The sequence below is a fragment of the Aquaspirillum soli genome, from assembly GCF_054781915.1.
This window is the reverse complement of record NZ_BAAGTM010000001.1, coordinates 228,998-286,668: the sequence shown is the minus strand read 5'-3', so window position 1 is coordinate 286,668 and position 57,671 is coordinate 228,998. Positions and strand designations below refer to the sequence as shown.

The window sequence follows — 57,671 nt, the reverse complement described above, 5'->3', positions numbered from 1 at the left end:
TTGGCATCGGCGCCAAACGGCTCAGTGCTATAGGCCAGTTTCAGATGACCTTTTAACGGTTCTACCGAGGTTAATGGGGTACCTTCGCTGTCGTTATCCCCTTCAGCCCAAGCAAGCGCGCCACTGATTTGCCAATGAGGAGCGAAGCGCCAGCCTGCCTTCACTTCCGCGCCGTGGATACTGACCTTCCCGACATTGCCATATTGATAGGTTGCCAAGGGACGGCCTTGTACACTGCGTTGACCGACTAATTGGCGTTCTAAGAAATCACGATAGCGATTGGCGAACACACTGACATCAAGCTCAACCTCTTGCCAACGGCCTTTGACCCCCAGCTCAATCCCACGGCTGGTTTCTGCTTTTAAGTTTGGATTGGGTAATACCTCATAGCCATGAGCAGCATTCATAAAAGCCATGGTGGCATCATCAAATGGCGGTGCACGGAAGCCGGTTGAGAACTGGGCAAAACCTGTGATTTGGTCGTTAAAGGCATACGCTAATGCCAATTTGGGGGATAAAGCACTGTCAGACAGATCGCTGGCTTGCGGGCCATTTTGGTTAATTTTTTGCGATAGCGCGTCTTGTTGCAGGCTCAAACGGTAGTAGTCATAACGCAGCCCAGGTGTCACGGTCCAACCGTTATCCCACCGCATTTGGTTTTCGACAAATAAACCAAAGCGATCGGTGCGATTGTCTGGAAACGCTTTCTGTGGGAAGGGCTCGCCGCCTACGGTTTTGGTCGTCGAACCATCAGCATTCCATTGTGTACGATCACGCAAACGCTCTGTTTCAGTACGCGAAGCATCAAAACCATAAATCAAGCGATGCGCAGCGCCCAAAGCAAAAAACCGGCTTTCGAGTTGGGCATCCAAACCGGTGAGGGTTTGTGCAAAGCGATAGTCCGAGGTCCGTAAACGGGCATTACTCGGCCCTAAGCGATGCTCACGCACATCTTCGGTCTGATCGAGCGTTTGGTGATAAATCTGCCACTTTGCTGCTTGAATCCAAGGGTGATCTTTATCTTGCCATTGATGCGCTAAGGTAAAACGTTCGCGGGTTTGATCATCATCGGCCATTTGACTTAACAAACTGCCAGTTGTCGGTGATCCACTGCTGCGCGCAGAAATCACATTGCTATCTTGTTGGCGTTGGAAACGCTCATAGGTAAAGAATAAGTCGTGTTGTGGATTTGGATGTAGGCCCAGCTTCAACAGGACATTATCGCTGTCCCAAGCTTGTGGATTAGGCGTCGTCCGGCGACTGGCTGCTGTGCCGTCGCTACTGTCATCGCGTCCTTGATTGTCGGTTTCATGGCCATGACGACGGGTATACATCAATAATGCCGACGCCAGATCATTGCGGCCAGCCAAGGTCAAGGTTGCTGCCGTACTCTGGTCGGCACTGTCACCGCCTAATTTCACACCAAAGTACAAAGGGTTATCTGCGCTGACAAAATCAGCAGCCGATAAAGTGCGGTAAGCCATCACCCCGCCAATCGCATCACTGCCATACAAGCTAGAAGCAGGGCCTTTAATGATTTCCACCGCCTTTAAGCTTTCTGGCTCGGTGTAATCAGCACCAGAGATCGCACCATTCCCACCGCCACCGCCGTACTGATCGGGTTGGCGCACGCCGTCAATCAGGGTCAAAATTCGATTGCCACCAATCCCACGAATCGTTACACCGGCATTACCACGCCGCCCGGGTTCACGACTGACACTGACCCCAGCTTCATCACTGACCAAATCGCGCAAATCTGCTGCAATCCGGCGGTCGAGTTGTTGTCGATCAATCACATCAACCGAGGGTGCAGTTTCATCTAGAGCTTGCTCAGTCCGCGAAGCCGCCACTGACACCGCCTGTAGGCGTTTGACCTGTTGCGGTTCGGTTGTGGCGTTATCTGCTGCTGCAGACAGGGGAAAAGCAGCAACAAGACACAGTGCAATCTGTGACAGTGTCCAATGTGAGCGGGAAAAATGGCCGCCAGTCATAGCATCTCCTTAATTCGGAATCGTGCTCTGGCTGGCTAACCGCAAAAGGCGGTGGGCTGGCGAAGCCAAGCCGGTAGCGACTTGGCGAGCTTGCTTTTCGATGGCACGCAGCCATCAAAATCGGTTATTTGGTTAAGATAATTTTGTCATTTCGCGTTAAACGAAGGCGATACAGCTCACCGTGATGCTCGATGAGAATCTCTTTTGTTTTCGCAAACAAATGCCGGCTGTCTAACGCCGGTGGCATCGGTGTCGATGGTGCCGGCGGAGTCAGGGCCGATGGCAAAGCTGGGGAAGTGGTGCGTAGTGTATCCATACGCAAATGATAAGCCTTCTCATTTATAAGTCAAGCCCCTTTCTCTATCAGCACCACAAAAGCCCTCTCTGCGGTATGTTAGACTGTTGCTATTTGTCACCCTTCTCAACTTGCCATGCCCAATGTTTTATATGGTATTAGCCAATGTGATAGCGTGAAAAAAGCGCGTCGATGGCTCGATCAACGTGAAATTCCCTATCAATTCCATGATTTTCGCCGTGACGGTCTCAGCCTCGCTTGCCTACAAAGTTGGTTAGCACAACAGCCTGATTTGTCATTGCTCAATCGCAAGAGCACAACGTGGCGTCAGCTAAGCGCAGAACAACAGGCTTTAGCAGACAACCCTGCCACCCTGCTCGATGTCTTACAACAATACCCAACGCTGATTAAACGTCCGGTGCTACAAACAGCACAACGGATTGAAGTTGGGTTTTCAGAATCTCGTTATCAGGAATGTTTCCCTCATGCACAATGATCCCACTCGCGAACTGACAGAAGCACTGATTCGTCGTCCCTCGGTTACCCCTGAAGATCAGGGTTGTCAAAAATTGATGGCAGAACGACTGGCCGCCATCGGTTTTGATATTGAAATGCTGCGCTTTGCTGACGTCGATAATCTTTGGGCACGTCGTGGCACAGAAGGCCCCTTGCTTTGCTTTGCTGGTCACACGGATGTCGTGCCGACGGGCCCGTTGTCGCAATGGCAGAGTGACCCCTTTGTGCCCACCGTCCGTGATGGAAAACTGTATGGACGTGGTGCAGCGGACATGAAAACCTCGCTGGCGGCGTTTGTCACTGCTTGTGAAGTGTTTGTGCAAAAACATCCACAACATCGGGGTTCGATTGCGTTTCTGATTACATCCGATGAAGAGGGTGTTGCGACGCATGGCACCCGCGCCGTGGTAGAAACGCTGGCAGAACGTCATATTGAATTAGATTACTGCATTGTCGGCGAACCGACCTCGGTGCATGTGTTTGGCGACACAGTGAAAAACGGCCGCCGTGGTTCGTTAAATGGGCATCTGATTGTTAAGGGTATTCAAGGCCATATTGCCTATCCACATTTAGCAAAAAATCCGATTCATCTGGTTGCCCCTGCTATCGCTGAGTTGTGTGCGATTGAATGGGATCAAGGCAATGCCTACTTCCCACCGACCACCTTTCAAATTTCTAACCTCCATTCTGGCACCGGTGCCGTCAACATCATCCCGGGCGAAGCCGAGCTGCGTTTTAATTTTCGGTTCTCAACCGAGCACACCGCCGATGAATTAAAAGCCAAGGTACATGCGGTGTTAGATCACCACCAGCTCGACTATCAGTTAGATTGGAAATTATCTGGTAACCCATTCTTAACCGAACCGGCTGCATTAACCGATGCCGTCTGTGCAGCGATTCATGATGTCACGGGTGTAGAAGCCCAGCTCTCTACCACCGGTGGCACCTCGGATGGGCGCTTTATCAAAGATATTTGTCGTGAAGTGGTCGAGTTTGGCCCGATTAACGAGAGCATCCATAAAATCAACGAACACGTTGCCATCGAAGATATTCCACGTTTATCGGCGGTCTATCTGCGAGTGATGGAACACTTGTTAGCTTAAGGAAAGAACGCCCATGTTATGTCGTTATTTACCACTGCTCTTACCGTTGGCCTGCGGTATGGTGAGCCACACAGCATGGGCTGTCAGTTGTGACAACAGCGGGCTGAAAAATCGGCTGTTGTTACAACTCGAACCCACCGTGATTGAAGTCAATCACAGCCTAGACTATGCCGGTATTCAGCAAGAATCTGGTATCAAACCACTACAAGGGATGCCGAATGCCTTTGTCGGCGGCTTTACCAAAACGTCGGTCTCGACCAGCTTTGATATGAATTTTCACGCCAAGCCCACTGCGGATGGCCGGCTGTGTGTCGCAGGCACGGTGAAATTAACCTTCAGCCAACCCAAGGCGGTGGTGTATATGCCGAAAGATGCGCCAGCCAATAGTTGTTTGTATCAGGTGACTTACACCCATGAAATGCAGCATGTCGCGATTTTTCAACGTGGCCTGCGGCGGGTATTACAAACCGAAGGGCAAGCACTGCGCCATGAAATCGAACACCTGCCAGTTGGGGTATATGCAAATGAAGACGCCGCCAAGAAAGTCCTGACGGCGCGTTTAGAAATCTGGCAAAAACGGATGCAAACAGCGATTGCCAGTATTGAACGTGACCAAGGGCAAATTGACACGGTGGAAAACTATCGCCGTGAAGGCGAGAAAGTCGGGCGCTGCCAACAACGGCGACAGGCCCCCAATACCACGACTAACGGGCAATAAAGCCTTGTAGTTTGCTTTCGATAATCCGTGGGTTCTCACCGTTACAAATCGAGATCAACCCTTCGACCATCATGTCTTTTGCCACCACCTGTGCCGCAATCAGGGTTTTCAGTTTGTTAGCAACGGGTAAGAAAAATAAGTTGGCAGAACCCACACCATAGACCGTTGCCACAAACGCCACCGCAATACCACTCCCTAATTTTGATGGATCACTTAAGTTTTCCATCACATGAATCAACCCCAACACCGCACCAATAATACCAATCGTCGGGGCATATCCACCGGCGGCTTCCCAAATTTTAGCTGCTTGCTTTTTTTGATTTTCATAAGCGGTGATTTCAAGATCGAGAGCCGCGCGCAAGATATCGGGTTCTGCCCCATCAACTAACATCTGGAGGCCTTTTTTAGTAAAAGGGTCTTTCACCCCGCCTACATTGTCTTCTAGTGCTAATAAGCCGTTCTTTCGCGCAATTTGGCTCCAGTGAATCACATCACGAATCACCCGTTTTTCGTCTAGCTCCGGCGGGCTGAACACCCATCCCAACAACTTCAAACCAGCAGTAAATTGCGATACTGTCGATTGCAACATCACTGCGCCGACCGTACCCCCAATCACAATCAAAAACGCAGTAATCTGTAGCAGGGATGAGATATGCCCACCTTCTAACACCTGCCCCAGCAAGATCGCGCTAATCCCGATGATAATGCCGAAAATACTGATTAAATCCATCCCTGCTGACTCCTTTGATACAGCGATCAAGAACGATACATCGCCTGTATTACCTTCATCTGTGTTTATAACCACACTTTGAGTTTGCTACGCAAACGAGACACCGCTTGGGTATGAAGTTGACACACCCGAGATTCGGTTACCCCCAATACTTCGCCAATTTCTCGCAAATTGAGCTCTTGTTCGTAATACAAACTCATCACCATCTGATCACGTTCTGGCAGGGTTTTAATCGCTTCCACCAAGGCAGAGCGAAATTGATCTTCCCCTAAAATATCAATGGGATTGACTTGGCCTTCATCGCGCAACATCTCTGCAGGATGTGAGGATTCTTCTCTGTCGGTCGCAAAGTCCTCGAAATACACAATTTGATGGCCTTTACATTCAAACAAAGCTTGTTGGTAGCTTTCTAGATCCATCTCAAGGAAAGCCGCAATTTCTGATTCCTGTGCACTGCGTCCCAACTGATTTTCCAGCCGAAAAATGGCCTCTTCAATTTGCTTTGCCTGCTTGCGTGCTTGGCGAGGTAGCCAATCGAGGCGGCGCAATTCGTCTAACATCGCCCCACGAATCCGCTGGGTGGCAAAGGTTTCGAATAATACCCCCTGCTGAGGGTCAAATTGTCGGGCCGCTTCCATCAAACCAATGAGGCCAACTTGAATCAAATCATCAATTTCAACGCTGGCGGGTAAACGGCTCATCATTTGGTAAGCAATACGTTTCACCAATCCGGTATGCCGCGAGACATCGTCAGCGACAGGCTCTTGATCTGTTTGATAAGCAAGATGTTTTGGGATACGGGACATAGAGAGAAAAAGTAAGAGGATTTAAGGGTGGGGGTTGTCTGCGGTCACCGCTTCTTGCAGATGACGTACAGTTTCTAACCAACGCGCAAACAGGGTATCACCTTCTGTCGGTGTACGACCGGCCCACAACGGCAATGCACGCGCAAGTTGAGTGCAGGCAATCGCCCCTTCACTTTTCGGAAACGCCAAAGTGGCGGCAGTCTTCATCACTAAAGCGCGCCGCAAGTGATAGTCTTCGGGAATAAAACCGACCCAACGCAGCGAGACATTTAAATATTCACTGGCAGCGTAGGTGAGACGGCGAAAGATATGCTGTGCATCTTCCAGCGATTCAGCATGGTTAATCAACACATTAAAGGCTCGGCGACCAAACTCACCCGATAGTTGTTTGATGATGCCATAGGCTTCAGTCAACGATTTTGCCTCTGGCGTTAACACTAAAATCAGATGATCTGCAATGGCACTCAAGGCAGGTTCTTGTCGCGGCGGCAAAGCATCAATCAAAATCCATTCCGAGTCGCGCAAGCGTGAAGAAAACTCTTGTGACAAACGGTGGGCCAAACCAGTATGCAGATTGGCGAGGGTAAAAGGCCGGACGTACAAGTTCAACAACTCAGCACCGGAACTTAAACTGACAATCGCATCTTCTAATGCCCCTTGATAGCCGATGACTTCATCAAGATGGCGGGCATGATTGACTTTGAGACGGCGCGCTTGCCCCATATCTGCATGGGCATCCAATATCATGACCCGATGTCCATCCGATGCCAACACAGCCGCAAACTCGGCAACCACAGTGCTTACACCACTGCATTGATCGCCAATAAAGGCAAAACTACACGGTTTGCGCCCTGCTGATAACAGGCGCCGTAAACTCGCTGCTTGATCGTCCATCCCCATACTCATGACCAACTCGCTTGTGCCGCTTGAACCAGTTGATATTCGTCCCGTTTCAAGCTGTAGGGCCCGGGTTCTCGCGTGGCTTTAAAAGCACGATCCACCAAAAATTGGGCATTCGGTAGATGCAAATCTTCAGGCACACGTTGGCCATTTGTCACGTAGTACACCGGCAAGCGGTGTCGAATTAAGGTATCTAAGCTAGGGCCAGCCGATACAGCTTCATCCAGTTTAGAAATGATACAACCGGCCAAACCATTGCCACGATAGCGACGAACGACGTCTTCTAACGTATGGCCATCAGAGTTAGCCGCCAGCACTAAAATACGCGAAATGGTTTTACCACCGTGGCCAACTGAGTTAGCAAACATCTCGATTTGGCCATTCACACGACTATCACGCTGCCCCATGCCAACAGAATCAATCAGCACCACATGATGCTTGCTACCCAAATCGGCCAAGGTCAGATTGAGATCTGCTTCATTTTGCACCGAATAGACAGAGACCCCTAAAATTTTGCCATATAAACGCAGCTGATCCTGAGCGCCAATACGATAGCTGTCGGTCGTGATTAAGGCGACCCGATCTGCACCGTGTCGAATCGTACAACGCGCAGCCAGCTTCGCTACAGTCGTGGTTTTGCCAACGCCAGTGGGGCCCACTAAGGCATACAAGCCGCCTTTCGCAACCACATCCTCTTGTTCGGGAATGGTCAACACATTGTGTGCTAAGGCAGACTTCGCCCACTTTAGGGCTGCTTCATCACTAAATTGGGTGGGTAACTTGGCGACAAGCTGCCGACACAGCGCTGGGCTCATCCCTGCCGCCAAGAGCTGCCGAAATAATTCAGCTTGTACTGGCTCATGGTTCTCGAAATTCGCCCATGCCAAACTCGCTAACTGCCCCTGTAAAATGCTACGCAGGGTTTTGATTTCTTCATTCAGAAGATCCAGTTTCTCTAATGCAGGATCAGGTTCTTCCTTGCGTTCAAGCAATTCACTGTCCGTTTCCGGTGCCCGCAAATGATTAGGTATCACCGATTGGCTGTCTTTTTGTTGCGCCAACGCCGTCGTCGCTGGATCGGCAAAATGTCCAGATGGGGCAATTTCCGCTGCGGCTCGTTCTTCATAACGACCAATCACCGACTCACGGAATGGCACAGCCTTAGGCGGTGCTTCTTCCTCTGGCTCAGCTGTTTCAGAGGGGCTTTCGTCAGTCTCTACCTCGGCAATCCCAGCTTTCGCAACAGCCGATGTGAGTTCAGCGTTTGGGGAAGGATTGTCTGGTTGAAATGCAGCAGGCGTGACCAAAGGCCGCGCTGCAGGGGGAATATGTTCTGGTTCATCAAGCGGTTCAACAGGGACAGCATAGGTTCGCGCCAAAGCATGCCCCATCACCGCACTGTTTAATGGTTTGGCTTGTGCTGTGGCGGGGGTGGCTAAACCGCTACCCGTAAAGGCAGCTAAGCTCTCGGCCGCTTCTGGTGCATGTCGATTGACTGCCGCTGTTGCCAAAGACTGTGCCAAAGCGCTGACATCGCCATCGGCTACCGCCATAATTTCTATTCCACCCGAGGCAAGGGGGCGATTCGATAGAATCAGGGCATCTGCGCCGAGTTCTTCCCGCACTTGACGCAGGGCATCGCGGGTCGTGCGTCCAAAGTATTTTTTTACCAACATGATGAATTATCCCCTGCCGCCAACAACTGCAATGATCCGGATGGTTTTGTTATCAGGGATTTCATTGTGTGCCAAAACTGCCAACTGCGGCAGGGCACGGCGTAAGAATTTTGACAATAAAGGCCGTAGGGCTGTCGGTGTTAACAACACAGGATTGTGCCCTTGTTGTTCCACACGCTCAGCCTCTTGTGATGCCGACTGTAATAAACTTTCTGCCAAGCCCGGTTCTAATCCACCACCGGCTTTGCTCTGTACTGCGGACAGCAAAATACTTTCCAGTTGAGGGTCGAGTGTCATCACGGGCAGCTCTTGGATACCCGGGAACAGCTGATGCACGATAGCACGCGACAACGAGACCCGCACCACAGCAGTGAGATCATCAATATCTTGTGTCATCGATACATGGTCAGACAGGGTTTCGATAATGCTGCGAATGTCACGAATGTGCATCCCTTCCGAGAGCAAATTCTGTAGCACTTTTTGCAAGGTACTGATCGACACCACTTTTGGTACCAAATCTTCCACCAGTTTCGGGGCCTCTTTGGACAGATGGTCGAGCAAGGCCTGTACCTCTTCGCGTCCCAGCAATTCAGAGGAGTGTGTTTGTAAAATATTGGAAATATGTGTTGCTACCACCGTACTGGCATCCACGACGGTGTAACCAAGGGATTGTGCTAAATCGCGATTGGATGACTCGATCCATACCGCCGGTAAACCGAAAGCTGGATCGGTGGTCGGTGTACCCGGCACTTGGCCCAACACGCGCCCCGGGTTAATGGCTAAAAACTGACCGATATAAGCCTCACCCGCGCCAATCTCCACCCCTCTGAGCAAAATACGATAGGCATTCGGCCGAATTTCTAGGTTGTCACGAATATGCACCGCCGGCACCAAGAAGCCGACTTCTTGCGCGATTTTTTTACGAATCCCACGTACCCGCCGCAACAGCTCGCCATCTTGTGAGCGATCCACCAACGGAATCAAACGGTAGCCCACTTCCAAACCGACCGGATCGACGGGTTGAACATCGTTCCAACTGACCTCGGCCAAAGGCGCTTCCATCACCTCTTCCAAAGCAGTGTCGGTTTCGACTTGTTGTTCCTTCTGTTTCTTGCGTTGTTCTAACCAATAGGCCAAGCCACCCAAACTCGCCGCGATCAGTAGGAAGGCCACGTGCGGCATATTAGGAATAATCCCCACCAGACCAATCACCCCAGCCGTCATATACAACACACTCGGCTGCATAAACAGTTGGCCAACCATCTGCTCAGAGATGTCTTTTTCCGTACCAACACGGCTGACCACAATACCCGCAGCAGTCGAAATAATCAGGGCTGGAATTTGCGCCACCAAACCATCACCAATGGTCAACAGGGTGTAAACGTGAGCCGCTTCGCCAACAGGTAAATCATGTTGAGCCACCCCCACAATCAAGCCGCCGACAATGTTGATCAACATAATCAAGATACCGGCAACCGCATCACCACGCACAAATTTGGACGCACCATCCATCGAACCAAAGAAGTTAGCTTCTTCAGAGATAGTGGAACGGCGGATGCGTGCTTCATCTTCACCAATCAAACCAGCGTTTAAGTCGGCATCAATCGCCATCTGCTTACCGGGCATCGCATCCAAAGTAAAGCGGGCAGACACTTCAGCAATCCGCCCCGCCCCTTTGGTAATCACCACAAAGTTAATGATGGTCAGAATAATGAACACCACAATACCAATCGCAGTATTGCCCCCGATCAGAAAGTGGGCAAAGGCTTCAATCACCTGACCAGCGGCATCGGGGCCGGTATGCCCCTCCAACAAAATCACACGGCTAGAAGCAACGTTCAGCGACAATCGCAACAGCGTTGTCACCAATAACACGCTGGGAAAGGCAGAGAAATCAAGCGGTTTACGAACATTCAAACTCACCATCAATACAATCACCGAGATGGCAATATTGAAAGTGAAAAACATATCGAGCAGAAAAGCCGGCAAAGGCAACACCATCATGCCCAAGATCAATAAGATCAGAATGGGGCCTGAGAGGGTAACAAAATTGAACTGCCTAAGAGAGGCAAGCAGGTTTTCCATTGATATACGCTATGACGACAAAGGGTCTTTAGAAGCCGGATCGAGTTCGGGCGGTACCGGCAGGTTTTCAGGGTAAATCGGCGCAAACCCACCTTGGGCTTGGTATTGCTTCAGTTGGAACACATAAGCCAAAACTTGCGCTGCCGCAGTATAAAGGGCTTGAGGAATTTCTTCTCCTAATTCGGCATGATGATACAGTGCACGCGCAAAAGGTGGGGTCCGCATCAGGGTTATTTTATGTTCTTTTGCCGATTCGATGATTTTCTCGGCCAAACGTAGCGATCCTTTGGCAATGACCTTAGGCGCTCGCATACCTTCTTCGTATTTTAGTGCAACCGCATAGTGAGTTGGGTTCGTCACCACCACGCTGGCGGTTGGAATATCCTGCATCATCCGTTTTCGTGCCGCCTCGCGTTGTAGCTGCCGGATACGGCCTTTAATTTCTGGGCTACCCTCACTCTGTTTATACTCTTGTTTAATTTCTTCTTTGCTCATCCGCAGATTTTTTTGGTAGTTCCATAGCTGAAAAGGCACATCCACTACCACAATCAATAACATCGCACCGACGACAACTAAAAAGGTGTATTCCATCAGGCCAACCAGTGTCGCCATACTGCGTTCAATTGGCAATGTAATCAGATTGAGAATTTCACCTCGTTCTTTCCAAATCACCCATGTTGCCACACCACCGATCACCAAACTTTTCAGAACAGCCTTGCCGCCCTCCAGTGCGGCCGACACCGAAAACATGCGCTTGATACCAGACAAGGGGTTGAGTTTAGAAAATTTGGGTTCAATCGCCTTACCAGAAAAATTCCACCCACCGATTAAGATGGGCACGGCTGCCGCGATCACAAACAGCGCACCAAGAATGGGAGCTAACGCCAATAAAATATCAAAAGTGGACTGTTTAAGCTCAGCCAGCATACTTTCGCCGTGCAATAAAGTTTTACCGTTAAAAGTAAAGCTCCGTTCTAATATTTGGCCAAGTGTTCGATAAATCTGCGCACCAGTCATCATCAACATCGCCACCCCTGTCATGGTGACAGCAAATGTTGCTAATTCACGCGAGCGGGGAACCTGCCCTTCTTCACGAGCTTGTTCTAACTTACGCGGGGTAGCGGCTTCGGTTTTTTCCTGATCGCTGTCGTCAGCCATGTGTGTATCTCAGTCAATCGCGCAAAAATGGGGAAAAAACAATCTTTGGTAGCCAATTCTACTAAACTCTTTTGTTTTCTGTTGGTTTGTCTCACCGACAACAAAAATCTCACTGCTCGAAAGCAGGGAAAGACAAAAAGAATTTACAATAATGCGTTTTTTGTGAAAGCGAGTCATGCAAACTTATCTGAATCTGATGCAGCATGTTTTACAACATGGCATTGACAAGTCAGATCGTACAGGGACGGGCACACGTTCGGTGTTCGGCTATCAGATGCGCTTTGATTTACAAGCGGGCTTTCCACTTGTTACAACAAAAAAGCTGCACCTACGCTCGATTATTCATGAACTGTTGTGGTTCTTACGCGGTGACACCAACATCCAATACCTGAAAGATAACGGTGTCTCGATTTGGGATGAATGGGCAGACGAAAACGGCGAACTAGGCCCTGTGTACGGTTACCAGTGGCGATCATGGCCAGCGCCTAACGGTCAATCCATTGACCAGATTGGCCAGCTGATCGAACAGATTAAAAGCAATCCGGATTCACGCCGTTTGATCGTATCGGCTTGGAACCCTGCGCTAGTGGATGAAATGGCTTTGCCGCCTTGTCACTGTCTGTTTCAATTCTATGTCGCCAATGGGAAACTATCCTGCCAGCTCTATCAACGCTCTGCTGACATCTTCCTTGGTGTGCCGTTTAACATTGCCAGCTATGCGCTATTGACGCACATGGTGGCGCAAGTGTGTGGCTTGCAAGTGGGCGATTTTGTGCATACGCTAGGTGATGCTCACCTGTACCATAACCATATCGAGCAAGCTAAACTCCAACTCAGCCGCGAACCTCGCCCCTTGCCACATCTGCGTTTAAATCCTGAGGTAAAAGATCTCTTTGGCTTCTGTTACGATGATTTCACTATCGAGGGTTATGATCCCCATCCTCACATCAAAGCCGAGGTGGCTGTATGAACACAACACCATCCATTCGATTAGTCGTCGCATGCGCACGCGGTGGTGTGATTGGCCTGAATAACACCTTGCCGTGGCATTTGCCTGCTGACTTGAAGCATTTCAAAGCCATTACAACAGGAAAACCGGTAGTGATGGGTCGTAAAACCTATGAATCGATTGGCCGGCCATTGCCCAACCGTGACAATATTGTGCTAACACGACAAACCGATTGGCACGCCGAGGGTGTTCGTGTCGTCGCCAGTTTAGCTGAAGCCCTAACGGTCGCAGCGTCTGCGCCCGAAATTTGCATCATCGGTGGAGGAGAGCTATATCAACAGGCTATTACCGTTGCCACCTGTTTATCTCTGACGGAAATTGATGCTGATTTTGTCGGCGATGCGCACTTTCCTGAAGTGTCTCCCACACACTGGCAAGAAATAAGCCGCGAACGCCATTTCAATGAGGCAGGCCCTTGGCACTACGACTTTGTTGAATATCAACGGCGCTAACCGAAAAAAAATCCCATCAAAAGCGATGGGATTTTCTATATCTAGGCATTAAGGATGCGGCGGTGCACCGGCCGAGAGTGTTAAGACTTCATGTCCTGTTTCGGTCACCAAAATCATGTGTTCCCATTGTGCGGACAAACTGCGATCTTTGGTTTCGACCGTCCAACCATCCGATTTAATTTTAATAAAGCGCTTACCTGCGTTAATCATCGGTTCGATGGTAAAAATCATCCCCGGTTTTAACTCGACACCAATGCCCGGACGGCCATAATGCAAAACTTGTGGTTCTTCATGGAAATTTTTACCAATCCCATGCCCACAAAACTCTTGTACTACCGAGTAGCCAGCATTTTCTGCATAGCGTTGGATGGCATAGCCAATATCACCAAGGTGAGCCCCCGGTTTAACGCAATCAATCCCAACCCACATTGCTTCAAATGTTGTTTTCACCAAACGGCGCGCTTGGGGCGTAACATCGCCAACAAGGAACATCCGACTGGTATCACCGTGATAACCGTCTTTGATCACCGTGATATCCAGATTCACAATATCACCGTTTTTCAAGGGCTTTTCATTTGGAATACCGTGGCAAATCACCTGATTAACCGATGTACAAATCGATTTTGGATAGGGCGTATGGCCTTCGGGCGCATAGTTTAATGGTGCAGGGATACAACCCTGTTCGTTCACCATATATTCGTGACACAAACGATCGAGTTCGGCGGTGGTGACGCCTACTTTTACAAATGGCGTAATGTAATCTAATACTTCACCCGCTAAACGACCAGCAATACGCATCTTTTCAATGTCTTCAGCGGTTTTCAAATGAATAGTCATGGATTTTTGATAGTCAGGATAGGGAAAGCGCACGATGGTAACAAAAAATACAAAAACGGGCACCCGTCAGGGAGCCCGTTTTAGATTTCTAACCTTGGCAACGCCATGCGTTGCAAGAAATTAGAAGGAGTGTTTCAGCGCAACACCAACAGCTTGTGGGTTGGAGCCAGCTTTAACAGTCACAGGGTTCACGCCGAAGTTAACAGCGGCCTTGTCTTTGTTGTCGATACGGGTTGCGTAAGCCAACACTTGAGTGCGCTTGGACAGGTCGTAAGTTGCGCCCAAAACCCACTGGTTTGCTTTGTATTTGTCTGCATCAGCCAAGCCTTTAGCTTTGCCCAATTGGGTGTAGGAAGCTTTCAGGCCAAATGCACCGAATTGTTGAGCAGCAGCGATGGTCCAGCTGGCTTGATCGTAGTCTTGACCGCCTTTGACATCGTAGTCCAGACGTTCGTAACCAGCGCCCACCATGGTGTCACCGAATTTGTACGACAGTGCCAACGCCCATGCGTCGATGTCGTTGTTAGCCAATGTCTTGGTGTCGTTGTGACGGGTATAAGCCAAACCTGCTTTCAGACCTTCCAATTGGTAGGTCGCAGCCAAAGCGTAGATGGAAGCGTCGGTGCGCTCGTTGCCATCATAAGCACGGGTTTCGTCAGCAGAGTAGCTGGCTTGTACGCCAAAGCCACTGAATTTTGGCGAGAAGTAGATCGCGGTGTTGTTGCGACGGGAACCAGCACGGCCCCAAGTGGTGTTGCCCCAACCGTTATCAGCGGTGGTGTTGGTCATCACGTTCAGACCCACGCCATCGATAGCCAGTTTGTAAGCATCGTCATGACGGCCTAAACGCACATCACCGAAGCCACCAGCCAAACCGATGAAGCTGTTGCGAGTTGCCCAGTTGCTGGAGGAGTTGCTGTCATCAACGTTGATGGCTTGTTCAACTTGCCAGTGAGCTTTCAGACCGTTACCCAGGTCTTCGCTGCCTTTGAAACCGATACGGGAGTTTTCGTTAGCAATACGCATACGACCTTCGTATTGATCTTTGTCAGCAACGTTACCAGCAGCGCCAGTGGCTTTAGCGTGTTCAACGCCAGCACTGATGAAACCGTAGATTTGGACGTCAGCCATAGCGACTGGGGCAACGAAAGCACCGGCTAAAGCAGCAGCGATCAGCTTTTTGTTCATAGAAATGAGCTCCACAGAGTGTGTTGTAGAAACGTGTTGTTGTTTGGCTTCATGCGACGAAAGCGCACCGACTATAACAGAGGGTTTCTATAAAAACGATGAAGTCGGTGTTGCATTTTCGTCCTGCAACGCAGCAATTGTTGTTTTTTTGATACGGTTTAACCCAAAAACTGGTTCGGATAGACCTCATCAATCAGGGTACGACAGTCAATCACCCGCAAATCGTTGTCTTTGGCAAACGACATTAAAAAGGCAAAAACACGCGGGTCGATCTTTTCAAGTTTTTTATCCACCGCCACACAACGCACATTATCCAGCATCAATGGACGCACATAGGGGTGGTAAGACATTTTCTGATCATTACCGAAACTGGCCAAAATACCGGACAAACGCTCGGCCCAATCACTGGGGCGGAAAGTACGGCCATCAGAGGTAATACCTTGGATGATAACTTCGTAAGGATTGCAGATCATGGCGAATGGTGTGTCTCTTAGGATGCCAAAAAGGCTTTGTTATTCAGCATGGAAGCACCGCAAGGTAAGGGGCTTCTGAGGTCGTATTCTACCGCAAAATGATGGTGCTTAGATTCGTCTAAATGGGGGGAGTGCAGCCAATAACTGACGGCCATACGCTTGTTTTAATAACCGATTATCCAAAATAGATACTCGTCCATAATCTCGTTCGGTACGAATCAAACGTCCTACCGCTTGCACCAGTTTGATCGACGCTTCTGGCACACTGATTTCTAAAAACGGATTCCCCCCACGGGCCGTGATCCATTGCGCTAAGGTTTGTCCAACAGGATCATCCGGCATCGCGAATGGCAATTTGGCAATAATCACATGCACGCACTGCTCGCCGGGTAGATCAAGCCCTTCGGCAAACGAATCTAAACCAAAAATCACACTGGCTTGTCCAGTGGCAATACGCTGTTGATGTTGTGCCAACAACACCGCCTTGGGTAACTCGCCTTGCACCAAGAGCAAGTCACGCCAAGGAGTAGGTAAACCCGCAGCAACGTCTAACATCTGTCGCCGTGAAGAAAACAGCACCAAACTCCCCACGGCTTCTGCGGTATCAATTAAAGTTGGTAATACGCTGATGATTTCTGCCGTATGTGCGGCACTATCGCGTGGATTCGCCTGCATTGGCGGTAGATACAGCTCGCCCTGCTGTGCAAAATCAAAAGGCGAAGGCAGCGCCACACAACGCACATCGTCTAACCACCCCAAGCCAGTTTGCTGTAGCAATAAATCAAACTTACCCAATGAACGCAGAGTTGCCGAGGTCAACACCGCCGCCGAGACTTTTTGCCACAGGGTTTGACTTAAGGCACTCGCAGCAGAAATGGGCGAAGCAGAAATCATAAAATCCACCTTTTTTGCCTCGCGTTTTTGTGTTATCCATTTTGCAATCGGCGGTGTCGGCGGCTCGACGTGTTGTGCCATGTGCTGCCACACAGCAGCCATACGCTCATGTTGCCCCATTACCATACCCAGTTCACTGCTGTAGTGATCAATCGTCACCTCATCATCAGGGTGTTGTTTGCGTACTTCCAACAAAGCCTCGCCACAGGTCGTGAGCTGCTTCATCAGACTGGCGCTCATCAACGCCATATTGCCAGCCACCAAAGCCAAACCATCTGGCAAAACACCTTGTTCAAATAACCACGGCGCTGGATTGTCTGTCTCAGTAAATCGAGGTTCGTTTTGCAAGATGGCATGTAATTGACTTAATTCATCATGCAAGGCTTGCATGGTGTCTTGCGTTAACAGTACCGGCTCCGCTGATGGTAAAAAACCCACATAACGATTCAACAGCTCTGTGGTTTTCTTAAGCCAAGATTGTGCTTGTAACAGGCTATGTTCAGCAGCAAATTGACCAACCGCCTTCTTGGCCAAATGATGGGCTTCATCAATGCAGTACAAACTTTGATTGGGTGCAGGCAACACCACCCCACCGCCCATGCTGGCATCAGCCAATAGCAAATCATGGTTGGTCACCACCACATCCACTTTTTCTAGCACATCCCGTGCCAGATAAAAGGGACATTGTGGCCGTTGTGGACAGCGGCTTTTCAAACAACCATGACGGTCGTTGGTGATTTTTTGCCATAACCGATCATCAATCACCTCAGGCCAATCATCGCGATCACCTGACCATTGCTGGGCTTGAAATTGCTCTGCAAGCAGGCGCAGTAAGGACAATTCACCTTGTAAAGGCTTGTGATCCCACATGGCAAACTGTCTGTCAAAAGGTGAATCGGCCGCTGCAGTGTCTTGCCCCGTCATTTGATGTAAACGGTAAGGGCAAAGATAGCGTCCTCGCCCCTTGGCTAAGGCATAAGATACGTCTAACTCGCTGTGTTCAATCAGCGTGGGTAAATCACGATTGACCAACTGTTCTTGTAGAGCGATGGTAGCCGAGCTCACAATCAGTTTTTTGCCGCGTGATAACGCCATCACCATACCAGCCAACAAATAAGCCAAACTTTTACCGACGCCAGTTGGGCCTTCGATCACCGCAATATGGCGACCCGAATTGAGTTTATCGGTCACTGCCGTGCTATCGGTTGACGGTTCACGGGCAATGGCAAAAGTGTGGGCAATTTCAGCAAGCATTTGCCGTTGGGCGGCACGCGGGCGAAAGTGGGGGAGTCGTTGCGCCAGCAAACGATAGAGATCTTGCAGCGCTTGTTTTTCAGTATCAGAGAGCATGGCTAAATTGTACTCCAGAGCAACTTACTGTGCGTTGCGGCGTGACCCTCGGCACAGTTCTCGCTAGCATCTTATGTCCTTTTACCCACTTTATTTATACGAACGATGACACCCATCCTCAGCCGTATCCTATTGGTCAGCAGTGATCCTGCTTGGCGCCAACAAACCTTGGCCGGTTTTTCTCAAGTGTTGATGCGTTATGACAATCCTTTTGGCCTCACTTTTTCCAGCGAGGCAAGTGCACAACAAGCACAACACGCCATTGAACAAGATGGTGATATTCAAGCTGTTTTAGTGGATGACAGTTTGCAATCCAGTCACGGTGAGAATGCGGCCACCTTGCTGCGACACCTCACAAGCTATCGTCCTGAGCTATCACTGTATGTCTTGCTAGAACAAGAAGATAGCCCACGCATCGCACATTTCGCTGAACTGGGAATCAGTGGTTATTTTTATCGTGCCGAGCAAGATTATGCCGGATGGTTTCGTATTTTACAGGCAGAAATCGCAGATAAAGCCGCAACCCCCTTTTTTGATCAACTGAAACGCTATGTGGCTTTAGCCAAAGATGCTTGGCACACCCCCGGTCATTCTGGCGGTGATAGCTTACGTTCTAGTCCGTGGGTTGGTGATTTTTTTGATTTTGCTGGCGAGCAGGTGTTACGGGCAGATTTATCTGTGTCAGTCCCGATGCTCGATTCTTTATTGCATCCAGAAGGGGTGATCGCCGAAGCACAGGCCCGCGCTGCTCGGGCTTTTGGGGCAAAACAAACGTATTTTGCAACCAATGGCACATCAACCTCGAATAAAGTCATCTTCCAAAGTCTGTTATCCCCGGGCGATATTTTGTTGTTAGACCGTAACTGCCATAAATCGGTGCATCATGGCGTGATTCTGTCGGGAGCGATGCCCGTTTATTTAGATTCTTCCGTCAACCGCCGCTATGGTGTTTTTGGCCCTGTCCCGAAACACCGGATTTTAGAAGCGATGACAGATTACCCTCAGGCTAAAGTGCTGATTTTAACTTCGTGCACCTACGATGGTTTGCGCTACGACCTCAAGCCCATTATTGCTGCCGCCCATGAGAAAGGGATTAAGGTTTTGGTGGATGAAGCATGGTATGGCCATGCCCGCTTTCATCCTGCCCTACGCCCCACGGCTTTGGAATGTGGGGCTGACTATGCCACTCAATCCACTCATAAAGTGCTGTCAGCGTTTTCCCAAGCCAGCATGATTCATGTCAACGACCCCGACTTCGATCCGCATGTTTTCCGTGAAAACTTCAACATGCACGCTTCAACTAGCCCGCAATACAGTTTGATTGCCAGCTTAGATGTGGCAAGAAAACAAGCTGTCATGGAAGGCTATAAGTTATTACATCGTACCCTGCATTTGGCCGCTGAACTGCGCGAGCAAATCAATGCCACGGGGGTTTTTCGGGTATTGTCTTTAGAAGAATTGTTACCAGAGGAGGTACGGGAAGATGGCATCTTGCTCGACCCTTGCAAGCTGACGCTAGACATTTCCGATTCTGGTTTCTCGGCGGATGAATTACAGGAAGTGTTGTTTGAACGCTTTAATATTCAAATTGAAAAATCCACTTTCAATACAGTCACCCTGTTACTCACACTTGGCACCACTCGCAGCAAAGTCTCACGGCTGCACGATGCCATTGTCCGACTAGCAAAAGAAAAACGACTACCACGGCCACCACTGCGTCTACCGGAAATCCCTCACTTTAGCCGCCTTTTGTGTTTACCACGGGATGCGTTTTATCAGCGTGGTGAGCGAGTGCCGTTATGTGACGAAAATGGCGCGCCAAATCCAGCGTTGGTCGGACAAATTGCCTGCGATCAAATTGTGCCTTACCCACCGGGGATTCCTGTGCTTGTCCCCGGACAAGAGATTACAGCAGACATCATTGCCTATTTAGTTCGGTTAAAAAAAGCCCAAAAACATATCGAAGTACACGGTCTAGACCAAACAACAGGCGAAGAATGTTTGCGAATTTTGCGACAGAAAGCACCCAATCAAGCGGCTATTTAGCATCAGCCTTGCCTAAGCACGCAAATTAGCAGAAGATTCATTCAAGCTGATCTAGCCTGTGTTGGCGAGAGAAGTCAGTTTTTTCTCGCCAACAACGACAGCCCACCCGTTACCACGGATCTTTTTCTAAACCCTAGACCTAACAAAAAGGGGGAGCAAGCAAAGGTAAAATAGGGTGTCATATCCCTGTTCATGCTTACCTTGAGGCTTCTGATCGAGGCCAATGCTCCCGCGTAAAACTGATGAAAACGCCAAAGCATTACCTCCAATTTACTGACTTCAGCCAAGACGAGTATTTGCATCTGTTCGAACGGGCGCGAATTCTGAAACGCCGTCACTATGATGGTGAACTGTATCGTCCGCTTGTCGGCAAAGTCATGTCGATGATCTTCGAAAAAAACTCGACCCGCACCCGGGTTTCTTTCGAAGCGGGCATGGCCCAACTTGGCGGCCATGCCTTGTTTTTAGATGGCCATACTTCGCAAATTGGACGTGGTGAACCGATTGCTGATACGGCGCGTGTTTTATCGCGCATGTCCGATATCATCATGATCCGCACTTTTGAACAGGCGAATGTCGAACAACTCGCCGCCCATTCTCGGGTTCCTGTTATCAACGGTCTGACCAACGAATACCACCCCTGCCAAGTGTTGGCAGATATTTTCACTTGGGTGGAACAACGTGGCCCAATTGCAGGGAAAACCGTTGCATGGATCGGTGATGGCAATAATATGGCACGCACTTGGGCACAAGCTGCGCGCCTGTTAGGGTTCAAACTGCGTGTCGCGACACCTGAAGGGTATGAGATTAAACCCTTGCCGCATGATATCTACGACAGCAGTTTCTATTACGCTTGTCACGATCCACGCGAAGCAGCGCAGGGTGCAGATATTGTGACCACAGATGTCTTTACCAGCATGGGATTCGAGGCAGAAAGTGCTGCCCGTGCTGCGGCCTTCGAACAATTCACCGTAACAGCCGAATTGATGGCCTTGGCTCACCCACAAGCGATGTTTATGCATTGCCTGCCCGCCCACCGAGGCGAAGAAGTCAGCGCAGAAGTCATTGATGGCGCACAATCGGTGGTATGGGATGAAGCCGAAAACCGGATGCACGTGCAAAAAGCCGTCATCGAATATCTGTTATTAGGCCGCGTCTCGCGTTAATCCCGCTTACTACGGGGGTGATTCCCCTGTAACAACCCGTACCCGTGTCGCACGGGTGCGGTGTTGCTGTTCTTATGTGCGATATTTAAGGAAATCTCCTGATGAGTGAATCTCAAGTGAACAAGGTGGTCTTGGCTTACTCCGGTGGGTTAGATACCTCGGTCATCCTCAAATGGTTACAAGACACCTATCAATGTGAAGTGGTGACTTTCACCGCCGATCTCGGCCAAGGTGAAGAACTGGAACCCGCTCGTAAAAAAGCGTTGCAATTCGGTATCAAGCCAGAAAATATCTTTATCGATGATTTGCGTGAAGAATTTGTCCGCGATTTCGTGTTCCCCATGTTCCGTGCTAACACCATTTATGAAGGTGAATACTTGCTCGGCACATCGATTGCACGGCCATTGATCGCCAAACGGCAAATTGAAATTGCACGCGCCACAGGTGCCGATGCGGTCTCGCATGGTGCAACCGGCAAAGGTAACGACCAAGTTCGCTTTGAATTGGGTTACTACGCTTTGATGCCGGGTGTCAAAGTGATTGCACCATGGCGCGAGTGGGATTTGCTGTCGCGTGAGAAATTACTCGCCTATGCAGAAAAAGCCGGCATTCCAATCGACATGAAACACAAGCAGGGCGGTTCGCCTTACTCGATGGATGCCAACTTATTGCATATTTCCTTCGAAGGCCGCCATCTGGAAAATCCAGCCGCAGAAGCCGAAGAAGATATGTGGCGTTGGACTGTTAGCCCAGAAGCAGCTCCCGATGCCGCTGAATACATCGACCTTGAATTTGCTAAAGGTGATTTGGTTGCTATCAACGGGGTAGCGATGGCCGCACATGAATTGCTGGCGAAGCTGAACGAGCTGGGCGGCAAACATGGTATCGGGCGTCTGGACTTGGTGGAAAACCGCTATGTCGGTATGAAATCGCGTGGTTGTTATGAAACCCCGGGCGGTACCATCTTGTTGCGTGCTCACCGTGCGATTGAATCGATCACCCTCGACCGCGAAGTGGCACACTTGAAAGATGATCTGATGCCACGCTATGCCAGCCTGATTTATAACGGCTACTGGTGGAGCCCAGAGCGTCAGGCACTCCAAGCGCTGATCGATCATACACAACAAACCGTCAACGGTTGGGTTCGCCTGAAATTGTATAAGGGCAATGTGATTGTGGTTGGCCGCGATTCGAAAACCGATTCGCTGTTTGATCCGACTATCGCAACTTTTGAAGATGACCAAGGCGCCTATAACCAAAAAGACGCTCATGGCTTCATCCGCTTAAATGCGTTGCGGATGCGCATTGCTGCGAATGCCGCTAATAAGCGTAGCTAAGCGGTTTTAGCGAAAAAACCGTTTTTTCAGGCCGCAGACAAAGCTCTCAAGCATTTGAGAGCTTTGTTTTTTTATCAAGTTAAAAACTTGTCGTGCAAAATTCAAATAGCCACAGCAATTCACTTGTCCCCGACTTTTTTGCGTAGGAGAATTTCAACACCGCGTCATGAGACACGGCGACCTCCACACACAACAAGGATCTGGGTATGGGTACTTATAACATTGTTGATACAGGTCAGACCCAGTTTTATGGGTTGACCAACACCGTGTCGACGCGTACAGAAGGACAGGCCTTTTACGGCCAAGATGCCAACTATGTGGGTTTGCAGCCTGCGTACCAAGACAATGGCGATGGCACAGTATCTGATCTGAATACGGGTTTAATGTGGCAAAAAACTGTAGCCAGTCAAGAAATGACATGGCAACAAGCATTGAGCTATGCTGACAGCACCATCATCGCAGGGAAAAGCGACTGGCGCCTACCGACGATCAAAGAACTTTATTCTCTCATTCAATTCACCGGTAACACCGCGCAAACTGCTGTGGCATCAACACCTTATATCAACACCTCTTATTTTAATTTCAGTTACGGTGACACCTCGAGCGGCGAACGTTTCATTGATGCACAAGAATGGTCATCAACGGCGTATGTCAGCACGACTATGAATGGCGACCCAACGGCTTTTGGCGTAAATTTCGCTGATGGGCGGATCAAGGGCTACCCTATTTCAATCGGTAACACCACCAATACCTTGGATGTTCGTTTGGTGCGAGGCAATCCAGACTATGGCAAAAATCAGTTTGTTGACAATGGTGATGGTACCATCACAGACAAAGCCACTGGTTTGATGTGGTTAAAGAATGACAGTGCCACACCCATGACGTGGGAAAAAGCCCTTGCTTATGCTGAGTCAATGAACACTGCGGGACATAGCGATTGGCGTTTACCGAATGCGAAAGAGTTACAAAGTTTGGTTGATTATTCGCGTTCTCCTGATACAACAGCCAGTGCTGCGATCGATCCTATTTTTCAAACCACCAATATAGGCACAACACAAAAGCCAGAATATGGTTTCTATTGGACAGGCACCTCTCATGTTGAGGGAGGCACCGGCGATTACGCTGTTTATATTGCCTTTGGCAGAGCGTTGGGATGGATGCAGAAAAATGGTCAATACACTTTAATGGATGTGCATGGTGCAGGCTCACAACGCAGTGATCCCAAAAGTGGCTCCGCCAGTGATTACCCCTATGGCTACGGTCCACAGGGCGATGTGATTCGTATTGATAATATGGTTCGCTTGGTTCGCGATGTAGGCACGGATAACAACACATTCGTTGGCACTTCTGGCAATGATCAAGGCTATCTCTCGTTTTCCAATGGAATGACGGTTGATGCTGGAGCGGGCGTGGATCAGCTGAAAATATCGGCAGCCTTTTTCGATGTGTCATTGGCAAAACAAGCAGGATCGTTATTGATTACCCGTTTAGCTGATGGTGCGAAGGTGACGGTGCGAAATGGTGAAATTTTAGATTTTGACCAAGGCAAAGATGTTTTTTTCGCACATAACGCAGTTGAAGGTATTGTGGCACGATTATTCCATACGTTTTTGAATCGAGATGTTTCTATTAGCGAATGGCCTTTGGTACAGGAGGCGGTGAATGCTTGGTTTGCAGGGCGTTTATCTTCCGAAGCGATTTTGTCATGGTTTCACGCAGGCAATACAGCTTTAATGGCCTTAGGAAATGAACAATATATTCAGGCTGTGTACGCTCACACATTAAATCGCGCAGCCAGCAGTGCCGAACTTTCCGTTGGATTAGCGGCTTTACAAGGAGGCGGCAGTGCTGCTCGAGATGCATTGGCAGTTCAATTGGCCAGCAGTGATGAGGCCATCACCACAATTGGTACGGTGATGGTGTTCGATGGTTGGGTATGATAGCGATAGAAAAAAAGCAAAAACGGCCTGTTTAGGGCCGTTTTTTTGTTATCTAAAAAATTAAGCTTGGCTTTGCAGATAATTTTGCAAACCAATCTGTTTAATCAGATTCAGCTGTTGTTCCAACCAATGCGCGTGGTCTTCTTCAGTATCGCGCAACAGATCTAACAACATATCGCGGGTGATGTAGTCTTGTTGTTTTTCACAACAGGCCATCGCTTCACGCAACGTGGTAACCACTTCATATTCCACTTCTAAGTCACGCGCTAACATCGATGGCACGTCATGGCCGACTTTGACCTCCAGCGGTTTCATCGCCGGTACACCACCAAGGAACAAAATTCGGGCAATCAGCCGATCTGCATGTTCGGTTTCTTCTTGCGTTTCGTGCCAGATACGCTCATACAGCTTGCTAAAACCCCAATTTTCATACATGCGGGCATGCAGAAAATACTGATCCCGCGCCATCAATTCCCCGGCCAACAAATCGTTTAAGTGTTGGATGACTTCTGGATGACCTTGCATCACACTGCTCCTAAAAAATAATTACTCGGCGGAACGCGGTTTGCGGTTACTGCCCGCTACCATCTTATATTCGAATAAACGACATTCTAGAGCACCGTTGAACAAGGGAGTGCGCTTGGATGCAGATAAACGTACTCCTTTCGCCAATTGCGGATCGGCGCTCAGGAAATAAGCACGCCAACCGGCTAAGGCACGTTTCATCCACGCCCCTAATTCAGGATAAAATGCCGCTAAATGTTCTTGTTCATCCAAGCGTACACCATACGGTGGATTACACACTAAAATCCCCTCTGCCGTTGGTGCCGACATCTCTAAAATATCACCAAGCTGCAGCGCAACCGCACCGTTTAGACCACAGGCGGTTAAATTTTCTTGGGCTGCAGCAAGCGCATAGCGATCTCCATCGCTGCCATAAATTGGCAATGTTTTTACCGGCAGCTCAGCCGCTTGCGCCTGTTGTTTTTCACGCTGCCACGCTTGGGCATCAAAACCCGGGAATTGTTCAAAAGCAAAGGTACGACCACGACCAGGCGCACGGTTGAGGGCAATATGTGCCGCTTCAACTAAGAAAGTCCCACTTCCACACATCGGGTCATATAATGTCTGTTCTGGTGTCCACCCTGTTAACGCCAAAATGCCAGCGGCTAAATTTTCTCGCAAAGGTGCTTCGCGGGTGCTTTGTCGCCAACCGCGTTTGAACAACGCCTCGCCGGAGGTGTCGAGATATAACGTGGCGTATTTGGCATCGAGGAAAACATGAATCCGGCGATGTGGTTGCGCGGTATCAACCGAAGGACGTTGTCCACCGGTACGTTCGCGAAAGACATCACAGATGGCGTCTTTCACTTTAAGACTGACAAAATCCAAACTTGGCAGTGGGCTTTTGATGGCATCAGTTTTGACTTTGAACGTGTCGGCGATGGAGAAGAACAGTGTCCAATCCACCCCCCGCGCCAGCCGATAGACATCATTTTCATTGCGGTAGGGCGCATGGGCCAACCGCAACAACACGCGACTGGCAACACGCGAATGTAGATTGACACGCCGCATCAAGGAAAATGCCCCGCTAAAGGCGACACCGCCATCTCGTGCAACAATCTGGTTTGCACCCAAAGTATGCAATTCTTGAGTCAAAACCGGCTCTAAACCACGAGGACAAGGCGCGAAAAACTGTTCAGTCAACATAAACTTTGCTTAAAAAAAAGAAACTTTCTCTATTGTACCTGTCTTGTCGTTCCCTCTATAAGAATATGCCTATCTCTTCCAAACAATTTGCCAAACAGCTGATAACATGGCAGAAAATTCATGGTCGTCATCATTTACCGTGGCAAGTTTCAGATGCCTACGCGGTATGGGTGTCGGAAATTATGTTGCAGCAAACCCAAGTCAGCACCGTCTTGAACTACTATCCGCGTTTTATGGCGCGGTTTCCTACTGTCACGGCTTTAGCCAGTGCTGATATTGATGATGTGCTCAGCTTGTGGAGTGGCTTGGGTTATTACAGCCGCGCACGCAATCTTCACCGTGCAGCACAATACATCGCGACACACTATGGCGGCCAATTTCCACAACACGCAGCGCTGTTAGCCGAACTCCCGGGCATCGGTCGCTCCACCGCCGCCGCCATTGCTGCTTTTGCCTTTGGCCAACGCGAGGCTATTCTCGATGGCAATGTGCGCCGAGTATTCACCCGTGTCTTCGCGATTGAAGGTTGGCCGGGGAATAAAGCGATTGAGCAACAACTATGGCAGTTGGCCGAGTCGCTGTTACCGGATGCGACCGAGATTCAACCCTATACGCAAGGGTTAATGGACCTTGGCAGTTTAGTCTGCCGCCGTGGTCAGCCGGATTGTGGCAGTTGTCCTTTTGCTCAAGATTGTTTAGCCAATCAACAGGGCAGACAGCGCCAGCTACCCACCCCACGACCAAAACGAGAGATACCACAACGCGAGGTAAGGTGGTTATTGCTCTACGACACCGAGGGCCGTGTTTTTTTAGAAAAGCGCCCACCAACTGGGATTTGGGGCGGACTGTGGAGTTTGCCGGAATGGACAGCAGAACACACATCGCTAGCGCAACGGTTGCAGGAATTAGCCGTGATCGCGGAAAACGCCGCCGAAGCACCAGCGCCTTTACATGCTGTCACGCATCAGTTTACCCATTTTCATTTAACTGCTTACCCATATCCGCTTGCCGTTCGTACCCGAGCTGAGTGTCGCGAATCTGCATCCTGTTGGGTTAACGCAGCAGAATTAGCACATATCGGCCTTGCCGCCCCAGTACGACGTTTATTAGAGATATGGATGTCGTCTCTATTTTGATGAAAAAGAATTTAGGAAAAAATCGCCATGGTTTCTGTTACCCGCCCATTGGTGGATTCTCTTGCTCATGCAGCTGACCCAGACCGTTGGTTAGCAGGTTTAATCAGTGGGTTGCCACCGGAAGGGGCCAGCCTTGTCGAACGGGCTTTCCACACTGCACGAGAACACTACGGTGATGACACATTGCCGCCGGTTGGCGAACGTCTGTTCACCCATGCGGTTGCCGCCGCCGCCATCGTCGCGGATATGGAATTACTCGCCGATGCCATTGCGGCCACCTTGCTGTTTGCCATGCCTGATTACCGTGGTGATTATGTTGATTGGCTGAAGAAACACTTTACCCCCACTGTGGCAGAGCTGGTGCAAGGGGTGAGTCGGATGCGACGGATTACGCTGTTGGCTTCGCAAGACCGTGAAGAAACGCCAGAAGCGCGGGCACAACAAGCAGAAACCATGCGTAAGATGTTGCTGGCGATGGTGGCGGATATTCGGATTGTGCTGATCAAATTGGCATGGCGTACCCAAACCATGCATTTCTTATCCCGTGTGCCCCAAGAATCTGAACGGCGGCGCATTGCACAAGAAACGATGGATTTGTTTGCACCACTCGCCAATCGGTTAGGGGTATGGCAGGTGAAGTGGGAGTTAGAAGATCTTGCTTTCCGCTATCTGCAACCGGACAGTTATAAAAAAATCGCCCGTTTGCTGGATGAACGGCGGGTAGAACGGATTGATTACATCGAGCGAGTCTTAAACGACCTGCGGCGAGAACTGGCTCACGCCCATATCGAAGCCGATGTGACAGGTCGGCCCAAGCATATTTATTCCATCTGGAAAAAAATGCGCAAAAAGAACCTCGACTTTTCCGAGTTGTACGATATTCGGGCAGTACGGGTGTTGGTGCACAGTCTGAAGGATTGCTACACGGTATTGGGCTTAGTTCACAGCATGTGGCATCCGATTCCGGGCGAATTTGATGACTATGTTTCCAACCCCAAACCGAATGACTACAAAAGCCTGCATACAGCGGTGGTCGGGCCAGAGGATAAAGTGCTCGAGGTACAAATCCGCACGTTTGAAATGCACGAACATGCCGAATATGGTGTGGCGGCGCATTGGCGTTATAAAGAAGGTGGACAAGGCGACAGTCAATACGAAGCCAAAATTGCTTGGTTACGCCAATTATTAGAATGGCGTGAAGAAGTCAGCGACCGCACCGCGCTGAGCAGCGAGTTTCAGACGGCACTGTTCTCCGACACCATTTATGTCCTGACGCCGGCTGGTAAGGTTATTTCCTTGCCGCAGGGCGCCACCCCGCTGGATTTTGCCTATTCACTCCACACTGATTTAGGCCATCGTTGCCGAGGGGCGAAAATTGATGGGCAAATTGTGCCGCTGTCCACCCCGTTGGAGAACGGCCAACGGGTTGAAATTTTGGCAGCAAAAGAAGGGGGCCCTTCATTAGATTGGCTGCATGATGGTTGGGTGAAAACCCACCGCGCCATCAGCAAAATCCGGCAGTGGATTCGGCAACAAAATGTTGATGTCGCCATTGAGGCTGGACGACAGGTATTTGAGAAAGAAATCCAGCGTTTAAGCGTACAACCGAATTTGGAGCAGTTGAGTGAAAAATTAGATTTTCACAAGATTGAAGACGTCTATGCAGCACTGGGGCATGGTGAACTCACGCTTAAGGCCTTGGCACAGGCGATTCACAGCATTCATCCGCCACCACCCGCGCCAGATCTGGATCCAAATTCATTGATTCGCGCCAGCCGTGGCAGCTTTGACAGCCAAGGGGTGTTAATTGAGGGGGTCAATAATTTGATGACTGTATTGGCAAAATGCTGCAAGCCAGCACCGCCCGATGCAGTGGTCGGTTTTGTGACCCGAGGACGTGGGATTTCGATTCATCGCACCAACTGTCTGACCCTGAAACGACTCTCTGCAAATGCACCAGAGCGTTTAATTCATGCTGCGTGGGGGAAACAGGAACGCAGTGTGTTCCCTATCGATATCGAAGTATTAGCGCGGGATCGCAATGGTTTGCTGCGGGATATTTCCGATATCTTTAGCCGTGAAAAACTCAACGTGACTGCAGTCAACACCCAAAGCCGCGATCTCAAAGCATCGATGCGCTTTACCGTTGAGGTGCGTAATGTCAGTGAGCTTTATCGCGTATTGGCACGGATTACCGATGTCTCAGGCGTCCAAGAAGCACGCCGGCTTTAATCGGTTGCAGACGCTACCTATTGGGGTAGCGTCTGGCTCAACCACCACCCAGCGATTCAAACCACTCTCTGATTAAAACAGTGCCGCCACCACCCGCCGATCTTCATCGGCCAAAATATTAAATGTGCGGCAAGCCGCCTGTGTGGTCATCACTTCAACCCCCACCCCAGCCGCCAACAACGCCGCCGTCAATCGGGGATGAGGAAATTTTTGCCCTGTTCCAGTCCCCAGCAAGACCACCTCAGGCTCCCACGCTAATAGCGCCTCAAAATCACTGGCCTGCAAAGCAGCAAAATCCGCCACTTGCCATGTTTCTAATCGTTCTGCACTGACCAACAACGGTGGGGTGTGTTCCTGTTTGTTGATACTGACGCTGGTTTCTGAATAGGCCGTAAAGCGGTTTTGATTGAGGTTTTGGTTAAGGTGCAATTTCATAAGCAGAGACATCCCAAAAAATTCAAGACAAGTACCAGTGTGCTGCCAACAACAGCGATGTAGCAGAAATGGGGGGATGGGGTGCATTTAGCAAGGAAACGATTTGTCTCACAAAACTGACACGAAAAATAGTGATTTATAGATTTTTATCAAAAAATTCAGACAAATCATATATTATTTTAAAAATTTTTTTATTATCAAAACTCTCTTTTGACATTGATTTCGCTGAAAAGCCTTTGCCACATGCCTACGTCAACCTATTCACATGCTGCTGCCTTACTGAGCCTACTCGATGCACAACCGCTACCCTCGTTTGTTGCCGATCGAGAGGGACACTATCGCTATGTGAACCGTGCATGGCAAAAATTATTTCGCTTGGAAGATTCGTATGCCCTCGGCCACGCTTGGCTCGATCGAGTGGTACCAGAAGAGTTAGCCACCGTCTTAACCGCTTGGTTAGATGCGCTCAAACATGGCATCCATTTTGAATGTCGTTGCCGTATCAATATCAGCGAAAGCAAAAGCCGTTCGATTCTGATTCGAGCATGGTATGTGCCAGAAAGTGATCTGTATAGCGGGATTGTCGAAGCAGGCGAGGTCAGTTTTTTAACCGAACCGGTATCGTATTTGGCCTTAGCGAAAACCACGCCAGACACAGCCATCATTATCGGCAATAAGGTGCACCAGCAGCACGAACGCAGTCTGAATCACCTCACCGAACGCAGTGCGCGCAATTTAAAAGCAGTGATCGAGGCCTTACCTGTCGCCACCGGCATTTACACGCCAGAAGGCGATGTGCTGTACCTTAACCCCGCTTTTTCCGAGCTTTTTGGTTATACACAAGACGATATCCCAACCTTAGAAAAATGGTGGGAACAAGCCTATCCCGATCCGGTTTATCGCGAGTGGGTCATTGAATCGCGCCAAGTGCGGCAAGATGACCACATTGTCTATCCGATTTTAGAGCGCCGTATTCGTTGCAAAAATGGTGATGTCAAAATCGCTATCGTCAAACGGGCGCCATTAGCGTTAGAGCGTGGCAATGCTTTTTTGGTCACGATGTTGGATGTGACGCATCAATTTATCCAACAACAAGCCTTGGTTGAGCGTGAACAGAGCTATCGGCAATTATTCGACCATGCCGAGCTGTCGATTTGGAATCAGGACATGCGCCCGCTGTTTTTGCATTTGCAACAGCTAAAAATGCAAGGCATTACGGATCTTGAGCAATATCTCGATCAAAACCCGGGCATGATGTTCTCGCTAATGAGCCTGATTAAAGTCATTGACGTCAATCCCGCCACAGTCCGTTTATTTGGCGGCAGCCAACGCGAAGATTTTCTGCTACATGGTTTTAACCATTTGTTTGGCCGTGGCTGTATCACCAAAATCCGCGAAGAATTGCTGGCGTTTTGGCGTGGCGATAAAATTTTCCGGGCTGAAGTTGAGTTAAAAACGCTACAAGGCAAACGTATCTACGCCATTATTTCTTTTCCGATTCCTCAAGATGTCGAAACGGCAAAAGTGGTGCCTGTCAGCTTGCAAGACATCAGTGACCTTGCGCTCCTAGAAGCTGACCTGAAAGCCGTCTCACAAATTCAAAGCACTTTTATCAGTTCTTCCACACAAGATACGTTTCAAACCATCTTGCAACAGGTGTTACAACTGACCGAGAGTGAGTACGGCTTCGTTGGTGAGGTGTTATACGACACACAACAAAAACCCTATGTCCGCATCCATGCCCTGAGTGATATTTCATGGGATGAAGCCTCACGAGCGATTTACCAAACCAGCCGCAATGGCGGCATGGAGTTTCATCAGCTAGATGCTTTGTTTAGCGTGTCGTTGTTAAGCAAAAGTGTCACGATTTCCAACGATCCCGCCAACGACCCGCGTAGCAAAGGCCTGCCCCCGGGACATCGGCCATTACATAGCTTTATGTCGGTTCCGGTCATCCGAGGCGAAGAAATGATCGGCCTGATCGGGGTAGCAAACCGAGAGGGGGGTTATGATCTTTCCCTGGCCAATACCCTACAGCCGGTGTTAGTCACCTATGGCCAAGTAATCAATGCGATTCGCACCCGTGAAGCCTATCAAAATACCCGTGAGGCGCTACAGCAGGCAGAAGAACGCTGGAAATTTGCGATTGAAGGCGCTGGACACGGGGTATGGGATTGGGATTTGCTCAGCAATGTAGTGACCTATTCCGAGACATGGTGTCGTTTACTCGGCTATCAAAAAAGCGAACTTTACGAAAGCGCAAACGAAAGTATTGTGCGCGTTCACCCTGATGATCGGCAACGCGCTTATGTCGAGGTGCAACGCCATTTGCGTGGTGAAACAGATATTTGTGTCGTGGAATATCGCTTGCGTTGTCAGGATGGCAGTTATAAGTGGATTGCCGGCCGAGGCATGATTATTTCACGCGATGCCCAAGGCCGCCCCTTGCGTATGATCGGCACCCATACCGATATCAGCCGCAGCAAAGCCACTGAACAAGCCCTGCTTGCCAATCAGATGCGGCTGTCGAGTATGATCGAAACAGCGATGGACGCGATTATTACCGTCGATAGTGCATTTAATATCATCGTTTTCAACCCTGCGGCTGAAGATATGTTCGGGTATCGTGCCGAAGATATGCTGGGTTATCCGCTTGATCGGTTAATTCCCATCACCAAAGCCCCCAACCATCAGTTTTTAATGCAGCAATTTGCTGCCGAGGGGGGCTCACCACGCCGGATGCGCGGCCGCCCAGGACGGCAAGTGATGGGTTTCCGCTCAGATGGTTCGACCTTCCCGATTGAAGTCTCGGTTTCCTATTCAGATAACTACGGGCAACCGATTTACACCGCGATGGTGCGTGACATTACTGAACGGCGGGCAGCCGAAGAAGAAATGAAGCGTTTTGCTATCCAACTCGAACAACGGGTGATTGAACGCACACGGCAATTAGAAGAAGCACGCGAACAGGCAGAAAGCGCTAATCGAGCCAAGAGCGCGTTTTTAGCCAATATGAGCCATGAAATCCGCACGCCACTCAACAGTGTGTTGGGCATGGCACATCTTGCCTTACAAACCCCATTAGAACCCAAACAACGCGACTATCTCCAAAAAATCACCCTATCTGGTACCCACCTTTTAGGGTTGATTAACGACATCCTGGATTTCTCTAAAATCGAGGCGGGCAAACTAGAAATTGAACAGCAACCGTTTGATCTGTATGTGTTGTTGGAAAATTTATCCAGTTTTGTCAGCCAAAAAGCAGCGGAAAAACAACTGCTCCTGAAAATCGAACAGCAAGCCTGTTTACCGCGTTATTTGCGGGGAGATGCCCTGCGGCTGCGGCAGGTGTTGCTCAATTTAATGAGCAATGCCATTAAATTTACTGAACAAGGCAGTGTCTGTTTGGCAGTTTCGATGGCAGAAGATTTTGAACAACAAGTGCGTTTGTTATTCGAGGTCAAAGACACTGGGATTGGTATGCCAGAAAGCACTTTGTTGAGTTTATTTCAGTCTTTCCATCAAGCCGATAGTTCGATTTCACGCCGTTATGGTGGGACAGGTTTAGGGCTGGCAATCAGTCATCAGTTGGTGCAGTTGATGGGGGGAGAGTTACAAGTTCACAGCGAATTTGGTCACGGCAGCACATTCTCGTTTTCTTTAGTCTTTACCACAGTCAGCGATGTCCTGTATTGCACTGAAAGCAATCGCCATTTGGAACAGCATGAGGCATACACCCCCGTTTTACATGGCAAAAAAGTTTTACTAGCCGATGATCATCCCTTTAACCAACAAGTCGCCGCGGAAATTCTCGAACAAGTTGGGATTGAAGTGGTGATTGCCGATCACGGTAAACACGCTGTGATGTTAACTTCACAACATACTTTTGACTTGATTTTGATGGATATGCAGATGCCAGAGATGGATGGTATTTCTGCGACCGAACATTTGCGGCAAAACCGTGCTTTAGACCATGTCCCGATTTTGGCAATGACCGCGAATGTCTCGGTCGAAGATCGACAGCAATGCTATAAAGCGGGCATGAACGATTTTATTGGCAAGCCTATCCAACCTGATTTGCTGTATCGGACTTTGGTTTATTGGTTTACCCATCCCATCACCACCCCGCCACAACCCGCTATGGTCGCCAAAACAGCCACACAGTCAAGCTGTCCGAGTCCAGAAAAGCAGTGGATAGACCATGAGATTTTGCATACTATGTTGGGTGATAACAGTGAACGACATAAAAAATACATTGCTAAATTTACCCTCGCCATGAATGACGGCCTTGTTGAGTTAACCGCGGCATGTGCTGCACAAGACTTAATGCAGATGGCTAAAATCTGTCACCGACTCAAATCGATTGCGAACACAGTTGGTGCGGTGGTGCTTGGGCAGACCTTACAAGAGATGGAAACCGCCGCCCTCGCCAATCGTCACGAGGCTTACAGCCAATTAGCCCTCATCGAGGCCCATTTCCAACACAGCCAACACGCGCTTAACAACAGGGTATAAATTAGCCCCAATTGGAGAATAACAGCATGCTATCTTTTGACTCCTGTGGCGATCGCCCACTAGTCATGATTGTGGATGATGATGAATTTATGCTGGAATTCATCAGCGATACCCTCAGTGAAGAATACCAAGTCATTAGCTTAGACAATGGTTTACAGCTGTTAGCGCAAGCACAAATCCACCGACCCCAGCTGATTTTGGCCGATGTGCAAATGCCGGATATCGATGGCTACACCTTGTGTCAACGCATTAAGCAAGATCCGGCGCTGGCAGAGATTCCGGTTTTATTTCTGTCGGCGCTAGACAGTCTTGAAGATCGCCTGCGTGGGTTTGAAGTCGGGGCGGAAGACTTCGTCAATAAGCCGATCAATCCCAAAATGTTGCTGAGTAAAGTGGCTAAGGTATTGGAGCTGGCAGAAGAACGCCAACAACTCAAGAGCCAAGCTCAATGGGCCACCAACACCGCCATGTTGGCAATGACCAGCATGAGCGAAACCGGTATGTTGTTGGAGATTCTCAAGCAGTTGAACGAATGCACAAGTATTCAAACGCTGGCAACAAATACCCTTGATTCAATCCGCTTGTTTGAATTAGAAGGCGTGGTACAACTGTTATATGGTGATAATCAACGACTGACACTTAACCATCGCGGCCCAGCCACCGCCCTCGAAATTTCGGTGTTACAGCACATCATCAGCATGGACCGCATTATCCAATTCAAAAATCGGTTGTCCATCAACTATCCTCATGTGCAATTGATTGTGAACAATCTACCGATTGAGGATGAAGAACGCTGTGGGCGGCTACGCGATCACCTTGCCACGTTAGTACAAGCCGTTGAAGGGCGGTTACAAGCCCTATATGACCAACAGCTGGCACAACAACGGGGCAATCTCATCCACCAAACCTTGGGCTCACTTGGCCAAATGCTGCACGACATTGATCGTCAACAACGCGATCACCAAGTCAACACGATGGCATTATTAGACACCTTACTTCACCGCGTTGAAGGGGCTTTAGTCGGTTTACAACTCACCGAGCGTCAAGAAACGGCGTTAGTGAATCTGGTACGCGACAGTTTTGAAGAACTCTCCGAAGCGTACCAAGCCAATTACGCACTGCAAAACCGTCTCGGCGAAGTCATTCATCAACTTGAAATGGTGAAATCTAATTAGCATCGTCTATTTTGGTGTGCGGGTCCCTAACACAGCGCCACCGACAATCAACACAATCGCCGCCAACGCATAGCCATCTAAAACACCACTCCCGGTCACAATCAACAATAAAGTCGATAACAACGGGGTGGTGAAGGCTAATGCGCCAATTTTCCGTGGATCGCCTTGTTTTAACGCTTTATCCCACAAAAAAAACGCCCCACCCATCGGCCCAATCCCCAATAGACCTAGCCATATCCATTCCTGCATCTTCGGTGTGTAGGCAGGCTCCAATGCAAAATGACTCAATAGCGATAGCCCCCCAGACAATAAACAAAATAGGCCAATTGCTGCCGTTGGATAGGGCGGAAGCCGCTTGCTCAACAACGAATAGGCAGCCCATAAAAATGCAGCTAATACAGCGCAGGCATAACCGGTGATAAATCGGGCCTCTAATGACAGTGAGCCTTTCGTCACAATCAATGCTGCCCCAATAAATCCCAACCCAGCGGCAACAATATGTTGCCGCCGCAACGCCATATTTGGCAGCAACACTGGCGACAGCAGCACAATCAATAACGGCCACAGATAATTTAATAAATTGGCTTCTACCGCTGGCGCTAGGCGAAAGGCTAAGAACAAAAAGAAGTGGTAACCAAAAATACCGGCGATGCCAACCAAAAGCGTCGGTAGCGGTACTTTCCATTGACGATAAGTCGGTAAACTTAATACTCCCGCCACCAATAAGGTAATTCCCACGGTTAAGAACGGCGGCACGGCTGCCACTCGGGTACCTAATGTTGCCAAACTTGCCCAAATCACAATCGCAGCAGCAGCAAAAAATAAGGGATGTTGTTGTTTTGTTGGCATGATGTGCTGGATTTCTCGCAAGATAAAGAAGATCTACATAGAATAATCGATCTTGCCTTGGATGGCACCTTCGCTGATATGCGCACACACACGCCCAAGCGCTCCTGCCTAGACAAAGTCTGATAAATCAAGACCCAATCAGAAAAAATTTCTTACTTGATAAAGTTTTTCCCCTACCCAAGTTAGGGTTTAACTTAATTGCAGTAGGAAAGCATCATGCGTTTTGACAAACTCACCACGAAATTTCAACAAGCCATCAACGATGCACAAAGTCTGGCCTTGGCCAATGACAATCCCTATATCGAACCACAGCATGTCTTATTGGCCATGCTCAATGATCGCGAAGGCGGCGTTGGGGGGCTGTTAGCCCGCGCTGGTGTGAATGCTGGCGGGTTAGGTCAGGCCCTGAAAACCGCTATCGAGCGCTTGCCGAAGGTCAGTGGCACCGGCGGTGAAATCAGTGTGTCGAAAGAGCTGGCCAATTTATTCAACCTCACAGAAAAAGCCGCACTGAAACGAGGCGACCAATTTATTGCCAGTGAGATGTTCTTATTGGCGTTAACGGAAGATAAAAGCGAAACAGGCCGCTTGTTCAAAGAACATGGTGGGCAAACCGCTGCTTTGGAGGCTGCGATCAACGCCGTACGTGGCAGCGATACCATCAACACCGCCGACGCAGAGAGTCAACGCGAGGCGTTAAGTAAATACACGCTGGACCTCACCGAACGCGCACGACAGGGCAAGCTCGATCCAGTGATTGGGCGAGATGATGAAATCCGCCGTGCCATTCAAGTCTTACAACGGCGCACCAAAAATAACCCTGTGTTAATTGGCGAGCCGGGGGTGGGTAAAACAGCAATTGTTGAAGGCCTCGCCCAACGAATTGTGAATGGTGAAGTGCCTGAATCGCTGAAACACAAACGACTGTTAGTGTTGGATTTAGCTGCCTTATTGGCCGGCGCAAAATACCGTGGTGAGTTTGAAGAACGACTCAAGGCGGTGTTAAATGATTTAGCCAAAGATGAAGGTAACACCTTAATTTTCATCGATGAAATTCATACTTTGGTGGGTGCAGGTAAAGCCGAGGGTGCAATGGATGCAGGCAATATGCTGAAACCTGCGCTAGCTCGTGGTGAACTGCATTGCCTTGGCGCAACGACACTGGATGAGTACCGTAAATACATTGAAAAAGATGCCGCACTAGAACGCCGCTTCCAAAAGGTGCAGGTCAGTGAACCCTCGGTTGAGGATACCATCGCTATTCTGCGCGGCTTACAGGAAAAATATGAGATTCATCACGGTGTCGATATTACCGATCCCGCGATTGTTGCCGCTGCCGAGCTGTCACATCGTTATATCACTGACCGTTTCCTGCCTGATAAAGCCATTGATTTAATTGATGAAGCAGCAAGCCGAATCAAAATGGAAATTGACTCAAAACCAGAGTCAATGGACAAGCTCGATCGCCGTTTAATTCAGTTGAAAATTGAACGGGAAGCAGTGAAACGCGAATCGGATGAAGCGAGTCAAAAACGCTTAGCGCTGATTAACGAAGAAATTGAAAAATTAAGCCGCGAGTATGCCGACCTAGAAGAAATCTGGAAGGCTGAAAAAGCAGCACAGCAGGGTAGCCAATCGATCAAAGAAGAGATCGACAAGCTGAAAGTGCAGATTGAGGAACTCAAACGACAAGGACAATGGGAAAAACTGGCAGAGCTGCAATATGGCAAATTACCCCAATTAGAAGCCCGCCTGAAAGAAGCCGAAGCAGCCAGCCAAGGTGGACAGAAAAAACCCAATCAACTGTTACGAACCCAAGTGGGTGCTGAAGAAATCGCAGAAGTGGTGAGCCGTGCGACAGGGATTCCTGTTTCAAAAATGCTGACAGGGGAACGCGAAAAACTGTTGCGAATGGAAGACGTGTTACATCAGCGTGTTATTGGACAAAATGAAGCCGTCCGTGCCGTGGCAGATGCGATTCGCCGTAGCCGTTCTGGTCTGTCTGATCCAAATAAACCGTATGGCTCTTTCCTATTCCTTGGGCCGACTGGCGTGGGTAAAACCGAACTGTGCAAAACGCTGGCCGGCTTTATGTTTGATAGTGAAGAACACATGATTCGGATTGATATGTCCGAATATATGGAGAAACACTCGGTGGCACGCCTCATCGGTGCGCCCCCAGGTTATGTTGGCTATGAAGAGGGTGGTTATCTGACTGAACAAGTTCGGCGTAAACCTTATTCGGTGATTCTGTTGGACGAAGTTGAAAAGGCCCACCCCGATGTGTTTAATATTTTGCTGCAGGTGTTGGATGATGGGCGTTTAACAGATGGCCAAGGCAGAACTGTCGATTTTCGCAACACGGTCATTGCCATGACCTCGAACATTGGTAGCCAAATTATTCAAACCATGGCAACCGATGATTATGAACTGACTAAAATTGCCGTGTTAGGTGAAGTCAAAGCTCACTTCCGCCCAGAGTTTGTTAATCGGATTGATGAAGTGGTGGTTTTCCATGCCTTGGATGATAAGCACATAAAATCGATTGCACGAATTCAACTGCGCCATTTAGAAAGCCGCTTGGCCAAGTTAGAACTGGCGCTACAAGTCACAGACGATGCGTTAACCCTGTTGACTGAAGCCGGGTTTGATCCGATTTATGGTGCTCGTCCATTGAAACGAGCCATTCAAAATGAAATCGAAAACCCACTGGCAAAAGCAATATTAGCCGGACACTATCCACCAAAATCGGTGATTGTGATTGATGCACGCAACGGAAAATTGAGCTTTAGCTAAGCAACAACGACGCGCATCTTGACAGAAAAGTTAGCTCTGTTAAGATGCGCGTCTGTTTCGAAGTTCGGAGAGATGCCGGAGAGGCTAAACGGCCCTGACTCGAAATCAGTGGGGGGTTCGCGCCCCACGGGGGTTCGAATCCCCCTCTCTCCGCCAGAATAAAAAACCCCCGCTTAATCGCGGGGGTTTTGTTTTGCTATCATCAATTAGCTGATGTAGTTAAACAGTGACAACGAGCTTACTTTTGAGAAAGACAGCTGCGACGCTTCTAGTGCCGTTTTCGCCATGACTAAGCTGGTGCTAGCTTCTGCAATATTCAGATCTTCCAAGTCACTAATCGATTTTTTGTAGACCAAGTTCAGGTCTTCACCGAGATCACGACTTTGCTCCACCTCTAAACGACGAGACCCCACTGCAGCCAAGGTGGATAACGAACGTTCATGTGCCTTGTCTACCCCTTTCATGACCTGTGCGGCTTCTAAGGTATAAGATTTCAAGGTAACACTGTCTGCTACAAGTGGGCCCGTTGGCAAGTTTTCAAATTTGAGCGTTAAACCAGTATCTTCACCACCAGTGGTTCGGATACGATATTCACCGACTTTTCCATCGTAAGCCACTTGGAAATTAGCACTATAAGGCGCTGGCAAAGTAGGCAAGGTCGCATTATCCATGCCAGCAGGTAGAGTCATACTCACCCCACCCTGCCCAAACGCATCCTTTAGATCTTCAAATGCGGCAGCAGCAGTGGTGTTAGTAATATTTGGAACAGAATCAGCCACTTTTAATGTGACCGAAGTACCACTATTAAGAGGCAGATTCGCTTTTGGATTTAAACCATCACGGCCCTGTTTTAGCATTTCTCCAAAGCGCAACATAGTATCAAAAATGTTGCCGGAGTCGCGGCCAACGGTACTGCCAGTGCCAAAGGTTGCAGAACCTGGATCTGTAATAGCGATTTGTCGTGCAGTGCCTGTTTGAACCGATTTTTGGCCATCGTTACCGTTGTAACGAATCACGGTATCAGCGCCATAGGGGCGGGAGCCTTCAATGGTATAAGGCGGTGTACTGGTTTTTGTACCGGAAAATAAATAATTCCCTTGACCATCAGTCGTGTTTAACACCCCGACTAATTCTTCCATTTTGCCATCAAATTCGCCACTGATGATTTTAAGGTCGGTGTCCTTAAAGGCAGGGTTACCAGCCCGCACCACCATTTCTTTCATCTGCGTCATGATGTCAGATACAGTTTGCAGCGCGTTATCGCTAAACTGCAAGGCAGAGTCTACCGCTTTGGTGTTTTCAATAAACTGAGCATTGCGGCTATCAGATTGTTTAGTATCTAACACCCGCGCCGCAGCCACTGGATCGTCAGAAGGACTGTTAATCCGCTTAAGCGAGTTAAGTTGTTTTTGCAGCTCAAACAAGGTGTTTTGTTGACGGTTAATCCCTGAAGCACCGGTTTGATAGGTAAAAGAAGAGCTGATTCGCATATAATGTCCTTTATGTTCTCAGTGAGCAGGATTAACGCAGAGCTTGCAATACCGAGTCGAACAAACCTTGGCCAATTTGAATGACTTTACTCGAGGCTTGATAGGCTTGTTGGAATTTAATGAGGTTTGCCGCTTCTTCATCCAAATTCACACCAGAGACACGTTCACGCGCCATCGTCACTTGCTCTAATGTCACCTTTTGAGCGGCCCCAATGGCTTTCACTTCATTGGTTTTACTACCCACCGCCGTAACCATCTGGCCAAACGTGGCTTGGAAATTTGATGCGGCAGGCGCAGGAAAGGTAAAGGTTTGTCCCGCATTCGCAGCACCTAGCGCGGCAGGGGCAGTAAAAGTCATCAAAGTGCGGCTAGAAGCATCTTGCAGAGAGTAGGTTGATCCAGCAGGAACAACGGTATAGCCACTTGGCAAGTTGGTAAAATTAGTACCATCAAACCCCATGGTGATTGGCAGTTTAGAAACAAAGTCCAACTGGGCTTTTTTGTCAGCCGCCACATCCGGATCTTGCACATTGATTGTGAAATTAAGAACCGGCGGAGTACCAGGGCCAATACCATTTACTTTACCGCTTGCAGGCAGATCAGATACTGTTGCTAGTGCTTGTAATTTGGCCATTTCCAGTAAGTTGCTGTTTTCACCTTTTTCCAATAAAGCACCAGGCGTCCGGTTGGCAATCACAAAGGTATCATTTGCCGCTGGGGTCCCTGACACAGTAAATTGTATCCCCATTGGGGCACCGCTCTGGTCTACCACTTTAAAACCACCGGATACGCCGGGGATACGAGTGAGAGACAAAGGCGGTACATGCGCAGCACCAGTATTGTCGGTAATACTGTAGTTGGTACCATCAAACCGAATCTGAATTGGCATTGCCGGAACAGCTGTAGCAGGCGTAAATGGTGCTGTTGTTGAGATTTGGCTAATCGCAGCACTGCCAGCTAGTTTTGTAGGTAATGCACCATTAAAAGAAGCATTACGATCAAATACGATTGCCGATGCTGCGGCAATTTTGTTTGGATCCGTTTGCAGCAATGACAAGGCACGCACAGCATAGCGCTGTTGAATTTCTAATTTTTCTGCGTCAGTTTTTGCCGAGTAGTCGGGTGTTGGAGGATTCACTGGCGGAAAGTTAAACCGTAGCTCAAATAAATCTGTGCCAGCATCACCATTCAGATCAACACCTTGGGCATTTTGACGGTTAAAACGATCAACAATCTCCATTGCCATTTGACCGATACGTTTTTGCGTATCGTCCAAGGTCTCGCGCATTTCAAGCGCCCCCCCCATCGAACCGCCAGTTAATAAGCGAGTAGGGATTTCAAAAGCGGAACCTGATTGATAGTAAACAACCAGCTCTTGCTCCATCCCGGGCTGGGTTGAATAGTCTGCTTTTAATAACGCGGGATCGTTACCCAACACCAGACTTTGCCCTTTACCGATATAAACATTCACCGTCCCATCACCAAGCGGCACCATGGTTGCATTGATGTATTTGTTTAGTTCGGTAACAGCTTGATCTCGTTGATCAATAATATCGTTGGGTAGTTGCACGCCATCGTTCCGCCACAGCATAGTAATTTGCTTATTTAAATCAGCAATTTGTTGGGCAATCCCATTGATCGCGGTGACAGAGGATTTGATTTCCGTGTTAATCCCCAAACGCAGTTCTTCCATGCGGTCGTCAGCCGACTTCATGGTGTTCACTAACGATGACATTTGGTCAATCATCGCTTGGCGAGAAGGAATCGAGGAAGGGTCGGAGGTCAGTGTTTGCACTGAGCTGAAGAATTGTTGTAGCCGTGGCGAAATGCCGTTGGTTGAGTTTGCAATCACATCGTCTAGCTGCTTCATATAGCTAAACTGTGTTTCATAGTAACTGTTACCGGCAGTCGCGGTTTGAACTTGTTTATCTAAAAAACGGTCGTAGATGCGTTGAACATCATTGAGCTCGACCCCTTGACCGGGAAAGCCATAGCCTAGATTTTGTGGATACATTGCCGACTGCACCAACGCTTTGCGATGGTAACCAGCGGTATTGACATTACTAATGTTTTGCGAGGTGACATTTAACGCGGCGCGGGCAGCATTCAGCCCCGACACACCAATATTTAAGATACCGGCCATGATAGATTCCTGCCCAAAAAGTCATTAACTTACATCGTCTGCACAATGACAAACTTAAGTGTTTCTACTAAGAACGTGCAGCAACTTGCATTTTTTCGCTGCCTGCCACTTGGCTCAATTTAGCAGCGTAGTTTGGATCGGTGGCATAGCCGCCTTTAGCCAAAGCACGCGCAAATCCCACCGCATCTGCGCCTTTGTTTAGTGCATCTTGATAGCGTGAGTTAGTGCTCAGTAATCGTGCGTAGTCGGCAAAGGCATGAGAATAAGAGGGATAGGAACGGAAACGCTCAACTCGTTTTTGTGCTACACCATCTACATATTCGGTAGTCAGCACATCGGTAGTGGCGCCTTTCCAGTTACCCGTTGCTTTAATACCAAACAGGTTATGACTGTTCGATCCATCAGCATTCTTGATATTTCGTTTGCCCCATCCCGATTCCAACGCGGCATGCGCCACAATCAATTGAGGTTCAACACCAATCGCACGGGCAGCAGGGGCAGCATGATTTAGCATGGACTGAATAAAATCACCGCTATTGGTATTTTGCGTGTTATTCGTTCTGCCTGCGGCAGGTTTCGCTGTTGTGCTTTGAACACCGTCTTGTTCCAGCTGTTGCAAGGCTTTAGCAATCGCTGGTTTTTGCAGTGCTAACAGCTGCATAGAACTTGCTGCCGCTGTTTTCTTAACTGGCTCGTCCCATTCAATGCCAGATTGTTTGGCAATTTGCCGAGCAATCATATCACCCAGCCCCACTCCACCGGCATGGCTCATTTGCTGCACAGTTTGTTGGTCTTGCATTCCACGAAAGGTATTTAATGCACTGCTCTCTTCTTCACCGGAGAAAGAAGTTTCTCTCATACTCTGCATCAGAATATTGAGAAACATTGCCTCAAATTCACTAGCAACCTTTTTGATAGCCCCTTTCGGATCTTTGACAGCTTGAGCTTTCAAATCATCTAAAGCTCGACTGTCCATAGCTAAACGTTGTTTAGTGTCTTCCGGGCTAAGTGTGGAGGGCGTGATCAACATAGAAATTCCATCTTTCCTAATTTTCAACCAATCAAACAGCAATAACCATGCCTTGCTTTGATTAAGTTAAATAATTTGCAGTTCTGCCTTAAGCGCACCAGCAGCTTTCATGGCTTGCAGAATGGACAAAAGATCTTGCGGTGTCGCACCAACGGCATTTAAAGCACGAACGATTTCATTTAGATTTGTCCCTCGTGGCACATTGATGACCTTGCCACCATCGGCACGAACATTGATGTCGGTTTGTTGCCCAACAACAGTTTGGCCTTGACTTAATGGATTAGGCTGGCTGGCAACAGGCGTGCTATTCACAGTGACAGACAGGTTACCGTGTGCCACAGCACAGGGCTCAACCTTCACGGCTTGATTCATCACCACTGAACCAGTACGAGCGTTCAGAATAACTAGAGGAGTAGATTCTGCCGCTGTGACGGCAAGATTTTCCATTCTGGCTAGAAATTGTACCCGCTGGTTACTGTCAAAAGGGGCCCGAACTTCAATCACACGGCCATCTAAGGCACGGGCTGTTTCCTGGCCAAAATTACGGTTAATCGCTTCAACCATTCTGTTAGCGGTAGTGAAATCGGCGTCAAACAATTCTAATCGGATAGTGTCGCCATTATTCAAACCACTCATAACCTCTCGCTCAACAGTAGCACCAGCAGGAATTCTGCCCGCGTTCAACTGGTTGACCGTCACACTTGCGCCACCTGCTGCAGCACCCGCCCCACCGATTAAAATATTGCCTTGAGCCATGGCATAGATTTGGCCATCAGCACCTTTGAGAGGGGTCATGAGTAAAGTACCACCCCGCAGGCTTTTTGCATCACTGATCGCAGACACAGTGACATCCAGGGGTTGGCCAGATTTCGCAAAGGGAGGGAGACTCGCAGTAACAACGACAGCAGCAGAGTTCTTAGATTCGATCTTTTGTCCTGGCTGAATCTGTATCCCCAGTTGATTCAGCATGTTAATCATACTTTGACCAGCCGGCCCACCGCTTTTATCCCCTGTCCCGTCTAAACCAACGACCAAACCATAACCGACTAATTGGTTACTACGTACGCCACCAACTGAGGCTAATTCTTTAATTCTTTGCGCTGACCAAGCAGGCATAGCCAACGCAGAGGCAAGTGTTGCTGCCAATAAAAAACGGATCATAATCATTTAATCAATCCAAATTTGTAAGAAATTAGAATGGCAATACGGTCATAAAGAAACGAGTTAACCAGCCTGGTTGCGCAAACAGATTATTGTTACCTCGATTCACCTGCTCAATTCGAGCATCGGCCATTTTTAGGGAAGAGACTACGTTCCCACCTAAACGAGCATCAACTTTGACATCTCGAGGATTAATGACTCCAGAAAGTCTAATAAATTGCATATCGCCGTTCATTTTGACCTGTTTTTCACCACTGACCTGCAAGTTTCCATTTGGCAATACGTCGATCACTGTCACAGTAATATTGGTACTAAATGAACTCGATGCACTACTGGAGCCAGAGCCCTCATTTTCGACCTCCCCGTTAATATCAAGGCTAAGGCCTCGGGTTTTTCTTTCTAGATAATTTGAAAAGAAAGGGATTGACACATTCGGCGCACGAGCAGCTGCCGAAGCAGAGCGGCTACCAGAGCTGTTTTCTGAGCTGGAAATATTAGCGCGCTCTTCAATCACAACGGTCAGAATATCACCTACTTGACTGGGTACCCGATCAGCAAACAAGCCTTGACCAGCCCGTGCTTGAAAAATAGAACCATTGCCTTGTTGTGCATTTAGTTGTTGAATAGGACGAGCGGATAACGGTTGTTGCACAATAGTAGGGGGTGGTGTCATACAACCACTTAAGACTGCGATTGCACCGACAAGGACAATGTAGCGGGAAGAAGAAAAGACGGACATGATCACTCTCGGCCAGCACAAAATAAATGACATGGTAACGGATAGTCTCAGAATCACAAAACGGATTGCACCAAGCAAAACAAACGCCCGTGATGCGCTTTGGCATACGGGCGTTGCGATATCGCGCAATGCAACACAGCTTAGAGTTGAGGTATTACAGCTGGCTTAACCGTTGCAGCATCTCATCACTGGTTTTGATGCCTCGGGAATTGATCTCGAAAGCACGCTGGGCTTGGATCATATCAACTAATTCTTGCGTGATATTAACGTTAGAGTTTTCCAGAAACCCTTGTTTTAAAGCACCTCGGCCTCCAGCAGGGTCATTCGGCGCACCCACATCAGCAGCTCCAGAAGCAGGGGTTTCACGGTATAAGTTACCACCAATACTTTCAAGACCGGCTGGATTGACAAAGTTAGCAGTGGTAATACTACCCACAACAGACGTGGTACCTGCAGCATTTGTGAGGGAAACGTCACCATTGGCAGATATCACCATACTTTTGGTGTCTACTGGAATGGTAATCCCAGGAACAACACGGTAACCACTAGAGGTAACAAGCTCACCAGTATTTGACCGTTTGAAACTACCATCTCTTGTATAAGCAGTAGACCCATCCGGCATTTCAACTTGGAAAAAACCATTACCATCGATAGCAACATCAAAGGAGTTTTCGGTGTTCTGCAGATTACCTTGTGTGTGCATACGTTCTGTTGCAACAGCTGCGGAACCCGTACCCACCATTAAACCCACAGGTAGCTGAGTTGTCGCTGAACTTTGAGCACCGGGTTGACGAATCACTTGGTACATTAAATCTTCAAATACACCACGGCTGCGTTTGAACCCCGTCGTATTAACGTTAGCTAAGTTATTGGTAATCACATCTAGTCGAAATTGACTAGCATCCATACCCGTTTTTGAGATATGCAGAGAGCGTAACATAATTTACTTATCCTAGTTTCAGGGTTTAATTGCTTAAACTCATAATAGAGTTTGCCTGACGTGCATTTTGATCTGCAGTTTGCATCATTTTGATGTTTAAGTCGAATTGCCGTGCGTGGTTCACCATCTGTACCAAAGCTTCAACAGGGTTGACATTACTTCCCTCAACCGCACGAGGTTGCACCTGACGCGTTTCATCTACAGGAGGAGTTGACCCGTCATGACGACGAAATAAACCATCCGTCCCTTTGAAGAAGTCCTTACCAGTTGGATCCCCAACCAATTTGATACGACCAACTATCTGCGCTTGTTGCCTTGGGTTGTCTCCAAGGCCAATTGCTGTTACAGAGCCATCTTTTGCAATTTCAACATCAGAACCAGGGGGAATCGTAATTGGCCCCCCGCCATCACTTAGTATGGCCAAACCATCACGAGTTCTCATGATCCCGTTTGGATCCACCACGTAGCCACCTTTACGGGTATAAGCTTCTTTACCATCTTTATCTTGAACAGCAAAAAAACCATGACCATGTAAGGCAAAGTCTTGAGGATTATTGGTGTAAGACAAAGGGCCTTCTGTTGGATCGTGACCAACGGTTGAGTCAACAGTGTAGGCGCGAGTGGGGGTTCCGTCACCAACAACTGGCAATGCGCGGAATGCAACTAACTCGGCCTTAAAGCCATCTGTATTGGCATTTGCAAGATTGTTGCTGGTTGTGGCTTGTTGTAAAGCAACGTGCTTCGCACCATTCATTGCAATAAATAGCATCTTATCCATCGCGCCTCCTATACCCCTTCTTGATCAGCCTAATTAAGCCAATCAGCGCAAGTTAATGACACTTTGTAATACAGCATCTTGGACTTTAATCGTCTGAGCATTCGCTTGATAAAAGCGTTGTGCCGTAATCATGTTTACCAACTCAGCGGTCAAATCAATATTTGCATCTTCTAATGCTTGAGCTTGAATCAAACCTGTGTTGGTACTACCCGGATTATTGTAAGCAGGTGTGCCAGATTGATAAGTTTGAATCCAACGATTATTACCGATTGGTTGTAATCCTTGCTGATTTGGGAAATTTGCAAGAATAACTTGCCCAATTGCCTTATTTTGTCCATTCGAGTATCTGGCACTGATAATACCTTCTTTACTCACCTCAAGGTTAGTCACAACAGAAGGGGCATAACCTTCTTGAATAATCTTATTAACAGCAAAGGATGCCCCTTGCTGAGTTGTACCAACAAGATCAACAGAAATTTGAATCGGGTCAGCAGCTACAGCAGGAGGTACTGCACTAGGGGTAAAAGTACCAAATGTTAATTCTGAAGCCCCAGTGATCATCCCCTTGGAGTCAAAAGTCACTGTTTGTGGATTTGTTAAGCCTGTAGTAATTGGCAAACCAGTTGTCGGGTCAAGAACGTTAACGTTGACCTCCCAAGGAGAGGTTACAGAAGGAGAAATACCAGTCATATCCTTCTTAACCAAATAGATATTCATCGTGTAAGGGTTACCTAATGAATCATAAATTTTTGTCGAGGTAGTATGCGTATAAGTATTTGGATTACTAGGGTCGAAAGGTAATACAGTAGCCGCAGGATCAGGAGCACTTGTGCCTGCTGTTGATCCTAATGGCAGCGTAGCTGATGGTGTGTAACGATGGGATACACCTGCACCATTATCATACGAAAAAGAGGCAGTGTAGAATGCACCAGCAGTTGGAGCAAAAGCTCCTGCAGCACTAATTGTCCCAAGTTGTCCATTAGAAACATCCACATAAGTGCCAGTGGAAATCTCGACATAACGTACCGGTGGCGCAGCAGTATCTAAACGACTGGACCTTACACCTACGGGAGTAGCTCGAGAATCTACATTTAATTCAAATTTAACTGGACTGGCATTTGTACCACCAGGAAAGTCAGTGGGTCTACCAGCCAATAAAGTATTGTCTACTTTTAAATCTGTCCGACTACCTTCAAGAATCTTACCTGTTACAGGGTCTACAGCCCATCCTTGTAAGTTAGATCCACCATTATTAACAATAAAACCTTGTCGATCAATTTTGAACTGACCATTACGGGAATAAGAGATACCGTTAGGATCATTCATAACGAAAAAACCATTGCCAGAAATAGCCATATCCATCTGATTACCAGTAGTATTAATATTTCCCTGGCTAAATTGCTGAGCAATTGTCTCCGTACGTGTCCCTAAACCAGTTTGAGTAGCAGCAACTCCATAAAAGTTAGCGGCGTACATATCAGCAAACTCAGCACGAGACCCTTTAAAACCAATGGTCCCTGCGTTAGCGACGTTATTACCAATCACATCTAATTGTTTTGCTGCTGCGTTAATCCCACCTACACCGTGTTGAAAGCCCATTTTTGTCTCCTTAAAACCAAATAAAAACTAATAATTAAAATAATCAAACACCTAATTGATAAATATCGGTCAGACCAACGCGAGTACCGTCTGGCAGATGCAGTTGTGCCGCGCCTTGCGCCCAACTTACAGCATTCACACGTTGATAGGCCAAGGGCTGTGCAACAGCAACGTTGCCGCCTGTTTTTGCCGAAACGCTAAAGCTATAAGCGCCAGCAGGCAAGGCTTCGCCTGCACTATTTTTACCGTCCCACTCAAACTCCATCACGCCTTCTTTTTGCTTGCCCAATTCAATGGTATCCACCTTATCACCTTTGGCGTTATACACACTGATTGCGACGGTATCAGCTCCTTTTGGCAGATTTAACGCAGCACGAGCAGTACCCCCCTCAGCCAAAGTCAAACCAGAACCACCCACCAAGGCCGAACGCCCAACCATATTCGCGGCAGAGAGCGATTGTGCAGTGGCATACATCGTAGCCATGTCTTCCATGGTTTTATTCAGCTTTTCAATCCCTTGCACCGTACTGATTTGTGCCATCTGACTGGTCACGGCTTCATTATCCAAAGGATTTAATGGATCTTGCGTTTGCAGTTGGGTGACCAACAGTTTCAAAAAGCGATCCTGTGCTTCTTCAATCTCAGATTTTTTACCTGTTGCAGCAGTGCCATTGATATTGGCATACGGGTCAGCAGCAGAAGTAGAATTCACGGTGGACATAATCAGAAATCCTTTAAAAATTACTGCTGACCAATGCTCAAAGCGGACTTGAGCAAAGTTTTGGTGGTGTTCATCAGTTCAACGTTGGTTTGATACGCTCGCGAGGCTGCAATCATATCTGCCATTTCTTCAACTGGATTGATATTCGGCATCGTCACATAACCCTGCTGGTTTGCGAGGGGATGTTTAGGGTCGTAAACCATTTTGGGAGGCGATTGGTCTTCGACAACAGCGGTGACTTTCACGCTATTGACTTGTGGAATCCCATCACGCACAGGAATGGGGGTGAACACCACTCGCCGCGCTTTGTAAGGGTCGCCATTAGAAGCCACAGCGCTATCAACGTTGGCAATATTACTGGCCACCACGTTCAAACGCATGGATTGGGCTGTCATTCCTGAGCTGGCAATACCAAAAACTTTATGCAAAGACATGATTATTGTCCTTTAATCGCGTCGGACAGACCGGAAATTCGACGGTTTAAGAAAGTCAGGGTGGTTTGATAGCGCATGGAGTTATCAGTAAATTGTGTACGTTCTAAGTCCATATCGACCGTGTTGCCATCAATACTTGGCTGTACCTCGCGCCGATACTGTAACTCAGTCAAACTCACCGCTCTGACCTTGCCTTGTAAATGACTTTGATGGGTTTTTTCCATCGACATCGATTCTTTCTTTTGCAGCAATTCTGCTTGCGACAACGCTTTATTGAAATCAAAGTCAACAGACTTGTAATAAGGCGTTTCAGAGTTGGCAATGTTGCTGGCCAACACTTCATTGCGGTAGCTACGCAACCCTAGCGCCTGCTGCTGAAAATTAAAGTGTTTGGCTATTTTGTCGATCATAATGATTCGCCCTGTTGTACATACTGCCACGCCGTCAGGTTAAGCAGAAAACGTGCCAAAAATGCACGTCACCCAACACCATGAATCTAAAACAAAAAATCGAATTCTGTCGTCTCAATGCTGCAGGTAAGACATTTCACCACGACAAGCCGGCAAGTTTTGCCGCCTTATTGCCGCATCACAAAAGTGTGTTTGCAATTTATGAGTTTTTGCCAGTTATGCGCTAACCATACCAGAGGGAAGGCGAGTTTATCCACTAAAAAAGCGAGACAACTCGATCGGCCAACGCCTCTGGACAGCCGGTTTCTTGAACTGCACCGAGTTTAATCGCTTCACCGGGCATACCAAATACCACACAACTGGCTTCATCTTGCGCTAGAGTCGTCGCCCCCGCTTGTCTTAAGCGTAATAAACCAGCTGCGCCATCTTTACCCATGCCTGTCATCAATACCGCCACCACCCGCTTAGCCGCAATATAAGTTGTGACCGAGTCAAACAGCACGTCCACCGCTGGTTTGTGGCGGTTCACCCTATCGCCATCATCAAGATGACAAACATAACCACGGGCATTTTTACTGATTTGCAAATGGCGATCACCAGGTGCCAAATAAGCATGACCTGACAAAATCGGCTCACCCTCTTTTGCTTCGCTAACGTGTAATTCTGACAAGCTATCTAAACGGGCGGCAAATGAGGTAGTGAAACCAGGGGGCATGTGTTGCACAATCAACACAGGTGGCGAATCGGCAGGTAGCCGTTGTAAGAAAAGTTTTAATGCTTCTGTGCCGCCAGTGGATGCCCCCACCACAATCAACTGCACATGCTGGCTACGCGCTCTCACTGTTGGTAGAGGTCTGGGAGCAGTTTTTTGCACTAGGGCCGCTCGACGTGCCGCAAAACCACGACCAGCTAACGCAACAGCACGAATTTTATGGCAAATTTCATCAGCGTAATCAGCTAATAACAGACTGTGATTATCTGGTTTACAGACAAAATCAATTGCACCTAATTCTAACGCCCGTAATGTCGCTTCAGCACCTTCTTCAGTGAGAGACGACACCATTAAAACCGGCGTTGGACGTAAACGCATCAGACGTTCAAGAAAAGTCAATCCATCCATCTGTGGCATCTCAATATCGAGGGTAATCACATCAGGATCGAGCTCTCTAATTCTCTCACGCGCAACTAAAGGATCTGGAGCGACGGCAACAACTTCCATATCGTCGGTGGAATCAATAATTTGTCGTAGTAATGAGCGCATTAAAGCAGAATCATCCACCACGATTACACGAATTTTTCGCATCAGCCTTACTCTAATTTCGCGCGCTAACAGGCGGCTAGGCCTTAAAACAACTCTGCATCGCCACTAATTGGACGCACCACAATCCGTTTTTGATAACGCATTTCCCGATCAACCACCGCTGGCTTGGTTTGTTCACGAATGGTTTTTACCATGACCCGCCCTGTGTGAGAAAAGAAATACACTTTTCGCGCTTCTTGGCCTAATAAATCTTCTGCCACCACAGGAATACGCTCCATTGCCAAATAATCTTTGACAAACTGCGCATTACGCGGCCCCACATTACCCACGGTCATGCCAGAAAGGACATTGCCCCCACCAAAAATCTTGGCTTCAAGGTTTTGTCGCGCTGCGCCTAATTTCAACAAATGGTTAATCAGAATTTCCATTGCATAACTACCATAACGCGCTGCACTGCCCACCACAGAAGATTCGCTTTCACCAGCATCAGGCAACATAAAATGATTCATGCCACCAAATCCTGCTTTACGATCACGAATACAGGCAGCAACACAGGAACCCAAAACCGTTACGATTAAACGTCCATCTGTTGAAACATGATATTCACCCGGAAAGACTTTCACCGCAGGCGAATCAAAAGTCTTGTCATGGTAAAAATGTGAGGCAAAAACCTCTTGGTAATCGGCGGCTAACATCAGTGTTTCTCAACAGGAGGATTGGCAAGGGTATAAACTGTGCGACCACAAGGGGCAAATAAGCGGGTGACTGGCGTTAAGTTTTCTGAATGGCCGACAAATAAATGACCATCGGGCTTTAAATGAGGGGCAAAACGTTCAACAACTGTTTTTTGTGTCGGCTTATCAAAATAAATCAGCACATTACGACAAAATATCGCATCAAATTGGCCAGAAATCGCCCAGTCTTTTGCTAATAAATTCAACGACTGAAATTGAATCAACCTTTTGATATAGGGTTTGACCTGAACTTTACCGTCGTTTTTTCCGGTCCCTTTGAGAAAAAATTGTCGCAACTGGGTCAAAGACAAATCACGCACACGGTCCCGTGCATACACCCCTGCCCGTGCGGTTTGTAAAACTTGGGTATCAATATCGGTGGCAATAATTGACACCGGTGGATCGTGTCGTTGTAACGTTTCCACCGCAGTCATTGCCAAAGAATACGGCTCCTCGCCTGTACTTGCCGCACAACACCAGATACGAAAGGTTTGTCCAACGGGATGTTGTTTTAGCAAACCCGCCAACACTTCGAAATGATGATTTTCTCGGAAAAAAGCTGTCAGATTCGTGGTAAGCGCATTGAGGAAGTTTTGCCACTCTGGACTATCTGGATGGAGATCATCCAGATAGTCCGCAAAGCGACTGACTTGTAAGGCTCGCAAACGACGAACTAGGCGGCTATACACCAAGGAATCTTTACTGTCGTTTAACACAATCCCAGCATGGCGATAGAGTAAGTCTTTCACCCTCACAAAATCACGCGGCGTATATTCAAACTCTCGCTCATGGTTGGCCATTAAAACTCTTCCCAGTCATCATCAGCCGCACTGGGAGGAGGCGTTAACGGCGCTTTCAATTTATGTGTAGGCGGCGCGGGTAACGACATCGGTGCAGGTGCAGCTTGCTTTAATGGCAAAGCAGACGGTGCAGTTGCAGTTTTACGCGCTGTGACCGGTGCGGGTGCCGCTGCCCATGCAGCAGAGGCAGACAAACGGAAAGTGGCCACCGCTTCAGACAGCAAATTCGCTTGTTCTTCTAAACTTTCCGCTGCGGCAGCGGCCTCTTCCACCAATGCCGCATTTTGCTGGGTGTTTTCATCCATCTGTGTCACAGCTTGGTTAATCTGTTCAATACCAGAGGATTGTTCCACCGAGGCGGCACTGATTTCACGCATCAACTCGGCCACCTGACGTACCGAATCAACCACTTCACTCATGGTTTGCCCAGCTTCGTCTACCAACTGTGCCCCCGATTCGACTTTATCGACCGAATCGCCAATCAGGGTTTTAATTTCTTTTGCAGCAGTGGCACTGCGTTGAGCCAAGCTACGCACCTCGCTGGCCACCACGGCAAACCCACGGCCTTGTTCACCGGCACGCGCCGCTTCCACTGCGGCATTCAACGCCAAGATATTGGTTTGGAAGGCAATCCCATCGATGACGCTAATGATGTCAACAATCTTACGAGCCGATTCATGGATGGCGCTCATGGTGGTGACGACTTCACCCATCAAATTGCCACCCTTACTTGCCACCACCGATGCACCACTCGCCAACCGGCTGGCTTGCTGTGCGTTATCAGCATTTTGCCGCACCGTACCGGTAATTTCTTCCATACTGGATGCAGTTTCTTGCAAATTCGCAGCTTGTTGTTCTGTGCGTGCCGAGAGGTTTTGATTCCCTTGGGCAATTTCGCGCGATGCTACGTTAATGGTGTCGGTGGCTTCACGAATCTGGCGCACCAAGGCCGATAAACTGTCTACCGTTTGGTTGGCATTACGGGTTAGGCGAGCAAAGACACCTTCGTATTTCTTATCATCCACACGGTAGCTTAAATCACCACGCGAGAGATGCTCTAACACGGTTGCAACATCTTCCAAACCTTCAGCCGAGGTGCTGACCAAACGGTTGATATTGTCAGCCAACACACGGAAGAAACCTTCTTTATTTTCTGCTGCCAATCGTTTCGAGAAGTCACCGGCAGCCGCAGCTGTAATAATCGCTTCCACTTCTTTTTCTGCGGCCACTTCTTCAGTCCGGTCTAGCCATTGCACCACTGTGCCATGCCGTACCCCTTGCTCATCAAAGACAGGGTTGGCAATCAATTGGAAAGTACGGCCGCCCAAGGCAATTTGTGCGCGGTAAGTCGTCCGTAAATCAGCTAATAGATCACGTTGATGGGCAGGATTTTTATGGAAAATATCCATGTTATTGCCCAACAACCGGTCAGGATCAAAACTCGGGAACACACGGCGGATGTCGTTTTGCGCTTGCTTCAACATCCCTTTCACCGAGTTGTTCATGTAGACAATGTTACGTTCATTGTCGGCAATCATCACGTTGGTGGTGACATTGTCCAGTGCGGCTTTCACCCGCGCCATATTAGCGTTGTAGATCACAGCCTCTTGCTGAGCACGCAAGGTTTCCGTCATGTCCTGCCATTCAACCACCGTACCCAGACGATTGTTCTGGGCATCAACAACGGGGGTAACCAATAAACGGAAATGGTAACCACCCAACTGCAAGTTGGCTTCGTGCGTATGACTCAGATGATTTAATAAGCCTCGTTGGTGGGCAGGCGTTTTATGGAAAATATCAATATTGGAGCCCAATACTTTATCTACCATAAAATTAGGTAGTTCACGGCGAATGGATTCTTGCCGTTGTTGTAACATTTCAATCAAAGAACGATTAACATAGACAATGTTATATTCATTATCTGCAATCATCACGTTGGTTTTCGCGACATCTAATGCAATACGTACGCGTAGGTTTTCTTTCAATGCAGCAGATTCATTATTATGAACCTGAGCAAGCTTCACTCGCATATCATCTAAGGCATGAGATAACTGCGCTAATTCAGCCTTCCCTTCAATGACAGGGAATTTTGCAGAAAAATTACCTTGGGCGATTTGCGCGGCAGTTTCCATTACACCACGCATTGGACGCAAAATTGAACGAGAAATTAAATAGAGCAACACAATCAGCAGCAGAACAAACAGCCCTAATACTGATAAGCTAACGATTAAATTATATTGTTCTTGGTCGGCGCGATGCTGCAGGCTGAGATCTAATTGTTGCAAAACACGCTGATTTAATGCCGCAATATCAGCATTAACGGTATTCATTCGCTGTAACAGATCAGCGCGGCTAATTTCGCTGCCCTGCAAACGGCCCAGTGCAATGGCATCATTCACATTGCGCGTCAACTGTGCACGGTCTTTTGCTAGATCAGCCGATAAAACCGCGTTAGCAGAAATGACTTTTAATAAAGCTTGGTCACTGTCACGCAACTGAATCAGGGCATTATTACTGATTTCATCACGCTGACTAAAACCATTATTGGCAGCAACCTCACTCCCAAGAGCAGCCAAGTCACGCAACCGTGCTAAAGATTCGTTTACGGCAGGTAAAGACAAGAAACCGGCTTGAAATAAGAAATAAGCGTCTGGGCTAGGATCAAGCATCAAACCATAATGAGCACCGACATCACGAGTCAGGCTATGTACCTCACCAATCAACACGCTATAACCATTGAAATGGGTACTGAGTCCTGTTTGGGTTTGTTTTTCTTTCAAGGATAAGAAACGGCTGCGTAATTCTTGCACACGTTGTGATAATGGCGCCGGCAATGCGGCAAGATTATTAAAGCTAGTTTCAATCTCACGCTCTATATTTAATAAGCGATTGTTTTCTGTCGCTGCAGCTTGGGTTAACAGTGCATAACGATAGCGTTGCAAACGATCTGTTAATTCCAATAACTGTAGGCTAGGAGAAATTGCCTGTCGCTCAGTCGCAATATCTTCTAAAGAATGTAAACCGGTATTTAACACACGTAAGTTAGGCGCCAACGAAAAGGCTAACGCCAACAACGCAATTAAAGTAAGTTTGACAGGCAAAGACAGACGATAAAGGACCGACATCATACGCTCACAGTTCTGGAATCCAGATTCACATCAGAGAAAAAGGTTTAGCGACAAAGGTTAAGTCTCTAAACTCAGTTGTTCAAATAGCGCCAACTCATGGCTGGTCATCAGTTTTTCGATATCGGTGAGAATCACCATCCGATTTTCAATGACACCCAGCCCTAATACATAATCGGTATTCACCACACCACCTAATTCCGGCGCAGGTCGGCATTGTTCAGGATCAAGGTGAATCACATCCGATACACTATCCACCACAATACCAACTATTTTCTGTCCAACATTCAAAATAATCACGACAGTAAAAGGGGTGTAAGTGACGTTTTGTAGGCCAAATTTAATGCGCAAATCAACAATCGGAACAATTGCGCCGCGTAGATTAATCACACCTTTTAAGTAAGGCGGACTATTGGCAATCCGCGTCACAGTGTCATAGCCACGAATTTCCTGCACTTTTAGGATATTGATGCCGTATTCCTCATCACCGAGGGTAAACACCAAATTTTCTCGTGCCGGACTGTTATCATTGGTTAAATAACGCTCGTTCATGCTCGGCTCCGATTTTTTGCCATTCTGACAACGGCAGGGACATCAAGAATCAGTGCCACACGGCCATCGCCCATAATTGTGGCACCCGAGACGCCTGAGACACGGCGATAGTTGGTTTCCAGATTTTTAATAACCACCTGTTGTTGTCCCAATAGCTCATCGACTTGTAACGCTACCATTTCTTTTTCTGCCTCCACAATCATGCACAGCCCTTGTTGCAAAGAAGCAGAACCGGT

The 57,671-nt window shown here is 48.4% G+C and carries 45 protein-coding genes, 1 tRNA gene and 3 pseudogenes (2 of these 49 running past the window's edge); 15 read left to right on the top strand and 34 right to left on the bottom strand.

The window, feature by feature from the left end:
* Together ACYVJG_RS01445 and hemP are read right to left on the bottom strand one after the other, a co-directional pair.
* A protein-coding gene (locus ACYVJG_RS01445; protein WP_460429435.1) for a TonB-dependent hemoglobin/transferrin/lactoferrin family receptor crosses the window boundary here: on the bottom strand, positions 1–1,991 show its 5' portion. Its footprint begins 283 nt before the window's first position; 1,991 of the gene's 2,274 nt are visible here — the first part of the coding sequence; its start codon is at positions 1,989–1,991; its stop codon lies off the left edge, out of view.
* A gap of 124 nt (positions 1,992–2,115) precedes the next feature.
* Complete coding sequence (gene hemP, locus ACYVJG_RS01440; protein WP_460429434.1) at positions 2,116–2,307, bottom strand: hemin uptake protein HemP; 192 nt, start codon at positions 2,305–2,307, stop codon at positions 2,116–2,118.
* Positions 2,308–2,422: 115 nt separating this feature from the next.
* On the opposite strand from hemP, the gene ACYVJG_RS01435 reads away from it, so the two are divergent.
* From ACYVJG_RS01435 to ACYVJG_RS01425, 3 genes are read left to right on the top strand one after another with little or no spacing between them, the layout of a single operon-like run.
* The gene (locus ACYVJG_RS01435) at positions 2,423–2,782 is read left to right on the top strand and encodes a Spx/MgsR family RNA polymerase-binding regulatory protein (protein ID WP_460429433.1); all 360 of its coding nucleotides are present in this window, start codon (positions 2,423–2,425) and stop codon (positions 2,780–2,782) included.
* Positions 2,772–3,905: a succinyl-diaminopimelate desuccinylase gene (gene dapE, locus ACYVJG_RS01430; RefSeq protein ID WP_460429432.1), complete on the top strand. Its 1,134-nt coding sequence runs from the start codon at positions 2,772–2,774 to the stop codon at positions 3,903–3,905. Before ACYVJG_RS01435 ends, dapE begins: the two co-directional genes overlap by 11 nt.
* A gap of 13 nt (positions 3,906–3,918) precedes the next feature.
* The gene (locus ACYVJG_RS01425) at positions 3,919–4,623 is read left to right on the top strand and encodes a hypothetical protein (RefSeq protein ID WP_460429431.1); all 705 of its coding nucleotides are present in this window, start codon (positions 3,919–3,921) and stop codon (positions 4,621–4,623) included.
* Here ACYVJG_RS01425 and ACYVJG_RS01420 read toward each other — a convergent pair.
* The 6 genes from ACYVJG_RS01420 to flhB all read right to left on the bottom strand — a co-directional run bounded on the left by ACYVJG_RS01420 (position 4,610) and on the right by flhB (position 11,978).
* A complete protein-coding gene (locus ACYVJG_RS01420; protein WP_460429430.1) occupies positions 4,610–5,353 on the bottom strand; it encodes a flagellar motor protein in 744 nt (247 codons plus the stop codon). The two genes, ACYVJG_RS01425 and ACYVJG_RS01420, sit on opposite strands and share 14 nt — an antisense overlap.
* 65 nt (positions 5,354–5,418) lie before the next feature.
* Positions 5,419–6,159, bottom strand: a complete 741-nt coding sequence (locus tag ACYVJG_RS01415; RefSeq protein WP_460429429.1) for an RNA polymerase sigma factor FliA — start codon at positions 6,157–6,159, stop codon at positions 5,419–5,421.
* 21 nt (positions 6,160–6,180) lie between these two features.
* Complete coding sequence (locus ACYVJG_RS01410) at positions 6,181–7,065, bottom strand: MinD/ParA family ATP-binding protein (RefSeq protein WP_460429428.1); 885 nt, start codon at positions 7,063–7,065, stop codon at positions 6,181–6,183.
* Positions 7,062–8,735: a flagellar biosynthesis protein FlhF gene (gene flhF, locus ACYVJG_RS01405; RefSeq protein ID WP_460429427.1), complete on the bottom strand. Its 1,674-nt coding sequence runs from the start codon at positions 8,733–8,735 to the stop codon at positions 7,062–7,064. The genes ACYVJG_RS01410 and flhF overlap by 4 nt, the downstream gene beginning before the upstream one ends.
* A 6-nt stretch (positions 8,736–8,741) precedes the next feature.
* Entirely contained in the window at positions 8,742–10,739 is a 1,998-nt protein-coding gene (flhA, locus tag ACYVJG_RS01400; RefSeq protein ID WP_460429426.1) for a flagellar biosynthesis protein FlhA, read from the bottom strand.
* A gap of 90 nt (positions 10,740–10,829) precedes the next feature.
* Positions 10,830–11,978 carry a flagellar biosynthesis protein FlhB gene (flhB, locus tag ACYVJG_RS01395; RefSeq protein ID WP_460429425.1) on the bottom strand — a complete coding sequence of 383 codons (1,149 nt, stop codon included), beginning with the start codon at positions 11,976–11,978 and terminating at the stop codon, positions 10,830–10,832.
* A 175-nt stretch (positions 11,979–12,153) separates the two neighbouring features.
* On the opposite strand from flhB, the gene ACYVJG_RS01390 reads away from it, so the two are divergent.
* Both ACYVJG_RS01390 and ACYVJG_RS01385 read left to right on the top strand, forming a co-directional pair.
* Complete coding sequence (locus tag ACYVJG_RS01390) at positions 12,154–12,948, top strand: thymidylate synthase (protein WP_460429424.1); 795 nt, start codon at positions 12,154–12,156, stop codon at positions 12,946–12,948.
* Entirely contained in the window at positions 12,945–13,439 is a 495-nt protein-coding gene (locus ACYVJG_RS01385) for a dihydrofolate reductase (protein WP_460429423.1), read from the top strand. Before ACYVJG_RS01390 ends, ACYVJG_RS01385 begins: the two co-directional genes overlap by 4 nt.
* A 48-nt stretch (positions 13,440–13,487) precedes the next feature.
* On the opposite strand, the gene map is transcribed toward ACYVJG_RS01385, so the two are convergent.
* The 4 genes and pseudogenes from map to dinG form a co-directional block, all read right to left on the bottom strand.
* Entirely contained in the window at positions 13,488–14,276 is a 789-nt protein-coding gene (map, locus tag ACYVJG_RS01380; protein ID WP_460429422.1) for a type I methionyl aminopeptidase, read from the bottom strand.
* A 120-nt stretch (positions 14,277–14,396) separates the two neighbouring features.
* Positions 14,397–15,464, bottom strand: coding sequence for a porin (locus ACYVJG_RS01375; protein WP_460429421.1), 1,068 nt, complete (start codon positions 15,462–15,464; stop codon positions 14,397–14,399).
* Between the two features lie 185 nt (positions 15,465–15,649).
* Positions 15,650–15,937: pseudogene (locus ACYVJG_RS01370) on the bottom strand (DUF3579 domain-containing protein); the annotation flags it as partial.
* Between the two features lie 108 nt (positions 15,938–16,045).
* The gene (dinG, locus tag ACYVJG_RS01365) at positions 16,046–18,181 is read right to left on the bottom strand and encodes an ATP-dependent DNA helicase DinG (RefSeq protein ID WP_460429420.1); all 2,136 of its coding nucleotides are present in this window, start codon (positions 18,179–18,181) and stop codon (positions 16,046–16,048) included.
* 105 nt (positions 18,182–18,286) lie between these two features.
* Between dinG and ACYVJG_RS01360 the strand changes: the two genes are divergently transcribed.
* The 4 genes from ACYVJG_RS01360 (at position 18,287) to ACYVJG_RS01345 (ending at position 24,670) form a co-directional block, all read left to right on the top strand.
* Entirely contained in the window at positions 18,287–20,227 is a 1,941-nt protein-coding gene (locus tag ACYVJG_RS01360) for an aminotransferase class I/II-fold pyridoxal phosphate-dependent enzyme (protein ID WP_460429419.1), read from the top strand.
* A gap of 242 nt (positions 20,228–20,469) precedes the next feature.
* Positions 20,470–21,393: an ornithine carbamoyltransferase gene (gene argF, locus ACYVJG_RS01355; protein WP_460429418.1), complete on the top strand. Its 924-nt coding sequence runs from the start codon at positions 20,470–20,472 to the stop codon at positions 21,391–21,393.
* 101 nt (positions 21,394–21,494) lie between these two features.
* On the top strand, positions 21,495–22,730 hold the full coding sequence (locus ACYVJG_RS01350; RefSeq protein ID WP_460429417.1) for an argininosuccinate synthase: 1,236 nt from the start codon (positions 21,495–21,497) through the stop codon (positions 22,728–22,730).
* A 206-nt stretch (positions 22,731–22,936) separates the two neighbouring features.
* A complete protein-coding gene (locus ACYVJG_RS01345; protein ID WP_460429416.1) occupies positions 22,937–24,670 on the top strand; it encodes an Lcl C-terminal domain-containing protein in 1,734 nt (577 codons plus the stop codon).
* A 60-nt stretch (positions 24,671–24,730) separates the two neighbouring features.
* On the opposite strand, the gene bfr is transcribed toward ACYVJG_RS01345, so the two are convergent.
* Positions 24,731–25,195 (bottom strand): bacterioferritin, encoded by a 465-nt coding sequence (bfr, locus tag ACYVJG_RS01340; RefSeq protein ID WP_022653039.1) that lies wholly within the window; start codon positions 25,193–25,195, stop codon positions 24,731–24,733.
* A gap of 21 nt (positions 25,196–25,216) precedes the next feature.
* On the bottom strand, positions 25,217–26,380 hold the full coding sequence (locus ACYVJG_RS01335; protein ID WP_460429415.1) for a THUMP domain-containing class I SAM-dependent RNA methyltransferase: 1,164 nt from the start codon (positions 26,378–26,380) through the stop codon (positions 25,217–25,219).
* A 65-nt stretch (positions 26,381–26,445) separates the two neighbouring features.
* Here ACYVJG_RS01335 and mutY point away from each other — a divergent pair, with 65 nt between their 5' ends.
* Together mutY and ACYVJG_RS01325 are read left to right on the top strand one after the other, a co-directional pair.
* Positions 26,446–27,516, top strand: coding sequence for an A/G-specific adenine glycosylase (gene mutY / locus ACYVJG_RS01330; protein ID WP_460429414.1), 1,071 nt, complete (start codon positions 26,446–26,448; stop codon positions 27,514–27,516).
* Positions 27,517–27,543: 27 nt separating this feature from the next.
* Positions 27,544–29,748: a RelA/SpoT family protein gene (locus ACYVJG_RS01325; RefSeq protein ID WP_460429413.1), complete on the top strand. Its 2,205-nt coding sequence runs from the start codon at positions 27,544–27,546 to the stop codon at positions 29,746–29,748.
* Positions 29,749–29,820: 72 nt separating this feature from the next.
* On the opposite strand, the gene ACYVJG_RS01320 is transcribed toward ACYVJG_RS01325, so the two are convergent.
* The gene (locus tag ACYVJG_RS01320; RefSeq protein ID WP_460429412.1) at positions 29,821–30,183 is read right to left on the bottom strand and encodes an Mth938-like domain-containing protein; all 363 of its coding nucleotides are present in this window, start codon (positions 30,181–30,183) and stop codon (positions 29,821–29,823) included.
* A gap of 243 nt (positions 30,184–30,426) precedes the next feature.
* Here ACYVJG_RS01320 and ACYVJG_RS01315 point away from each other — a divergent pair, with 243 nt between their 5' ends.
* Entirely contained in the window at positions 30,427–34,698 is a 4,272-nt protein-coding gene (locus ACYVJG_RS01315) for a PAS domain S-box protein (protein ID WP_460429411.1), read from the top strand.
* A 26-nt stretch (positions 34,699–34,724) separates the two neighbouring features.
* The gene (locus ACYVJG_RS01310; protein WP_460429410.1) at positions 34,725–35,873 is read left to right on the top strand and encodes a response regulator; all 1,149 of its coding nucleotides are present in this window, start codon (positions 34,725–34,727) and stop codon (positions 35,871–35,873) included.
* A 6-nt stretch (positions 35,874–35,879) separates the two neighbouring features.
* On the opposite strand, the gene ACYVJG_RS01305 is transcribed toward ACYVJG_RS01310, so the two are convergent.
* Entirely contained in the window at positions 35,880–36,722 is an 843-nt protein-coding gene (locus tag ACYVJG_RS01305; protein WP_460429409.1) for a DMT family transporter, read from the bottom strand.
* A 216-nt stretch (positions 36,723–36,938) separates the two neighbouring features.
* Here ACYVJG_RS01305 and clpB point away from each other — a divergent pair, with 216 nt between their 5' ends.
* Together clpB and ACYVJG_RS01295 are read left to right on the top strand one after the other, a co-directional pair.
* Positions 36,939–39,518 (top strand): ATP-dependent chaperone ClpB, encoded by a 2,580-nt coding sequence (gene clpB / locus ACYVJG_RS01300; protein ID WP_460429408.1) that lies wholly within the window; start codon positions 36,939–36,941, stop codon positions 39,516–39,518.
* A 66-nt stretch (positions 39,519–39,584) separates the two neighbouring features.
* Positions 39,585–39,674: transfer RNA gene (locus tag ACYVJG_RS01295), tRNA-Ser, on the top strand.
* Positions 39,675–39,724: 50 nt separating this feature from the next.
* Here the strand turns inward: ACYVJG_RS01295 and flgL are convergent.
* From flgL to ACYVJG_RS01205, 18 genes and pseudogenes are all read right to left on the bottom strand, one after another.
* Positions 39,725–41,008, bottom strand: a complete 1,284-nt coding sequence (flgL, locus tag ACYVJG_RS01290) for a flagellar hook-associated protein FlgL (protein WP_460429407.1) — start codon at positions 41,006–41,008, stop codon at positions 39,725–39,727.
* Between the two features lie 31 nt (positions 41,009–41,039).
* Positions 41,040–43,151, bottom strand: a complete 2,112-nt coding sequence (gene flgK / locus ACYVJG_RS01285) for a flagellar hook-associated protein FlgK (protein WP_460429406.1) — start codon at positions 43,149–43,151, stop codon at positions 41,040–41,042.
* 67 nt (positions 43,152–43,218) lie between these two features.
* A complete protein-coding gene (gene flgJ, locus ACYVJG_RS01280; RefSeq protein ID WP_460429405.1) occupies positions 43,219–44,181 on the bottom strand; it encodes a flagellar assembly peptidoglycan hydrolase FlgJ in 963 nt (320 codons plus the stop codon).
* Between the two features lie 66 nt (positions 44,182–44,247).
* On the bottom strand, positions 44,248–45,348 hold the full coding sequence (locus ACYVJG_RS01275; RefSeq protein ID WP_460429404.1) for a flagellar basal body P-ring protein FlgI: 1,101 nt from the start codon (positions 45,346–45,348) through the stop codon (positions 44,248–44,250).
* Between the two features lie 25 nt (positions 45,349–45,373).
* Positions 45,374–46,081 carry a flagellar basal body L-ring protein FlgH gene (locus ACYVJG_RS01270; RefSeq protein ID WP_460429403.1) on the bottom strand — a complete coding sequence of 236 codons (708 nt, stop codon included), beginning with the start codon at positions 46,079–46,081 and terminating at the stop codon, positions 45,374–45,376.
* Positions 46,082–46,235: 154 nt separating this feature from the next.
* Entirely contained in the window at positions 46,236–47,021 is a 786-nt protein-coding gene (gene flgG / locus ACYVJG_RS01265; RefSeq protein ID WP_460429402.1) for a flagellar basal-body rod protein FlgG, read from the bottom strand.
* A gap of 25 nt (positions 47,022–47,046) precedes the next feature.
* A complete protein-coding gene (locus tag ACYVJG_RS01260; RefSeq protein ID WP_460429401.1) occupies positions 47,047–47,799 on the bottom strand; it encodes a flagellar basal body rod protein FlgF in 753 nt (250 codons plus the stop codon).
* Between the two features lie 42 nt (positions 47,800–47,841).
* A complete protein-coding gene (locus ACYVJG_RS01255) occupies positions 47,842–49,398 on the bottom strand; it encodes a flagellar hook protein FlgE (RefSeq protein WP_460429400.1) in 1,557 nt (518 codons plus the stop codon).
* A 43-nt stretch (positions 49,399–49,441) separates the two neighbouring features.
* Positions 49,442–50,119, bottom strand: a complete 678-nt coding sequence (locus ACYVJG_RS01250) for a flagellar hook assembly protein FlgD (RefSeq protein ID WP_460429399.1) — start codon at positions 50,117–50,119, stop codon at positions 49,442–49,444.
* A 20-nt stretch (positions 50,120–50,139) separates the two neighbouring features.
* A complete protein-coding gene (gene flgC, locus ACYVJG_RS01245) occupies positions 50,140–50,553 on the bottom strand; it encodes a flagellar basal body rod protein FlgC (RefSeq protein WP_022654457.1) in 414 nt (137 codons plus the stop codon).
* Between the two features lie 2 nt (positions 50,554–50,555).
* Complete coding sequence (flgB, locus tag ACYVJG_RS01240) at positions 50,556–50,963, bottom strand: flagellar basal body rod protein FlgB (RefSeq protein ID WP_460429398.1); 408 nt, start codon at positions 50,961–50,963, stop codon at positions 50,556–50,558.
* A gap of 256 nt (positions 50,964–51,219) precedes the next feature.
* Complete coding sequence (locus ACYVJG_RS01235) at positions 51,220–52,266, bottom strand: protein-glutamate methylesterase/protein-glutamine glutaminase (RefSeq protein WP_460429397.1); 1,047 nt, start codon at positions 52,264–52,266, stop codon at positions 51,220–51,222.
* Between the two features lie 41 nt (positions 52,267–52,307).
* A complete protein-coding gene (gene cheD / locus ACYVJG_RS01230; protein ID WP_460429396.1) occupies positions 52,308–52,919 on the bottom strand; it encodes a chemoreceptor glutamine deamidase CheD in 612 nt (203 codons plus the stop codon).
* Positions 52,919–53,758 (bottom strand): CheR family methyltransferase, encoded by an 840-nt coding sequence (locus ACYVJG_RS01225; protein WP_460429395.1) that lies wholly within the window; start codon positions 53,756–53,758, stop codon positions 52,919–52,921. Before ACYVJG_RS01225 ends, cheD begins: the two co-directional genes overlap by 1 nt.
* Before the next feature lie 128 nt (positions 53,759–53,886).
* Positions 53,887–55,755 (bottom strand): annotated as a pseudogene (locus ACYVJG_RS01220) (methyl-accepting chemotaxis protein); the annotation flags it as partial.
* A 30-nt stretch (positions 55,756–55,785) separates the two neighbouring features.
* A pseudogene (locus tag ACYVJG_RS01215) lies at positions 55,786–56,088 on the bottom strand (HAMP domain-containing protein); the annotation flags it as partial.
* Positions 56,089–56,943: 855 nt separating this feature from the next.
* Positions 56,944–57,435 (bottom strand): chemotaxis protein CheW, encoded by a 492-nt coding sequence (locus tag ACYVJG_RS01210; protein ID WP_460429394.1) that lies wholly within the window; start codon positions 57,433–57,435, stop codon positions 56,944–56,946.
* On the bottom strand, positions 57,432–57,671 hold the 3' end of the coding sequence (locus tag ACYVJG_RS01205; protein WP_460429393.1) for a chemotaxis protein CheW. Its footprint extends 2,103 nt past the window's final position; the window shows 240 of its 2,343 coding nt (coding positions 2,104–2,343); its start codon lies beyond the right edge, outside the window; its stop codon occupies positions 57,432–57,434. The genes ACYVJG_RS01210 and ACYVJG_RS01205 overlap by 4 nt, the downstream gene beginning before the upstream one ends.

What these genes read in the sequence shown, in the direction of transcription:
- bfr (WP_022653039.1), bottom strand. Translation starts at nt 25,195, where the DNA reads ATGCAAGGTCATCCAGAAGTCATCCAACACTTAAACGATTTGTTGGCC.
- map (WP_460429422.1), bottom strand. Translation starts at nt 14,276, where the DNA reads ATGACTATTCATTTGAAAACCGCTGAAGACATTGAAAAGATGCGTATT.
- ACYVJG_RS01255 (WP_460429400.1), bottom strand. Translation starts at nt 49,398, where the DNA reads ATGGGCTTTCAACACGGTGTAGGTGGGATTAACGCAGCAGCAAAACAA.
- mutY (WP_460429414.1), top strand. Translation starts at nt 26,446, where the DNA reads ATGCCTATCTCTTCCAAACAATTTGCCAAACAGCTGATAACATGGCAG.
- ACYVJG_RS01320 (WP_460429412.1), bottom strand. Translation starts at nt 30,183, where the DNA reads ATGAAATTGCACCTTAACCAAAACCTCAATCAAAACCGCTTTACGGCC.
- argF (WP_460429418.1), top strand. Translation starts at nt 20,470, where the DNA reads ATGAAAACGCCAAAGCATTACCTCCAATTTACTGACTTCAGCCAAGAC.
- ACYVJG_RS01260 (WP_460429401.1), bottom strand. Translation starts at nt 47,799, where the DNA reads ATGGATAAGATGCTATTTATTGCAATGAATGGTGCGAAGCACGTTGCT.
- ACYVJG_RS01420 (WP_460429430.1), bottom strand. Translation starts at nt 5,353, where the DNA reads ATGGATTTAATCAGTATTTTCGGCATTATCATCGGGATTAGCGCGATC.
- ACYVJG_RS01390 (WP_460429424.1), top strand. Translation starts at nt 12,154, where the DNA reads ATGCAAACTTATCTGAATCTGATGCAGCATGTTTTACAACATGGCATT.
- flhB (WP_460429425.1), bottom strand. Translation starts at nt 11,978, where the DNA reads ATGGCTGACGACAGCGATCAGGAAAAAACCGAAGCCGCTACCCCGCGT.
- flgC (WP_022654457.1), bottom strand. Translation starts at nt 50,553, where the DNA reads ATGTCTTTGCATAAAGTTTTTGGTATTGCCAGCTCAGGAATGACAGCC.
- ACYVJG_RS01235 (WP_460429397.1), bottom strand. Translation starts at nt 52,266, where the DNA reads ATGCGAAAAATTCGTGTAATCGTGGTGGATGATTCTGCTTTAATGCGC.
- ACYVJG_RS01385 (WP_460429423.1), top strand. Translation starts at nt 12,945, where the DNA reads ATGAACACAACACCATCCATTCGATTAGTCGTCGCATGCGCACGCGGT.
- flhA (WP_460429426.1), bottom strand. Translation starts at nt 10,739, where the DNA reads ATGATGGTGTTGCCTTTGCCGGCTTTTCTGCTCGATATGTTTTTCACT.
- flhF (WP_460429427.1), bottom strand. Translation starts at nt 8,735, where the DNA reads ATGTTGGTAAAAAAATACTTTGGACGCACGACCCGCGATGCCCTGCGT.
- flgG (WP_460429402.1), bottom strand. Translation starts at nt 47,021, where the DNA reads ATGTTACGCTCTCTGCATATCTCAAAAACGGGTATGGATGCTAGTCAA.
- ACYVJG_RS01410 (WP_460429428.1), bottom strand. Translation starts at nt 7,065, where the DNA reads ATGAGTATGGGGATGGACGATCAAGCAGCGAGTTTACGGCGCCTGTTA.
- ACYVJG_RS01225 (WP_460429395.1), bottom strand. Translation starts at nt 53,758, where the DNA reads ATGGCCAACCATGAGCGAGAGTTTGAATATACGCCGCGTGATTTTGTG.
- ACYVJG_RS01360 (WP_460429419.1), top strand. Translation starts at nt 18,287, where the DNA reads ATGACACCCATCCTCAGCCGTATCCTATTGGTCAGCAGTGATCCTGCT.
- dapE (WP_460429432.1), top strand. Translation starts at nt 2,772, where the DNA reads ATGCACAATGATCCCACTCGCGAACTGACAGAAGCACTGATTCGTCGT.
- cheD (WP_460429396.1), bottom strand. Translation starts at nt 52,919, where the DNA reads ATGTTAGCCGCCGATTACCAAGAGGTTTTTGCCTCACATTTTTACCAT.
- dinG (WP_460429420.1), bottom strand. Translation starts at nt 18,181, where the DNA reads ATGCTCTCTGATACTGAAAAACAAGCGCTGCAAGATCTCTATCGTTTG.
- ACYVJG_RS01335 (WP_460429415.1), bottom strand. Translation starts at nt 26,380, where the DNA reads ATGTTGACTGAACAGTTTTTCGCGCCTTGTCCTCGTGGTTTAGAGCCG.
- ACYVJG_RS01350 (WP_460429417.1), top strand. Translation starts at nt 21,495, where the DNA reads ATGAGTGAATCTCAAGTGAACAAGGTGGTCTTGGCTTACTCCGGTGGG.
- flgK (WP_460429406.1), bottom strand. Translation starts at nt 43,151, where the DNA reads ATGGCCGGTATCTTAAATATTGGTGTGTCGGGGCTGAATGCTGCCCGC.
- hemP (WP_460429434.1), bottom strand. Translation starts at nt 2,307, where the DNA reads ATGGATACACTACGCACCACTTCCCCAGCTTTGCCATCGGCCCTGACT.
- ACYVJG_RS01375 (WP_460429421.1), bottom strand. Translation starts at nt 15,464, where the DNA reads ATGAACAAAAAGCTGATCGCTGCTGCTTTAGCCGGTGCTTTCGTTGCC.
- flgL (WP_460429407.1), bottom strand. Translation starts at nt 41,008, where the DNA reads ATGCGAATCAGCTCTTCTTTTACCTATCAAACCGGTGCTTCAGGGATT.
- ACYVJG_RS01315 (WP_460429411.1), top strand. Translation starts at nt 30,427, where the DNA reads ATGCCTACGTCAACCTATTCACATGCTGCTGCCTTACTGAGCCTACTC.
- ACYVJG_RS01210 (WP_460429394.1), bottom strand. Translation starts at nt 57,435, where the DNA reads ATGAACGAGCGTTATTTAACCAATGATAACAGTCCGGCACGAGAAAAT.
- ACYVJG_RS01250 (WP_460429399.1), bottom strand. Translation starts at nt 50,119, where the DNA reads ATGTCCACCGTGAATTCTACTTCTGCTGCTGACCCGTATGCCAATATC.
- ACYVJG_RS01435 (WP_460429433.1), top strand. Translation starts at nt 2,423, where the DNA reads ATGCCCAATGTTTTATATGGTATTAGCCAATGTGATAGCGTGAAAAAA.
- ACYVJG_RS01305 (WP_460429409.1), bottom strand. Translation starts at nt 36,722, where the DNA reads ATGCCAACAAAACAACAACATCCCTTATTTTTTGCTGCTGCTGCGATT.
- ACYVJG_RS01345 (WP_460429416.1), top strand. Translation starts at nt 22,937, where the DNA reads ATGGGTACTTATAACATTGTTGATACAGGTCAGACCCAGTTTTATGGG.
- ACYVJG_RS01415 (WP_460429429.1), bottom strand. Translation starts at nt 6,159, where the DNA reads ATGTCCCGTATCCCAAAACATCTTGCTTATCAAACAGATCAAGAGCCT.
- ACYVJG_RS01275 (WP_460429404.1), bottom strand. Translation starts at nt 45,348, where the DNA reads ATGATTATGATCCGTTTTTTATTGGCAGCAACACTTGCCTCTGCGTTG.
- flgB (WP_460429398.1), bottom strand. Translation starts at nt 50,963, where the DNA reads ATGATCGACAAAATAGCCAAACACTTTAATTTTCAGCAGCAGGCGCTA.
- ACYVJG_RS01325 (WP_460429413.1), top strand. Translation starts at nt 27,544, where the DNA reads ATGGTTTCTGTTACCCGCCCATTGGTGGATTCTCTTGCTCATGCAGCT.
- flgJ (WP_460429405.1), bottom strand. Translation starts at nt 44,181, where the DNA reads ATGTTGATCACGCCCTCCACACTTAGCCCGGAAGACACTAAACAACGT.
- ACYVJG_RS01425 (WP_460429431.1), top strand. Translation starts at nt 3,919, where the DNA reads ATGTTATGTCGTTATTTACCACTGCTCTTACCGTTGGCCTGCGGTATG.
- ACYVJG_RS01270 (WP_460429403.1), bottom strand. Translation starts at nt 46,081, where the DNA reads ATGTCCGTCTTTTCTTCTTCCCGCTACATTGTCCTTGTCGGTGCAATC.
- clpB (WP_460429408.1), top strand. Translation starts at nt 36,939, where the DNA reads ATGCGTTTTGACAAACTCACCACGAAATTTCAACAAGCCATCAACGAT.
- ACYVJG_RS01310 (WP_460429410.1), top strand. Translation starts at nt 34,725, where the DNA reads ATGCTATCTTTTGACTCCTGTGGCGATCGCCCACTAGTCATGATTGTG.